This is a genomic window from Chelativorans salis (assembly GCF_025336525.1).
Classification (GTDB): Bacteria; Pseudomonadota; Alphaproteobacteria; order Rhizobiales; family Rhizobiaceae; genus Chelativorans; species Chelativorans salis.
On record NZ_JAOCZP010000001.1, the window covers coordinates 1,134,257 to 1,191,927 of the forward strand.

Annotated in this window: 48 protein-coding genes (2 of these 48 running past the window's edge); 22 read left to right on the forward strand and 26 right to left on the reverse strand. The window is 64.4% G+C overall.

Translation table 11 applies throughout. The annotated features are described in order from the left end of the window. Together N5A92_RS05310 and N5A92_RS05315 are read left to right on the forward strand one after the other, a co-directional pair. Window positions 1–354, forward strand: the end of a protein-coding gene (locus N5A92_RS05310) for a TRAP transporter large permease (RefSeq protein ID WP_260900845.1). It extends 930 nt beyond the left edge of the window; 354 of the gene's 1,284 nt are visible here — the last part of the coding sequence; the start codon falls outside the window, past its left edge; it ends in the stop codon at window positions 352–354. Between the two features lie 15 nt (window positions 355–369). Beyond that, entirely contained in the window at window positions 370–807 is a 438-nt protein-coding gene (locus N5A92_RS05315; RefSeq protein WP_260900846.1) for a universal stress protein, read from the forward strand. A gap of 50 nt (window positions 808–857) precedes the next feature. Here the strand turns inward: N5A92_RS05315 and N5A92_RS05320 are convergent, their stop codons facing one another. Further along, complete coding sequence (locus N5A92_RS05320; RefSeq protein WP_260900848.1) at window positions 858–1,031, reverse strand: hypothetical protein; 174 nt, start codon at window positions 1,029–1,031, stop codon at window positions 858–860. Window positions 1,032–1,203: 172 nt separating this feature from the next. Between N5A92_RS05320 and N5A92_RS05325 the strand changes: the two genes are divergently transcribed. Beyond that, window positions 1,204–2,124, forward strand: coding sequence for a LysR family transcriptional regulator (locus N5A92_RS05325; RefSeq protein WP_260900849.1), 921 nt, complete (start codon window positions 1,204–1,206; stop codon window positions 2,122–2,124). Between the two features lie 32 nt (window positions 2,125–2,156). Here the strand turns inward: N5A92_RS05325 and N5A92_RS05330 are convergent, their stop codons facing one another. From N5A92_RS05330 to N5A92_RS05350, 5 genes are all read right to left on the reverse strand, one after another. Beyond that, on the reverse strand, window positions 2,157–2,984 hold the full coding sequence (locus N5A92_RS05330; protein WP_260900850.1) for a dipeptide ABC transporter ATP-binding protein: 828 nt from the start codon (window positions 2,982–2,984) through the stop codon (window positions 2,157–2,159). Beyond that, a complete protein-coding gene (locus tag N5A92_RS05335) occupies window positions 2,981–3,835 on the reverse strand; it encodes an ABC transporter ATP-binding protein (protein WP_260900851.1) in 855 nt (284 codons plus the stop codon). The genes N5A92_RS05330 and N5A92_RS05335 overlap by 4 nt, the downstream gene beginning before the upstream one ends. A 2-nt stretch (window positions 3,836–3,837) precedes the next feature. Continuing rightward, window positions 3,838–4,770 carry an ABC transporter permease subunit gene (locus N5A92_RS05340; protein WP_260900852.1) on the reverse strand — a complete coding sequence of 311 codons (933 nt, stop codon included), beginning with the start codon at window positions 4,768–4,770 and terminating at the stop codon, window positions 3,838–3,840. Between the two features lie 4 nt (window positions 4,771–4,774). Continuing rightward, window positions 4,775–5,779, reverse strand: coding sequence for an ABC transporter permease subunit (locus N5A92_RS05345; protein WP_260900853.1), 1,005 nt, complete (start codon window positions 5,777–5,779; stop codon window positions 4,775–4,777). A 62-nt stretch (window positions 5,780–5,841) separates the two neighbouring features. After that, window positions 5,842–7,437: an ABC transporter substrate-binding protein gene (locus tag N5A92_RS05350; RefSeq protein ID WP_260900854.1), complete on the reverse strand. Its 1,596-nt coding sequence runs from the start codon at window positions 7,435–7,437 to the stop codon at window positions 5,842–5,844. Window positions 7,438–7,670: 233 nt separating this feature from the next. Between N5A92_RS05350 and N5A92_RS05355 the strand changes: the two genes are divergently transcribed. After that, on the forward strand, window positions 7,671–8,222 hold the full coding sequence (locus tag N5A92_RS05355) for a DUF924 family protein (RefSeq protein ID WP_260900855.1): 552 nt from the start codon (window positions 7,671–7,673) through the stop codon (window positions 8,220–8,222). Between the two features lie 158 nt (window positions 8,223–8,380). Continuing rightward, complete coding sequence (locus N5A92_RS05360; protein ID WP_260900856.1) at window positions 8,381–10,432, forward strand: long-chain-fatty-acid--CoA ligase; 2,052 nt, start codon at window positions 8,381–8,383, stop codon at window positions 10,430–10,432. A gap of 237 nt (window positions 10,433–10,669) precedes the next feature. On the opposite strand, the gene pgi is transcribed toward N5A92_RS05360, so the two are convergent. Beyond that, window positions 10,670–12,304, reverse strand: a complete 1,635-nt coding sequence (gene pgi, locus N5A92_RS05365; RefSeq protein ID WP_260900858.1) for a glucose-6-phosphate isomerase — start codon at window positions 12,302–12,304, stop codon at window positions 10,670–10,672. A gap of 150 nt (window positions 12,305–12,454) precedes the next feature. Here pgi and pdxR point away from each other — a divergent pair, with 150 nt between their 5' ends. Then, the gene (pdxR, locus tag N5A92_RS05370; RefSeq protein ID WP_260900859.1) at window positions 12,455–13,948 is read left to right on the forward strand and encodes a MocR-like pyridoxine biosynthesis transcription factor PdxR; all 1,494 of its coding nucleotides are present in this window, start codon (window positions 12,455–12,457) and stop codon (window positions 13,946–13,948) included. Between the two features lie 30 nt (window positions 13,949–13,978). Here the strand turns inward: pdxR and N5A92_RS05375 are convergent, their stop codons facing one another. The 5 genes from N5A92_RS05375 to N5A92_RS05395 form a co-directional block, all read right to left on the reverse strand. Beyond that, window positions 13,979–15,415, reverse strand: a complete 1,437-nt coding sequence (locus N5A92_RS05375) for a M81 family metallopeptidase (protein ID WP_260900860.1) — start codon at window positions 15,413–15,415, stop codon at window positions 13,979–13,981. A gap of 90 nt (window positions 15,416–15,505) precedes the next feature. After that, window positions 15,506–17,425 (reverse strand): beta-N-acetylhexosaminidase, encoded by a 1,920-nt coding sequence (locus N5A92_RS05380; RefSeq protein WP_260900861.1) that lies wholly within the window; start codon window positions 17,423–17,425, stop codon window positions 15,506–15,508. Between the two features lie 9 nt (window positions 17,426–17,434). Further along, window positions 17,435–18,211 carry an SDR family oxidoreductase gene (locus N5A92_RS05385; protein ID WP_260900862.1) on the reverse strand — a complete coding sequence of 259 codons (777 nt, stop codon included), beginning with the start codon at window positions 18,209–18,211 and terminating at the stop codon, window positions 17,435–17,437. Between the two features lie 19 nt (window positions 18,212–18,230). Then, window positions 18,231–19,094 carry a MurR/RpiR family transcriptional regulator gene (locus tag N5A92_RS05390; RefSeq protein ID WP_260900863.1) on the reverse strand — a complete coding sequence of 288 codons (864 nt, stop codon included), beginning with the start codon at window positions 19,092–19,094 and terminating at the stop codon, window positions 18,231–18,233. A 21-nt stretch (window positions 19,095–19,115) separates the two neighbouring features. Next, complete coding sequence (locus N5A92_RS05395; protein WP_260900864.1) at window positions 19,116–19,505, reverse strand: RidA family protein; 390 nt, start codon at window positions 19,503–19,505, stop codon at window positions 19,116–19,118. A 100-nt stretch (window positions 19,506–19,605) separates the two neighbouring features. On the opposite strand from N5A92_RS05395, the gene N5A92_RS05400 reads away from it, so the two are divergent. From N5A92_RS05400 to N5A92_RS05410, 3 genes are read left to right on the forward strand one after another with little or no spacing between them, the layout of a single operon-like run. Next, complete coding sequence (locus N5A92_RS05400; protein WP_260900865.1) at window positions 19,606–20,100, forward strand: hypothetical protein; 495 nt, start codon at window positions 19,606–19,608, stop codon at window positions 20,098–20,100. A 28-nt stretch (window positions 20,101–20,128) separates the two neighbouring features. Further along, on the forward strand, window positions 20,129–21,604 hold the full coding sequence (locus tag N5A92_RS05405; RefSeq protein WP_260900866.1) for a M81 family metallopeptidase: 1,476 nt from the start codon (window positions 20,129–20,131) through the stop codon (window positions 21,602–21,604). Further along, window positions 21,601–22,689: a D-TA family PLP-dependent enzyme gene (locus N5A92_RS05410; protein ID WP_260900867.1), complete on the forward strand. Its 1,089-nt coding sequence runs from the start codon at window positions 21,601–21,603 to the stop codon at window positions 22,687–22,689. Before N5A92_RS05405 ends, N5A92_RS05410 begins: the two co-directional genes overlap by 4 nt. 738 nt (window positions 22,690–23,427) lie before the next feature. Here N5A92_RS05410 and N5A92_RS05415 read toward each other — a convergent pair. From N5A92_RS05415 to nhaC, 6 genes are all read right to left on the reverse strand, one after another. Then, window positions 23,428–24,561 (reverse strand): ABC transporter ATP-binding protein, encoded by a 1,134-nt coding sequence (locus N5A92_RS05415; RefSeq protein ID WP_260900868.1) that lies wholly within the window; start codon window positions 24,559–24,561, stop codon window positions 23,428–23,430. A gap of 176 nt (window positions 24,562–24,737) precedes the next feature. After that, a complete protein-coding gene (locus tag N5A92_RS05420; protein ID WP_425248527.1) occupies window positions 24,738–25,961 on the reverse strand; it encodes an ABC transporter substrate-binding protein in 1,224 nt (407 codons plus the stop codon). A 111-nt stretch (window positions 25,962–26,072) separates the two neighbouring features. Beyond that, window positions 26,073–26,930: a carbohydrate ABC transporter permease gene (locus N5A92_RS05425; RefSeq protein WP_260900869.1), complete on the reverse strand. Its 858-nt coding sequence runs from the start codon at window positions 26,928–26,930 to the stop codon at window positions 26,073–26,075. Beyond that, window positions 26,927–27,811, reverse strand: a complete 885-nt coding sequence (locus N5A92_RS05430; protein ID WP_260900870.1) for a carbohydrate ABC transporter permease — start codon at window positions 27,809–27,811, stop codon at window positions 26,927–26,929. The genes N5A92_RS05425 and N5A92_RS05430 overlap by 4 nt, the downstream gene beginning before the upstream one ends. Before the next feature lie 10 nt (window positions 27,812–27,821). After that, window positions 27,822–28,985, reverse strand: coding sequence for a Gfo/Idh/MocA family protein (locus N5A92_RS05435; protein WP_260900871.1), 1,164 nt, complete (start codon window positions 28,983–28,985; stop codon window positions 27,822–27,824). Window positions 28,986–29,231: 246 nt separating this feature from the next. Beyond that, window positions 29,232–30,740 (reverse strand): Na+/H+ antiporter NhaC, encoded by a 1,509-nt coding sequence (nhaC, locus tag N5A92_RS05440; RefSeq protein WP_260900872.1) that lies wholly within the window; start codon window positions 30,738–30,740, stop codon window positions 29,232–29,234. A gap of 158 nt (window positions 30,741–30,898) precedes the next feature. On the opposite strand from nhaC, the gene N5A92_RS05445 reads away from it, so the two are divergent. Beyond that, on the forward strand, window positions 30,899–31,375 hold the full coding sequence (locus tag N5A92_RS05445; RefSeq protein WP_260900873.1) for an Lrp/AsnC ligand binding domain-containing protein: 477 nt from the start codon (window positions 30,899–30,901) through the stop codon (window positions 31,373–31,375). Between the two features lie 273 nt (window positions 31,376–31,648). Here the strand turns inward: N5A92_RS05445 and N5A92_RS05450 are convergent, their stop codons facing one another. Genes N5A92_RS05450 through N5A92_RS05460 form a run of 3 tightly spaced genes read right to left on the reverse strand, consistent with a single transcriptional unit; the run spans window position 31,649 to window position 36,407 of the window. Next, entirely contained in the window at window positions 31,649–32,809 is a 1,161-nt protein-coding gene (locus N5A92_RS05450; RefSeq protein WP_260900874.1) for an osmoprotectant NAGGN system M42 family peptidase, read from the reverse strand. Window positions 32,810–32,812: 3 nt separating this feature from the next. Beyond that, entirely contained in the window at window positions 32,813–34,627 is a 1,815-nt protein-coding gene (ngg, locus tag N5A92_RS05455) for an N-acetylglutaminylglutamine synthetase (protein ID WP_425248528.1), read from the reverse strand. 4 nt (window positions 34,628–34,631) lie between these two features. Beyond that, the gene (locus N5A92_RS05460) at window positions 34,632–36,407 is read right to left on the reverse strand and encodes an N-acetylglutaminylglutamine amidotransferase (RefSeq protein ID WP_260900876.1); all 1,776 of its coding nucleotides are present in this window, start codon (window positions 36,405–36,407) and stop codon (window positions 34,632–34,634) included. A gap of 90 nt (window positions 36,408–36,497) precedes the next feature. Here N5A92_RS05460 and N5A92_RS05465 point away from each other — a divergent pair, with 90 nt between their 5' ends. Beyond that, a complete protein-coding gene (locus N5A92_RS05465) occupies window positions 36,498–37,010 on the forward strand; it encodes a MarR family winged helix-turn-helix transcriptional regulator (RefSeq protein WP_260900877.1) in 513 nt (170 codons plus the stop codon). Window positions 37,011–37,036: 26 nt separating this feature from the next. Continuing rightward, window positions 37,037–37,531, forward strand: coding sequence for a hypothetical protein (locus tag N5A92_RS05470; protein WP_260900878.1), 495 nt, complete (start codon window positions 37,037–37,039; stop codon window positions 37,529–37,531). A 92-nt stretch (window positions 37,532–37,623) separates the two neighbouring features. Here N5A92_RS05470 and N5A92_RS05475 read toward each other — a convergent pair whose 3' ends face one another. Further along, window positions 37,624–39,219 carry a cisplatin damage response ATP-dependent DNA ligase gene (locus N5A92_RS05475; protein ID WP_260900879.1) on the reverse strand — a complete coding sequence of 532 codons (1,596 nt, stop codon included), beginning with the start codon at window positions 39,217–39,219 and terminating at the stop codon, window positions 37,624–37,626. Next, window positions 39,219–40,232, reverse strand: a complete 1,014-nt coding sequence (locus tag N5A92_RS05480) for a ligase-associated DNA damage response exonuclease (RefSeq protein ID WP_260901014.1) — start codon at window positions 40,230–40,232, stop codon at window positions 39,219–39,221. Before N5A92_RS05480 ends, N5A92_RS05475 begins: the two co-directional genes overlap by 1 nt. A gap of 102 nt (window positions 40,233–40,334) precedes the next feature. Between N5A92_RS05480 and N5A92_RS05485 the strand changes: the two genes are divergently transcribed. The 3 genes from N5A92_RS05485 to pdeM are packed head-to-tail and all read left to right on the forward strand — an operon-like array spanning window position 40,335 to window position 44,578. Beyond that, entirely contained in the window at window positions 40,335–41,309 is a 975-nt protein-coding gene (locus tag N5A92_RS05485) for a class I SAM-dependent DNA methyltransferase (RefSeq protein WP_260901015.1), read from the forward strand. A gap of 51 nt (window positions 41,310–41,360) precedes the next feature. After that, on the forward strand, window positions 41,361–43,868 hold the full coding sequence (locus tag N5A92_RS05490) for a ligase-associated DNA damage response DEXH box helicase (RefSeq protein ID WP_260900880.1): 2,508 nt from the start codon (window positions 41,361–41,363) through the stop codon (window positions 43,866–43,868). Further along, complete coding sequence (gene pdeM, locus N5A92_RS05495; protein WP_425248529.1) at window positions 43,865–44,578, forward strand: ligase-associated DNA damage response endonuclease PdeM; 714 nt, start codon at window positions 43,865–43,867, stop codon at window positions 44,576–44,578. The genes N5A92_RS05490 and pdeM overlap by 4 nt, the downstream gene beginning before the upstream one ends. 285 nt (window positions 44,579–44,863) lie before the next feature. Here pdeM and N5A92_RS05500 read toward each other — a convergent pair whose 3' ends face one another. From N5A92_RS05500 to N5A92_RS05510, 3 genes are all read right to left on the reverse strand, one after another. Next, window positions 44,864–45,646: a TIGR02186 family protein gene (locus N5A92_RS05500; protein WP_260900881.1), complete on the reverse strand. Its 783-nt coding sequence runs from the start codon at window positions 45,644–45,646 to the stop codon at window positions 44,864–44,866. Window positions 45,647–45,649: 3 nt separating this feature from the next. Then, a complete protein-coding gene (locus N5A92_RS05505) occupies window positions 45,650–46,570 on the reverse strand; it encodes a sulfite exporter TauE/SafE family protein (RefSeq protein WP_260900882.1) in 921 nt (306 codons plus the stop codon). A 174-nt stretch (window positions 46,571–46,744) separates the two neighbouring features. After that, on the reverse strand, window positions 46,745–50,233 hold the full coding sequence (locus N5A92_RS05510; protein ID WP_260900883.1) for a peptidoglycan-binding protein: 3,489 nt from the start codon (window positions 50,231–50,233) through the stop codon (window positions 46,745–46,747). Between N5A92_RS05510 and N5A92_RS05515 the strand changes: the two genes are divergently transcribed. The 7 genes from N5A92_RS05515 to N5A92_RS05545 form a co-directional block, all read left to right on the forward strand. After that, window positions 50,226–50,489 (forward strand): hypothetical protein, encoded by a 264-nt coding sequence (locus tag N5A92_RS05515; RefSeq protein ID WP_260900884.1) that lies wholly within the window; start codon window positions 50,226–50,228, stop codon window positions 50,487–50,489. The genes N5A92_RS05510 and N5A92_RS05515 overlap by 8 nt on opposite strands. 93 nt (window positions 50,490–50,582) lie before the next feature. After that, window positions 50,583–52,379, forward strand: coding sequence for an acyl-CoA dehydrogenase (locus N5A92_RS05520; protein WP_260900886.1), 1,797 nt, complete (start codon window positions 50,583–50,585; stop codon window positions 52,377–52,379). Between the two features lie 71 nt (window positions 52,380–52,450). Further along, on the forward strand, window positions 52,451–53,623 hold the full coding sequence (locus tag N5A92_RS05525; protein ID WP_260900888.1) for an acyl-CoA dehydrogenase family protein: 1,173 nt from the start codon (window positions 52,451–52,453) through the stop codon (window positions 53,621–53,623). Between the two features lie 2 nt (window positions 53,624–53,625). Continuing rightward, window positions 53,626–53,859, forward strand: a complete 234-nt coding sequence (locus N5A92_RS05530; protein ID WP_260900890.1) for a hypothetical protein — start codon at window positions 53,626–53,628, stop codon at window positions 53,857–53,859. Between the two features lie 16 nt (window positions 53,860–53,875). Continuing rightward, the gene (locus N5A92_RS05535) at window positions 53,876–55,084 is read left to right on the forward strand and encodes an acetyl-CoA C-acetyltransferase (protein ID WP_260900892.1); all 1,209 of its coding nucleotides are present in this window, start codon (window positions 53,876–53,878) and stop codon (window positions 55,082–55,084) included. A 2-nt stretch (window positions 55,085–55,086) separates the two neighbouring features. After that, window positions 55,087–55,638, forward strand: a complete 552-nt coding sequence (locus N5A92_RS05540) for a hypothetical protein (RefSeq protein ID WP_260900894.1) — start codon at window positions 55,087–55,089, stop codon at window positions 55,636–55,638. Between the two features lie 17 nt (window positions 55,639–55,655). Continuing rightward, a protein-coding gene (locus N5A92_RS05545; protein WP_260900895.1) for a 3-hydroxyacyl-CoA dehydrogenase NAD-binding domain-containing protein crosses the window boundary here: on the forward strand, window positions 55,656–57,671 show its 5' portion. It continues 207 nt past the right edge of the window; the window shows 2,016 of its 2,223 coding nt (coding positions 1–2,016); its start codon is at window positions 55,656–55,658; its stop codon lies beyond the right edge, outside the window.

Here is a 57,671-nt window from a genome sequence, read left to right on the forward strand (position 1 = left end):
ATGGGTCAGATCGGCGTCCTCGTCGTCATCTCCATCGCCTTCTTCATCGGCTGCATGTTCGTGGATCCGATCGTGGTGATCCTCGTGCTGGTGCCGATCTTCGCCCCGGTTGTGAACGCCGTCGGTCTCGATCCGGTGCTGGTTGGAACGATCATCACGCTGCAGGTGGCCATCGGCTCGGCCACGCCCCCATTCGGGTGCGATATCTTCACGGCGATCGCGGTGTTCAAGCGGCCCTACATGGATGTGGTGCGCGGCACGCCGCCCTTCATCCTGATCCTGCTGTGTGTTTCCGCCGCGCTCATCTTTTTCCCGCAGATCGCGCTGTTCCTGCGCGACCTGGCGTTCAGATAGTTCTGGAGAAGAGCCTTGTTCAAACGGATCCTCGTTCCGATGGATGGCTCCAACGGCGCCATGAAGGCGCTAGACATGGCCATTCAAATGCAGAAGAACACCGGCGGCGAGTTGCTGATGGTCACGGTCTTTCGCCATCACAGTCTGCTGGAAGCATCCACATCGATGGTGCGGCCGGCGGACCCGGGGAGCATCGACCAGGCGCTCCGCGAGCACGCGAAAGAAGTGGCCGACGCAGCCAAGAAGCATGCGGTGGAAAAGGGCGCCAGTGCCCCCCGCGCCTTCGTGAAGAACGGCCCGCCGGCGCGCACGATCGTCAAGTTTGCCAAGGAACACGATGCCGACCTCATCGTGCTCGGTAGCCGCGGCCTGGGCGACCGTGAGGGCTACCTTCTGGGTAGCGTCTCACACAAGGTTACGAGCCTTGCGAGCTGCCCGGTGATGGTGGTGTAGAACGAAGTTGGCTTGCACTCGGTCGTGCCTTCGCCTCCCCCGGCACTGCTCTAGCGCTTGAGCGGTGCTGTGTTGGTGGGCCGGCTTCCTCGCCATATTCCCCCTATGCGCCTCATGAGCAAGCCGAGGGCGCGCTGCAAGGCCGCCGAGCGCGCCTTGTCGGCCTGCCGGGCGTAGCGCTGCAAGTCCCGTGTGGCACCCATACCAACCGTGTAGTGCGACATGACAGGCTCCTTCAAAAGACTGCGGCACGAGCCATCCCGCGGCCCGAACATTGTCCGGCCGGGCGGTCGCCCGCACTGCGATTTCTGTATGACCTGAAGGTAGGATCGGCGTAACACGCACGCAAGTGAGAATTAGTTATCTTGTAGTGTGCGTTTATGTTACATGACTCCCATGACCCAACGTCTGCCGAACCTCAACGCGGTCAGAGCCTTCGACGCCGCGGCCCGGCACCAGAGCTTCACGCGGGCTGCCGATGAGCTGGGTGTCACCCATGCTTCGATCAGCCGCTACGTGAAGAACCTGGAAGCGCAGCTCGGGGTGACGCTGTTCGAGCGCCGGCACCGGCAGGTGGTGCTCACACCCGCAGGCGCGCGCTATGCAGACGTCGTCTCCGACGCACTCGCCCTGATTTCCATCGAGACGGGGACGCGCGCGACGCGAAACGTCAAAGGCAAGGTCGTCGTCGAGATCGATTCGGACCTTGCGGTCCTGTGGCTCATGCCGCTTCTGGACAACGAAGTGCTGGACGGGCTCGGTATAGAATTGGAGCTACGCTCCTATCCCGAGCCGCCCCGGACGATCGCGCCTGACACGGACCTGGCGATCACTTGGGGGCCGATGAACGTGCCGGGCTTCTCCCGGGAGCTGTTCCTGAGCTTCACCATGTTTCCCGTCTGCGCACCGCAGCGGGAGGAGCATGTGCGCATGCATGGACTGGCGGCGAACAAGCTCATCTACGATCGCGGGGTGAGCACCTGGGATCAGTTTCTGAAGCGCGCCGGCACCGGTCTTGACGCCGCCGAGGGACACCTGATCTTCCACCGCACGCATCTGTGCATGGAAGCGGCCGCCCGTGGCCTAGGGGTGGCTGTCGGCGACGACGTCACCGCTGCCGCGATGCTGCGCGAGGGGCGGCTGGTTCGCCCCTTCGGCCCATCCATGCCGGGGCGGCAGTCCTACCATCTTTCCACCGCTTCGCGCGGACCGGTCCGCCCGCCGGTCGCGGCGCTGCGCAGCTGGCTGCTCGAGCAGGCCGCCGATCACGTTCGGTGGGCGCGCGAAGCAGGCTTATCGCCGCCGCTGGAAAAATAGCGGCATGGCCGCTGCACCGAGGAAGGTTCTCTTCACGCAGCCTTCTTCGCCAGCCGCGCCCTGATGCTTTCCACATCGGCGCGCGGCGTGGCGGCGAAGAGGGTCTTGGTGTAGTCGTGCTTGGGGTCAGAGAAGACCTCGTCGCGCGTGCCGTACTCCACCGCCTCACCGAAATACATCACCATCACCTCATCGGCGATGTAGCGTACCACCGAGAGGTCATGGCTGATGAAGACGAAGGTGAGGCCGAACTCGTCCTGCAGGTCGGCCAAGAGGTTCAAGACCTGTGCCTGCACCGACAGGTCGAGCGCGGAGACCGGCTCGTCGAGCACGAGAAGCCGCGGATTGAGCATGAGGGCGCGGGCAATAGCTATGCGCTGGCGCTGGCCGCCCGAAAACATGTGCGGATAGCGGTTGAAGTGCTCGGGAGCGAGGCCGACCTTCTTGAGCATCTGCATGGCGCGCTCGCGCCGCTCGCTCACGGGAATGTTGGAATTGATGATGAGCGGCTCCATCAAAACGTCGCCGATCTTCTGGCGCGGGTTGAGCGAGCCGTAGGGATTCTGGAAGACGATCTGCACCTTGCGGCGCAGTTCCGACGTCAGCCCCTTTTTTGCGATGTCGACCTTTTCGCCGTCGATGAGAAGTTCGCCCGAGGTGGGCGCGTCGATCATGGTGATCATGCGCGCCAGCGTCGACTTTCCGCAGCCCGATTCGCCGACGATGGCGAGCGTCTTGCCCTTCTCCAGCTTCAAGCTGACGCCCTTCACCGCATGGATGGTCCGCCCCTGGCGGAAGAGCCCGCCGCCGATGTGGTAGTCGCGGACGATCTCGCGGGTCTCCAGCACGATCTCGCTCATGTGCGCGCTCCCGTGTATGGCGTGTCGTCGAATGCGAAGTCGGAAACTGTGGGCAGACGGTCGCCGACCGCATTCTCCGGCAGAGCGGAAAGAAGCGCCCGCGTGTACGCGCTCTTCGGTTTTTCGAAGAGGGAGAGCACATCCGCCTCCTCCATCTTGCGTCCCATATACTGGACGACGACACGGTCCGCCGTTTCGGCCACCACGCCCATATCGTGGGTGATCAGGATCAGACCCATGCCGGTCTTGGCCTGCAGGTCCATGAGGAGGTCGAGGATCTGCTTTTGGATGGTCACGTCGAGCGCAGTGGTCGGCTCGTCGGCGATCAGCAGCTTTGGGCCGCAGGCAAGCGCGATGGCAATCATAACGCGCTGGCACTGACCGCCCGACATCTGGTGCGGAAAGGCGCCCAGGCGGTCTTCCGGCTCTGGAACGCCGACGGATTGCAGAAGTTCGACGGCGCGGCGGCGGCGGGCTGCCCGGTCGAGATCGGTGTGCTCACGCAGGGTCTCCTCGATCTGGAAGCCAACGGTGAAGCACGGGTTGAGGCTGGCGACTGGCTCCTGAAAGATCATGGCGATGTCGTTGCCGGCGATGCGGCGCCGCTCAGCGGGCGACAGGTTGAGGATGTCGCGGCCCTGGAAGGTCATACGATCCGCCGTCACCGTTGCGGTCCAGGGCAACAGCCCCATGACGGCCAGCATGGAGACGGACTTGCCGGAGCCCGATTCGCCGACGATGGCCAGCACCTCGCCTTCCTCCACGGACAACGAAATGCCGTCGACGGCGCGCAGCTTGCCGGCTGCGGTGTCGAACTCGACGGTGAGGTTTTCGATCTCGAGCAGGGACATCGTCACGACCTCTTCAGTTTCGGATCGAGCGCGTCGCGCAGGCCGTCGCCCATCAGGTTGATGGCAAGCACGGTGACGAGGATGGCGATGCCGGGGAAGGTGACCACCCACCAAGCGCGCAGGATGAACTCACGCGCCTCTGCAAGCATTGTGCCCCATTCCGGAGTCGGCGGCTGCGCACCCATGCCGAGGAAGCCGAGCGCGGCCGCATCGAGAATGGCGGTGGAGAAGGAGAGTGCGGCCTGGACGATGAGCGGTGCCGTGCAGTTGGGCAGGATGGTCTTGAACATCAGCCTGAGATTGCCGGCGCCGGCGACGCGGGCCGCGGTCACATAGTCCCTGCCCTTCTCCGCCATGACGGCGGCGCGCGTGAGACGCACATAGTGCGGCTGTTGCACCAGGGCGATGGCGATCATCGCGTTCACGAGCCCCGGCCCCAGGATAGCGACGAGAACCAGCGCCAGGAGCAACGACGGGAAGGCCAGGATGATGTCCATCATGCGCATGACGACGGTATCGACGGCGCCGCGGAAATAGCCGGCCAACAGGCCGACGAAGATGCCTACGGTGACGGCGAGTGAGACGACGACGACACCGATGAAAAGCGAGAAGCGGGCGCCGTAGATGAGGCGCGAGAGGATGTCGCGTCCCACCGCATCCGTGCCGAGAACGAACTCCCACCGCCCACCGTCCTCCCAGACCGGCGGCAGGAGAAAGGCGCCGCGGTTCTGCATGCTGGGGCTATGCGGGGCGATGACGGGCGCCAGGACGGCGATGGCGACGATGACGACGAAGACCGCCAAGCCGATGACCGCACCCCTGTTCTGGCGGAAGTAGTACCAGAACTCGGCAAGGCGCGCGCGGCGCGTGACGGCGATCGGAGCGCCGCCTTCGAGGCCAATGGCTGCATCGGTGCTTTTGGTGTTTGTGGCCATGGCTTCAGTGCCTGATCCTGGGGTTCACCAGACCGTAGAGCACGTCGACGATCAGGTTGACGATCATGATGATGCCGGCGATCAGCAAGAGCCCGCCCTGCACCACCGCGTAATCGCGCTTGAACACGCTGTCGACCATCCACTTGCCGATGCCCGGCCAAGAGAAGATGGTCTCGGTCAGGATGGCACCGGCGAGCAACACGCCGACCTGCAGCCCGATGGTGGTGATGACCGGGATGAGCGCGTTGCGCAGCGCGTGCAGACCGATCACCCGGCGCGGCGGCAGCCCCTTGGCGCGGGCGGTGCGCACATAATCCTCGCCCAGCACCTCGAGCATGGCCGAGCGCGTCTGCCGCGCGATCACGGCAAGCGGAATGGTGGCGAGCACGACCGTCGGCAGGATGAGATGCGAGGCGGCGGACTTGAAGGCGCCGTCCTGGCCCGACAGCAGGCTGTCGATGAGCATGAAGCCGGTCACCGGCGGGAAATAGTAAAGGAGCGAGATGCGGCCCGAGACCGGCGTCCAGCCGAGCACGCCTGAGAAAAGGATGATGAGCAGCAGGCCCCACCAGAAGATTGGCATGGAATAGCCGACCAGAGCCGAACCCATGATCGTCTGATCCAGCCACGAGCCGCGTCTTACGGCGGCAAGCATACCCACCGGCACGCCGATGACGACGGCGAGCACGATAGCGCAGAACGAGAGCTCCAGCGTCGCCGGGAAGAGGGTGAAGAACTCCTGCAGCACCGGACGCTTGGTGACGATGGAGGTGCCGAAGTCACCCTGCAGCAGGTCGAGCAGGTAGTTGAAATACTGCACGACGAGAGGCCTGTCGAAGCCCATGGTGGATTGGAGCTGCTGATAACGCTCCTCGGTCATGCCGCGCTCGCCTGCGAGCAGCATGATGGGGTCGCCGGGCAGCAGGCGAATGAAGGAGAAGGCGACGATGGAGACCCCGATGAAAGTGGGGATCAGCAGCGCCAGCCGCGAAAACAGAAAGCGGAACATGAAACAACAAAGGCCGGCGGTAGCTTGCGCTACCGCCGGTTCCCGATCACGGTTGAGCCTATTTATTCGGCGATGTCGACACCCTCGAAGGAATGGCCGCCGAGCGGATCCATCTTGTAGCCGGTAACTTCCTTGAGCATGGGCATGAAGACGACCGAGTGGGCGATGGTGGCCCAGGGTGCCTCGCGCTTGAAGACGACCTGAGCCTGCTCATAGAGATCGGCGCGCTCTTCCTGCGAGGAGAGCGTCTTGGCCTCCTGGACGAGGTTGTTGAATTCCTCGTTGCACCACTGGGCGCGGTTGGCGCCGCCGACCGCATCGCAGCCGAGCAGAACGGCGAGGAAGTTGTCCGGATCGCCATTGTCACCCGTCCAGCCGAGCAGCACCGCGCCGTCGCGGTCGACTGCCTTGGAGCGCTCAAGATACTCGCCCCACTCGTAGGAGACGATCTCCACGTCGACACCGATCTGGGAGAAGTCCTCCTGGATGAGCTCGGCCATGCGGCGGGCATTCGGGTTGTAAGGCCGCTGCACAGGCATCGCCCAGACCTTCATGGAAAGGTCGGTGACGCCAGCCTCCTCCAGCATCTGCTTGGCCGCCTCGGGATCGTAGGGGTCGTCCTCGATCTCCTCGTTGTAGGACCACATGGTCGGCGGGATCGGGTTCTTGGCGATCTGGCCGGCACCCTGGAACACGGCGTCGAGAATGGCCTCCTTGTTGATGGCCATATTCAGCGCCTTGCGCACCTCGACCTTATCGAACGGCTCCTGCTGGGTGTTGTAGGCGAGGTAGCCGACATTGAGGCCTTCCTGCTGCATCACAGTGAGCTGGTCGTTGGACTTGAGACTCTCGATGTCCGCCGGGTTCGGATACGGCATGACGTGGCACTCGCCGGCGAGCAGTTTCTGCTGGCGCACCGAGGCGTCTGTCGTGATGGCGAAGACGAGGTCGTCGATCGGCTCTTTGCCGTCCCAGTAGTCTGGGTGCGCCTGGTAGCGGATCACCGCGTCAGGCTGGTAAGCGACGAACTGGAAGGGACCCGTGCCGACAGGCTTCTGGTTGAGGTCGGACTCGCTGCCGCTCTCGGAAAGCTGGTCGGCATACTCCTTGGAGAGGATGGAAGCGAAATCCATGGCCATGTTGGCGATGAAAGGCGCCTCCGGCCGGGTCAGCACGAACTTGACCGTCATGTCGTCCACCTTCTCGATGGACTTGAGGAGGTCCGGCATGGACATGGCGTTGAAGTATTCCCAGCTCGCGCCCTCGACATAGGCGTTATAGGGATGGTCCTCGCTCAGCTGACGCTCGAAGGAGAACAGCACGTCATCGGCATTGAACGTGCGCGTCGGCGTGTAGAAGTCCGTCGTGTGGAAGTTGACGTCCTCGCGCAGGTGGAAAGTGTATTCCAGACCGTCGTCGGAGACTTCCCAGCTCTCAGCAAGGCCGGGGACGACATTGGTGGTACCGGGTTCGAACTGGACAAGACGGTTGTAGACGGGCTTTGACGAGGCGTCGAAGGTCGTGCCGGCAGTGTAAAGCGCCGGATCAAAGCCCTCAGGGCTGCCCTCTGAGCAATAGACGAGCGTCTTGGCACTCGCCGCGCCGCTCAGCATTGTGGCGGCAAGCAGCGCGGCCGCGAATGTCAGCTTCGTGTTCATGGGATTCTCCCTGTTGTTATATCGAGCCCTTCCCACAGGCTCGTGGAAGCCGCATATAAGCAAAGTTCTTTTGGGGAGGGAACTCCTCCCGGTGTAATAAAATTTCGCATTTCGTGAATTTTGTTTCACAAGTCTTTTTCGGCGGTGGACTGGCTGCGCAGCCACCGGCACATTGCAAGAGCGGGGTACGAAGCCTCGGAAAAGTGGCGGCAAGCCGAAGCGAGGAGGTGTCCATGGCCGGCGACTGGATCGACAGAGTTCTCTCCTTCTGGTTCGAGGAGATCGAACGGGAGGGCTGGTTCAAAAGCAATGGCGAACTGGACGAGACGATCCGCCAGCGCTTCGGCAAGCTGCACGAGCGGCTGAGTACCGAGGCACCGAAGGAGGCGGCCGAGGATCCCCGCGCGGCGCTCGCCGCCGTCATCTTGTTCGACCAGTTTCCGCGCAACATGTTTCGCGGCACCGCCAGGGCTTTCTCGACAGATGACCTTGCCATCCGGATTGCGCGTGAGGCGGTGGAGAAGCGGCTGGACGAAGGGCTGTCTGATGAGCAGCGGCAGTTTTTATACATGCCGTTCCAGCACTCGGAGGTTCTGGCAGACCAGGAGCATGCGGTGATGCTGTTTAAGGCGCTGGGCGACGAGGAGGCGCTGCGCTATGCCGTGGAACATCGGGACATCATCGAACGTTTCGGCCGCTTTCCACACCGCAACCGGGCGCTGGGCCGCGTCAGCACGCGCGACGAGGCGGCCTTTCTGGAAGGGCACAAGGGCTTCGGGCAGTAGGCGCAGCGCAAGGCTTGCCGGTGGGGGACACGCCGCAATAAGGTGGCAGCATCGGGAGCAGCGCCAACCGGAATGCGCAAGGCCAGTGGCGGAAAATGTGACGACCGGATATTAACGTGGACGTGAAGGTAAACGGGAGTTTCCAAAGGGAGGGAAATTTGGCCAAGACCACCACCAAGGGCAAGACGGGCGGCGAGAAGAAGAAAACAAGCGCCCGCGCCGGAAAACCGCAGACTGCCGCGAGCGACGACACGCAGCCCAAGGCGGCACCCAAGCGCTCGTCCACTCGCGCCGCAGCGGAGAAGAAGCCTGCTGCCAAGACCGCGGCAAAAGCCGCCGACACCGGTAAGAAGAGCGCGAAAGCAGCCACGCCAAAGACAGCGGGCGTCAAGACCGCAGCGGCCAAACCTGCCTCCACCCGCTCCGCAACGTCGAAGGCGACTGCCTCGAAAGCCGCAGGCACAAAAGCCTCAGGCACAAAGGCGGCGCCTGCGAAGACCGCCAGCGCCAGGACAACAGCCAGCAAACCCGCGCGTGCCGCCAAGGCTGCGCAGAAGCCGTGGCTGAAGAGCTATCCCAAGGAGATTCCGGCCGAAATCGGGGCGTTCGAGCACAGTTCCCTCGGCGATATGCTGCTGGCCTCATGCCGCGCCTTCGCCGAGCGGCCGGCGTTCACCTGCATGGACAAGACGCTCACCTTCGCGGAACTGGAGAAGGCGTCGCGCGACTTCGCCGCCTACCTGCAGTCGAAAGGGCTGAAGAAGGGTGCGCGCGTGGCCATCATGATGCCCAACGTGCTGCAATATCCGGTGGTGATGCTGGCGGCGCTGAGGGCGGGATTTGTAGTCGTCAACGTCAATCCTCTCTACACACCGCGCGAGCTCGAACACCAGCTCAAGGATGCGGGGGCGGAAGCCATCGTCATTCTGGAGAACTTCGCCAAGACGCTGCAGACGGCGATCGGCAAGACCGATGTGAAGCACGTGGTGGTGGCCACAATGGGCGACATGATGGGGCTGAAGGGCCATATCGTGAACTTCGTCGTGCGCCGCGTGAAGAAGCTAGTGCCGGCGTGGGAGCTGCCCGACCACGTGCCCTTCAAGAGTGCCATGAAGAAAGGCGCGGGGCTGCGTTTCGAGCCCACCGATGTTGGCATCGATGATATCGCTTTCCTGCAATATACGGGCGGCACGACGGGCGTTGCAAAGGGGGCGATGCTGCTCCACCGCAACGTGCTCGCCAATGTAATGCAGAACGAGATATGGCAGGAGACGGCCTATCTGAAGCGGCCCCGGCCCGAGCGCTCGGTCTATATCTGCGCACTGCCGCTCTACCACATCTACGCGCTGACGGTGAACGCGATGATGGGCATGAAGCTCGGGGCGCAGAACATCCTCATTCCCAATCCGCGCGACATTCCCGCCCTCGTCAAGGAGCTTGGCAAGTACGACTTCAGCGTCTTTCCCGGCCTCAACACGCTGTTCAACGCGCTGTTGAACAACGAGGATTTCCGCAAGCTCGACTTCAAGAACCTTGCCCTCACATTCGGCGGCGGGATGGCCGTGCAGCGCTCCGTGGCCAAGCGCTGGAAGGAGGTCACCGGCTGCCCTGTCGCCCAGGGCTACGGGCTTTCCGAGACCTCGCCGGTCGCCACCGTCAACCGTTTCGACAACGAAGAATTCAACGGCACGATCGGCCTGCCCATCCCCTCCACCGACGTAGCAATCCGCGACGACAACGGCCGCGACGTGAAGACGGGCGAGGTGGGGGAAATCTGCATCCGCGGGCCGCAGGTGATGGGCGGCTACTGGAACCGGCCGGACGAGACCAAGAAAAGCATGACGAAGGATGGCTTCTTCAAGTCCGGCGATATGGGCGTGATGGACGCCGACGGTCGCGTCAAGATCGTTGACCGCAAGAAGGACATGATCAACGTCTCCGGCTTCAACGTCTATCCGAACGAGCTTGAGGATGTGGTGGCGCAGCATCCCGGTGTGAGCGAAGTGGCGGCAATCGGCGTGCCGGACGAACATTCGGGCGAGGTGCCGAAGCTGTTCGTGGTGAAGAAGGACGATTCGCTCACCGAAGAAGACATCATCGCGTTCTGCCGCAAGGAGCTGACCGGCTATAAGCGGCCGAAGCACGTCGAATTCCGCAGCGAGTTGCCGAAGTCCAATGTGGGCAAGATCCTGCGTAGGGAGCTGCGCTGAAACGGCCTCCTCCCCCTTGTGGCAGGGCTGTCGCATGTGGATGGAGTCACTGTTCGGCTTCGCCGGACCCCTACCCTCAATCCCTCCCCTCAAGGGGGAGGGAAGCCGGCCGAGCTCGCCATCGTCCCCCTCCCCCTTGAAGGGAGGGATTGAGGGTAGGGGTGGGGGCTAAAATCAGGGCGAAAACCATATCCGACGGCCCTCCCTTGCGAGGAGGGAAGTCGCTTCACCGCCGCGTTATCCCTGCCGCAAAGCCCTTATGTGCGCGACCAGGCCCGAGGTGGAGGCATCGCGGGCCGAGGCGTCCTTTTTGCCCTCCACCACCGGCAAGAGCTCCGTCGCCAGCTCCTTGCCGAGCTCGACGCCCCACTGGTCGAAGGCGTTGATGCGGAAGAGTGCGGCCTCGACGAAGACCCGGTGCTCGTAGAGCGCGATCAGACGGCCGAGGGCGAAGGGGTCGAGCTTATCGTAGACAATGGTGAGCGAGGGGCGGTTGCCGGGGAAGACGCGGTGGGGGGCGAGCGCCCTCGCCTCCGCTTCTCCCATGCCCTTGGCCCGGAGCTGGGCCGTGGCCTCCTCCAGCGTGCGGCCTTTCATCAGGGCTTCCGATTGGGCGAGGCAGTTGGCGACCAGCAGGTCGTGATGATGCTTCAGCGCCGGCTCATGGCCGTTGGCGGCCAGAATGAACTCGACGGGGATGACGTCCGTGCCCTGGTGCAGAAGCTGGAAGAAGGCGTGTTGGCCATTGGTGCCCGGCTCACCCCAGACGAGCGGCCCGGTAGGGATGGCGACGGGATCGCCGTCGAGGGTGACACGTTTGCCGTTCGATTCCATATCGAGCTGTTGCAGATAGGCGGGCAGGCGGGAAAGCCGCTGGTCATAGGGGATGACGGCACGGGCGGGATAGGCGCAGACGGCGCGGTGCCAGAAGCCGACGAGGCCGAGGAGCACCGGCATGTTTTCACGCGCCGGCGCCTCGCGGAAATGCCGGTCCATGGCCTCCGCGCCGGCGAGGAAGCGGCGGAAATTCTCAGAGCCGACGGCGATCATGATGGGCAGGCCGATCGCCGACCAGAGCGAGTAGCGTCCGCCGACCCAATCCCAGAAGCCGAAAACGCGGGTCTCATCGATGCCGAAGGCGGCGACCTTGTCGAGAGCGGTGGAGACGGCGGCGAAATGGGCGCCGACGGCGCCGGAGCCGAGTTTCTCCGCCATCCAGGTGCGGGCCGTACCAGCGTTGGTCATGGTCTCGACGGTGGTGAAGGTTTTCGAGGCGACGATGAAAAGCGTCGTCTCGGGATCGAGCTCCTTCAGCGTATCGGCAATGTGGGCGCCGTCGACGTTGGAGACATAGTGGAGGCGCGGACCGTCGTGATAGGGAGCCAGCGCCAGCGTTGCCATGGCCGGGCCGAGATCGGAGCCGCCGATGCCGATGTTGACGACGTCGGTGAAGCGCTTGCCAGTGGCGCCCGTAAGATCGCCCGCGCGCACGGCCTCGGCGAATGCGCTCATCGCCGAAAGCACGGCTTCGACATCCGGCATGACGTCCTGGCCGTCGAGCATGACCGGTGTGCTGGAGTTGCGCAGGGCGGTGTGCAGGACAGCGCGATCTTCCGTGGTGTTGATGCGCTCGCCGGAGAACATCGCCTCGCGGCGTTCAGCAAGGCCGGCGGCGTCGGCAAAATCGGTGAGAAGCCGCAACGTCTCGTCGCCGACGGCGCATTTCGAATAGTCGAGAAGCATGTCGTCGGAAGCGACCGAATAGCGCGAGAAGCGCTCCGGATCGGCGGCGAAGGCGGCGCGCAGGTCGAAATCGCGATTCTCTTCCCGGTGCCGCCGCAGTGCGGCCAGGGTGTCCTCGTAAGCGCTCATGTGGTGCTTCTCCTTCCTCGGCGGCCGGACCTTAGGTTGCTGACAGACAAATGTGAAGCGGTGAAGAAGGCACAGCTGTGGCGCAACGGCTTAGTCCAGGGTTGCGGCACAATGCCCATGGGGGTAGGCTCCGCCGCCGGAGAGGAAGCCATGCCGACCAGAAACGACGCGGCCCTGTGGGCGGGCCTGTTCAAGATATCGCCCGATTCGAGCCAGACATTGCAGGCGCAGATCCGCCAGGCGATCGTCTCGGCGATCCTCGACCGGCAGATCGCGCCGTCCATGCCGCTGCCGTCCTGCCGCATCCTGGCGGAGAAGCTGGGCGTGGCGCGCGGCACGGTGGTGCTGGCCTTCCAGCAGCTCGTCGACCAGGGCTTTCTGATCGCCCGCGAACGGCGCGGGCATTTCGTCAATCCGGAGGTGCTGGCCGCGCCTCCGCGCCCGCCGCGCAAGACGGCGCGCGGAACGGCGAAGATCGACTGGAAGGCGCGCCGCCAACTGGTGGCGAGCGACATGCCGGAGGCGCCGAAGAACGAAGACTGGATGCAGTCCGCCTACCCCTTCGTCTACGGGCAGTTCGACCCGACGCTCTTTCCCACCGCCGAGTGGCGCGAATGCAACCGCATGGCGCTGGCGGTGCTCGAAATCCGCAACTGGGCGGCCGACATGGTCGACAAGGACGACTCGCTCCTGATCGAGCAGATCCAGGCGCGGCTCCTGCCGAGGCGCGGCATCTTCGCCAATCCGGACGAGATCATCATTACGCTGGGGGCGCAGCACGCGCTTTATATGCTCTCCACACTGCTCATGCAGCGCGGGGCGCGGGTGGCGATGGAGAACCCTGGTTTTGCCGACGCGCGCTCCATCTTCCGGCTTGCCGGAGCGGAGACGCTGCCCGTACCGGTGGACGGCGACGGGATGAAGGTGAACGCGATTCCGCCCGAGGCGGATTTCGTCTTCGCCACGCCCAGCCACCACTGCCCGACAATGGTGCCGCTCAGCCGTGCGCGGCGCGAGGCGCTGCTGGCGCAGGCGGAGGAGAATGACTGGATCGTCATCGAGGACGACTACGACAGCCAGCTTGCCGAGGAGACGCCGCAGGAGGCGCTTAAAGGCCTCGACCATACCGGGCGCGTCATCTATGTCGGCTCCATGTCGAAGACGCTCGCGCCGGGTTTGCGGATAGGCTACATCGTCGCGCCGGCGGAACTGGTGGCGGAACTGAGGGCGCTGCGCCGCTTCATGCTGCGCCACCCGCCGGCCAACAACCAGCGCGCGGTGGCGCTGTTCCTGTCGCTCGGCCACCACGATGCGCTGGTGCGCCGGCTTTCCGCCGCTTTCGAGGAGCGGCGCAAGGAATTGCTGACGGCGCTGCGCCTGCACATGCCCGACTGGCAGGCGGCCGACGTGCCGGGGGGAATATCCATCTGGCTCAAGGGGCCGCCCGGCACCGACACGACGGCGCTGGCCCGCGCAGCGAAGGCGCGGGGCGTGCTCATCGAGCCGGGGGCGCGCTTCTTCGACGGGCCGGAGCGGCCATCACCCTATATGCGGCTCGGCATCTCCTCCATCGCGCTGCAGCACATCGAACCCGGCATCCGCGAACTGGCCGGGGTGGTGGCGAGGCGCTCCGAGGCGGCGTAGGGGTGTACCCTTCTCCTCCCTTGCGGACGATCAGGCCCAGCGCCTGGACAGGTGAGCTTTTGGGGTGAACGCGAAGCCATCCTGGAAAGGATAGCAGGGCGTGGACCGGCGGTGATTGGCGAGCGCAGGGATGTCCTGGTTGACCGCGCCGTCGGTGAGCGCCATCAGGTTGGGATTGGCGAGGGGCGCGAGTTCCGGCGAGAGGTAGCCGGACTTGACGACGAGCAGGCGGGCGGTGCGCGGGTCGAGGCTCAGTCGCGCGAAATCCGCGAGCCGGTGATATGGGCGGCGGCGGGCCGCCAGCACCACGTCTATGGCGCCGATGCGCACCACCGACTGACGCTCGGCGGGCTCTCCGGGATCGTCGAGGCGAAGGACGACGGCATCGGCGGTCAGGTGCGGGCTTACAGGGTCGAGGCTGCCGCCGATCCGCAATGAAAGCGCTGTGCCCTCCCCGGCTTCGAAGCAGCGCTCGACGGCCGGCCGATCGGCGATGCCGGCGACGAGCGCGCCCTGCCAGTCGCGCTCAACGAGGGCGGTCAGAACATCCACCCTGTCGCCGACGCCCCCGCCGGTGGGATTGTCGCCGGAATCGGCAAGGATGACCGGCGCCGTGCGGGCGGCGGCGGCGATCTCCAGCATTTCATCGAGCGTGCCGGTGATGGCGCCGAAGCGGAAATTTTCGCGCTCCCGCCAATAGGCTTCCGCCAGCTTTTCCGCCTCCTTCAAGGCAGTGTTCCGGTCGGTCGCAGTGACCACCGCGGCGGCCGTGGCGCGCGGTTCGTCGGCCCAGACATAGCCAACCATCAGATTGGCGTTCCAGATGCGGGGAACGGCATCGACCTGTGGAAGGGCGGCGTAGAGCGAGCGGGCGGGATCGTCCTCCGTCGAGGTACGCTCGCCCGGCAGGAGGACGGGGATCGGCGCCCAGGCGATGCCTGGCCTTTCTCCGCTTTTCAGGGCCTTCACCAGCATGGCGAAAGCGCAGGCCATGGTTTCCTGCACATCGATGTGCGGTGCGGTGCGGTAGGCGGCGAAGATGTCGAGCTGGTCGACGATGGTCTGGCTGATATTGCCGTGCAGGTCGTAGCTGGCGGCGACGACGCAGTTCTGGCCGACGATGGCGCGGGCGGACAAGACCCAGTCCGCCTCGGCGTCGTCCATGCCTTCAACATTCATGGCGCCGTGCATGGCGAGATGCAGGCCGTCGAGCGGGAGGGCCTTCTTCAACCGGTCCAGGAACTCCGCCTTGAACTGCTCGTAGGCCGTGCGGGAGACAGGACCGCCTGGCACGGCGCGGGCGTGGAGGAGCGGCAGGCATTCCACGTCCTCTATCGTTTGGAGGAAGGCGAAATGGTCGGAGGAGAAGAGCGCCTCGCCGCGCAGGACGTGGAAGTCCTCCGCGTTCATCAGCACCGGAGAATAAGTGCTGCACTCGGTGTGTATACCGCCGATGGCGATCCGCATCGCGCCGCTCCGCCAGAGAGTTTTACCTATAGCCAGACTGAAGTGCCAGCGCCCCTTCGCGCCTGCATTTCCAAACTCATTAAACTCGCATCAAAGCTGCGGCGAGAGGCGGGCGATGGCTGAGAAGCGCTGCCAGTCCTTGGCCTCGCGGGGGGTCCAGGCGGCTTCGGCGACTGCGACCAAGCGGGGGAAGACCAGGTGGTTGAAATAGGCCCTGGAGATGAAGTTCTCCGTCCAGATGCAGGCCTGAATGCCCTTCATTTTGCCCCGCAGCCTTTCGGGAAAGTCGCCTTCGGTTTCGTATTCGTAGGTGTGCTTTGGCGGCACGGTGCCGGCCCAGCTTGCGCCTGGCTCCTGCCAGGACTCCGCCTGCACCATATCGAGGTAGTAGGCCTGACCCGGCGTCATGACGACGTCGTAGCCTTCCTCGGCCAGATCGATGCCCACCTTGGGGCTCTGCCATGCCATCAGAAGCGTTTCGTCCGGATCGACGCCGCCGCCGTGGGAGACCTCATTCCAGCCGGCCAGCCGGCGGCCGCGCTCGGCGAGCATGGCTTTGATCTTGCGCATGAAGTAGGACTGCAGGCCGAAAGTGACCTCGATCCCCTCCTTCTCCATCAGCGCACGGGCTAATGGCGAGTGGAGCCAGGCGCCGTCGGCCACCTCATCACCGCCGATGTGGATATATTGCGAGGGGAACAGGTCCACCAGCTCGTCGAACACTTTGCTCAGCACTTCGTAGGTGAAGGGAATAGCGGGGTTGAGCGCGTTGTTGGGATAGCCCTGGACGGAGTTGTAGCTTTCCGGCGCTTCCTGGCCGTCGACCAGATCAGGCAGTGAGACGAGCATGGCTTCCGAATGGCCGGGAATGTCGACCTCCGGGACGACCTCCACATGAAGTGCTGCCGCATGCGCGACGAGAGCGCGGATGTCGTCTTGTGTGTAGAAGGCTTCGCGGGCCTCGGCGCCGTCGCCGAGCTGCGGGAGCAGCGGGCCATCCGGCCCGCGGCGGCTGCCGATGGCCGTCAGCTCCGGGTATGCCTTGATCTCGAGGCGCCAGGCCTCGTCGTCCGTCAGGTGCCAGTGAAAGATGTTGAGCTTGTGCCAGGCAAGGATGTCGATGAAGCGGCGCACGTCTTCCGTTGGGAAGAACTGGCGCGAGACGTCGAGGTGGGATCCGCGCCAGGAATAGCGGGGTGTATCGGTGATGGTGCCGGAGGCAGGGAACTTGAAGGTGGCGGGGTCAGTGCGGGCGCCGTGCAGAAGCTGCGCAAGGCTGACGAGGCCGTAGAAGCGGCCGGCGGCATCGCCATAGGTGAGCTCGATGCGATCCAGCGTGAAGCGAAGCGCGTAGGCCTCCCGCCCGAGGACGGCGCTCTCCTCGATAACGACCGGCCTGCCGCCCGGCACTTCCGCCAGGCTGAAGGGGACGTGGGCGGCAGGGAAAAGCCGCTGGAACAGCGCGAGCGTCGTGGCGACGGCGTGGAGATTTTCGCCGCCGGTGCCGGCGTGCGGATAAAGGGCGGCCGGGACGGCATCCTCGGCTGCGAGATTGCAGGAGGCCGGCCAGGGGAGGAGGGAGAAGGGCTCCGAGACCGAGCCCTGTGGAAGCAGCTCGGGCGGCAGTGCGCTTTCCCCTGCCTCCAACATGAGGTCACCGAAGGAGACGGGGAGGTGGCGGCCGTCGCTCGTGGTGAGGTAGGCCGATTTCACGCCATCGGAGCAGTGCACCGCCGGGCGCGTCAGGCCTTCGACCGTGAAGGTCCAGGTCCCGCCGGGTGCAAGGGCGAAGCTTGATGGTGGGGCGTATTGGTGGAAATTGGCATGGCGGCGCAGGAGGGTTGCGTTTTGGCAATGGTGCTCGGCCGCGGTACGGGTGAGCGAGGTGTAGGCGAACTTGAAATCCCGCACCATCTCTTCCGACAGGTTGAACAGCGTGAACTTGAAGCGGCCGGCGGAGTTCTCGATCGGCAGCCAGGAGCATTCCACTCGGAAAGGCGCAGTGACCATGGGAAACCTTCAATACATGGAGGATTGGGAAAAGGTGCGGGCGAGTTCGGCCTGGCCGGCGGTCAGGCCGCAATCGACGGGTAGGCAGGTGCCGGTGATGGCGGCGGCAAGGGGGCTTGACAGGAATTTCACGGCATTGGCCACGTCGTCGGGTGAGGCTATACGCTGTAAGGGATACCAGCGGCGAGCCTCCTCGAAGACTTTGGGATTGGCGGCGGCGCGGGTATCCCATGCCTGGGTTCTGACTGTGCCGGGGGCGACGGCGTTGGCACGGATGCCGAACTTGCCGTATTCGACTGCGATCAGTTTCGTCAGGTGGATCAAGCCGGCCTTGGCGGCGGAGTAGGCGGGATGGCCGAAGACCTGCAGGCCGTTGACGGAGGCGATGTTGACGACGGCGCCTTGCGATCTCTTGAGCGCTTCCTCGAAGGTTTTGAAGCAGAGGAAGGCGGCTTCGAGGTTGAGCGAGATGTCCTTCTGCCAGTTCTCGGTCGCCGTCTCCTGAAGCGAGGCGTCGCGGGCGGCACCTGCGTTGTTGACCAAGGTCCTGACCTGTCCGTGACGTGCGGTCTCGGCGGCCAGCTCCTTCACCGCATCGCGGTCTGTGACATCGCATTGCACGGCGATGAAGCGGGCCGCGCCGGCAAGGCCGGCGGCCGCCTTTTCAGCCGCTGTGCCGTCAAGATCAGCCAGGATGACCACGTCATGGTCTTCCGCCAGGCGAGCGGCGATGGCGCATCCGATGTCGCCCGCCGCTCCGGTCACCACCGCCGCAGATTGCGTCATGATGATCTTTCTCCGGACGTCAATCGCCCAGCAATTGGCGATCGTCTTCGTCCCTGTGGGTTACCAGTTCCTTCTTGATGCGCCTCAGCGTCACCGCCGCCTCGTCGCGGATGCGGTAGGCGACGATATTGGCGAGGATGTCGACGAGGGCGAGATAGGCGAAGCGCGTCGATGTCGGCCGGTAGATGTTTGTTCCCTCCGGCAGATCGACGGGGATGGCCAGATCGGCCGCCTTGGCGATGGGGCTTTCACTCTGGGCGAAGGCGATCGTGAAGACGCCGCCGTCCTGGGCAAGCCGGAAAGCGCGCACCAGCTCCGCATTGCGCCCCGAGAAGGACGAGCCCACCAGCACGTCTTCGGGCTGGGCGGCGGCAGCCAGCATGAGCTGCATGCCGTGGTCGGTGCTGGCCGTGATCCTGAGCCCAAGGCGGAAGAGGCGGTTTTGGATTTCGTTGGCGATCATAGAGGAGTTGCCGCCCGAGCCGAAGGCGTAGATCATCGGCGCATTGGCCAGCCGCTCCGCCGCCTCCTCGACGCGTGCCATGTCGAGCGAACGGTGGAAAGAAAAGAGCGCGGACTGCGCCTTGGTAACGATGTCCTCAGCGACCTCGACGGAAGAGGCCGCCCTGGCCTCGGGATTGAGATAGCGCGCGCCCACGTAGGCCGTCTTGGCCAGCCGCACCTTGAAATCTGAAAAACTCTGGCAGCCGAGCCTGCGGCAGAAGCGGGTGACCGTGGGCGGGGAGACCTCCACCCTTTTGGCGAGCTCGATGATCGAGGCGTTGACAGCGAAATCGAAGTCGCTGAACAGGATATCGGCAATGCGCTGCTCGGCCTGGGACAATTGCCCCTTCCTGTCCTGCAGCATCATCAGAAGATCCATGGGCGCACTCCCCGCTAAAACCTATCGATCGCGCGGCTTGTAGGCGACGCAGTCGATCTCCACCTTGCAGTCGACCATCATCCGCGATTGCACGCAGGCGCGTGCCGGCGGGTGTTCGCCGAAATACTCCTTGTAGACGCCGTTGAAGGTCCAGAAATCGCGTGGGTCGTCGAGCCATACGCCGACACGCACCACGTGCTCGAGCCCGTAGCCGGCCTCCTTGAGGATGGCGATCACGTTCTCGATGGTCTTGCGCGTCTCAGCCACGATGTTGCCGTCGATGATCTCGCCGTTCTCCATCGCCACCTGGCCCGAGACGTAAAGCCAACCGTCGGCCTCCACCGCGCGGGCGAAGGGCAGCGACTGGCCGCCGGCACCGGCCTTCTCGGCTCCGTAACGCTTGATCGCCATTCTGGACCTTCCATGCAAATTATTTTCCCGTTCAATTGACAATTCACCATATCAAGGCGATTTTGGCTAGGCAGAAGAGGAAAACATGAAAAGAATTTAGATGCGCGATCCTTTCGTCAATCCTTTTCCCCCATCCGACACCGCCCGCCACGCCATCTGGACCATGCTGGTCCAACGCGACATCGACGCCTTTCTGGCGGCCGACTGGGGCATGGTCGCGGGCGACTTCATCGAGGAAGGCTTTATCGGCATCGATGCCGGCAGGAAGAGCGACCCCGACGCCTGGCGCCTGAGCTTCCCGACCCTTGCCGCATATCGCGACGAGTGGCTGCGGCAGGCGGAGGATTTTTCCCGCCAAACCTATGGCGAGGACCCACGTGAGGCAATCTTTGCGACCACCACGCTGGAGGACATCGAGGTGGGCGGCGAGACGGCGCTTGTCCGGAAGAAGTTCGACGGCAGCATCCTGCTCGACGACGGTACGCGCAATATCATGAAATGGCAGACGCTCTATTATTGCCGCCTGCACGAGGGGAGATGGAAGATCTCCGGCTTTACCGGCTATCTGCCCAATCCCATGGGCGCGGTGGACTAGCACCGGACAAGAGGAAAGGCCTTTTCGAGTGCGTCTGTTTACCGCTGCGCTGGCAACCGAGACGAACACGTTTTCGCCCATCTGCATCGACCGCCGGGCCTTCGAGGCCTCGCTTTACGCGCCGCCGGGAAAACACCCGCCGACGCCGACGCTGTGCACGGCGCCGATCACTGTCGGGCGCAAGGTGGCGGCCGCGAAGGGATGGGAGCTAATCGAGGGGACGGCTGCCTGGGCGGATCCTGCCGGGCTCATCAACCGAGAGACTTATGAGGAGCTGCGGGACGAAATCTTGGCGCAGCTCAAGGCGGCGATGCCGGTGGACGGCGTGGTGATGGGATTGCACGGCGCCATGGTCGCAAACGGCTACGATGATCCGGAGGGGGACCTTCTGGCGCGCGTCCGCGAGATCATCGGGCCGGACGTGCTTTTGTGCGCCGAGCTCGACCCGCACAGTCATCTGACGGCGAAGCGCGTGGGGCTTGCAGACTTCTTCGTCGCCTTCAAGGAATTTCCGCACACGGATTTTGTCGAGCGGGCGGAGGACCTGTGGCGGATTGCTGTCGACGCCCTGGAGGGGCGGGTGAAGCCGGCCATGTCTGTCTTCGACTGCCGCATGATCGACGTCTTCCCCACCTCGCGTGAGCCGATGCGCTCCTTCGTCGACAAGCTGAGGGCGATCGAGGCGTCGGATCCCGACGTGCTGTCGCTGTCGGTCATCCACGGCTTCATGGCCGGTGATGTGCCGGAGATGGGCACCAAGATCATCTGCGTTACCGATGACAAGGCTCAGAAGGGCGAGCGGCTGGCGCGGGAGCTGGGCATGGAACTCTTTGCCAAGCGGGGCTCGTTCCTGATGCCGCAGGTGGACGAGAAGCAGGCGGTAGACGAGGCACTTCGAGCGGCGGACGGTCCGGTCGTCGTTGCCGACATGTGGGACAATCCCGGCGGCGGCACGGCGGGGGATGCGACGATTATCCTGGCGGAATTGCTTCGCCGCGGTGTGACGAATGCCGCCGTCGGCACCATATGGGATCCGATTGCCGTGCAGATCTGCATGGCGGCGGGCGAAGGAGCGGAGATCCCGCTGCGCTTCGGGGCGAAATCGGCGCTCGGCACAGGCAATCCCGTCGACGGGCATGTGGAGATCGTGCGGCTGGTGCGGGACGCCGAGATGCGCTTCGGGGAGAGCTTCGCGCCGTTCGGCGATGCGGCGCATATCCGGATCGACGGTGTTGACGTGATTCTGAACACGACGCGGGCGCAGAGCTTCGATCCGAGCCTGTTCGAAGTGATGGGGATCGACCCGAAGCAGCAGAAAATCCTGGTGATCAAGTCGACCAACCATTTCTACAGCTCGTTTTCCAAGATCGCCTCGAAAATCATCTATTGCGCCGCCGGCACGCCCTACCCTAACAATCCCGCCAAGACGGCTTATCGCAGGGCACGGCGGGACATCTGGCCGATGATCCAGGACCCGCATGGGCAGGAGACGGTATCGGCATGAATCCATCAAGGCCGGGAGGCGGCGATCCGGTGTCGGCGCTTTCGACACCGGTGCCGGTGATTGACGAAGATGTCGTTGCCGGCAACATCGCGCGCGTGCAGGCCTATATGGACGAGCACGGCATCGCATTTCGCCCGCACATCAAGACGCACAAGATCGTCGCCATGGCGGAGACGCAGCGGGCGGCGGGGGCGAAGGGCATCAACTGCCAGAAGGTCACCGAGGCGGAGGTGTTCGCCGCGGCCGGCTTCGGCGATATCCTGATTACCTACAACATCCTGGGTGCGGAGAAACTCCACCGGCTCAGGGCGCTCAACGGCCGTCTCGAGGCGTTGAAGGTGACGGCCGACAGCGCAGTTACGGTCGACGGGCTGGCGCAGGCTTTTGCCGCGGACCGGCCGCTGACGGTGCTGGTCGAGTGCGACACGGGCGGCGGGCGCTGCGGCGTGCAGGCGCCGGAGGAGGCTGTTGTCCTTGCAAGACGGATCACCGGCAGTGCGGGGCTTCGCTTCGGCGGTCTGATGACCTATCCCAAGCCAGGCAGCGCGGCGGCGGTGGAGGCGTGGCTCTCGCAGGCGTTGGAGCTGCTGGAAAAGGAGGGCATCCCCTGCCCGACGGTCAGCAACGGCGGAACGCCGAGCCTGTTCGAGGCGCACATGGTGCCCTCGGCCACCGAGCATCGGGCAGGCACTTATGTCTACAACGACCGGGCGATGGTGCGGGCCGGGCACTGCACCTTCGACGAATGCGCCATGCACATCCTCGCCACCGTGATCTCGAGGCCAACGGAGGACCGGGCGGTGATCGACGCGGGGTCGAAGGCACTGACCTCCGATCTCCTTGGCTTCTCCGATTTCGGGCATATCGTGGACTATCCGGAGGCCGTCATTTCCGGGCTTTCGGAGGAGCATGGCGTCGTGGATCTTTCGCGGTGTGCCGGCCGGCGGCCGGAGATCGGGGAAAAGATCCGCATCGTGCCGAACCATACCTGCGTGGTCTCCAACCTCTTTGACGAGATGGTCTTCCACCGGGGCGGGCGCGTGACACGTGTGGAGGCGGTCGCGGCGCGCGGGATGGTCTGGTAGGCGGCGCGTTTGCTCCACGCCTATCCGTTGCCGCGCGGGGTTCCCGCCGGGCTATGTCAAAGAACGTGGGAAGCGGGGCGCGTTGTCCGTGCCACTCAATTTATTTTTAAGGCGCGTCCAACGCGCCCCGCCGGAGTCTGTCCCGACAGTCGGCCGATCACTCGGGCTTCCCGTTCTTCCCGGCTGCACCCGATTGGGGGGCTTTGCCGGGCCGGACGAGAAACCTGTAGCGGCTTCTCCGCAATGCCGGCAACGCAGGCTGTCGCCCAGCGCTCCCGGCACCGCCGGCCTGTCGCGGGCCCTCAGGCCTCCGGGTACCGAGCCCGAAGGGGGAGGTCTCCGCCGCTCTCCCGAACACCCGGTGCGCATCCGGTTCCCGTAAGAGCGATGGGGAGGATTTTAAGGGCAGGCTGAGGAGGGGGGCGTATTTTCCTGCGAAAAAAGCTGGAGAAATCTTTCCGCAGCGAGGGAAAACAATGGGTTGGCGAGACAGGAAAGGTCATTTGGCCATGGATTTATCCCCGCGCGCGCGTCATCCCGGAAGTCGGAGCGAAGCGGAGACTGTCCGGGACCCATTCCGAAAGGTGGGCGAGTCACGGAATGGGTCCCGGACAAGCCTTCGGCTTTCCGGGATGACGCACGCGCGTGGGGGTGGGTAACGCGCGCGCGTGGGGGGCACGCAATACGCGCATGTCGTCGCTCGGCCGGGATGACGCGCGCGGGTGGGGTTGGCGCCGATCACCCGGTCGCCACCAGCAGTTCCGGGTCGACCTCCGTCATTTCCACCTGGCGCTCGAATGCAACACCGCCCTCGTCGAACAGGTGGCAGTCCTTGGCGAAAACGCCGGTCTCCAGGGTCTCTTCGGCGCGTACCGGGGCGGAGCCGGCGATGAGGGCGCAGTAATTTTCGGTGTCGCTGCCGGGCAGTGCGGCGTAGACCACCGTGTTGGCGCCGAGACGCTCGATGACGGACGGGGCGACGGGGATGTCGAGTTCGCCCTTGCCGATCTGAATGTCTTCCGGGCGGATGCCCAGCGTGAGCCGGCGGCCTTCCATGCCCTGGCGCGGGGCGACGGGGACTGTGATGGTGCGGCCGTCATACTCGACCTTCACGCCGTCAGGGCCCGCTCCCTTGCAGGTGACGGGCAGGAAATTCATCTTTGGATTGCCGATGAAGCCGGCAACGAACAGGTTCTCCGGCTTGTGATAGAGCTCCAACGGTGCCCCGTTCTGGGCGATTTCGCCGCCATTCAGGACGACGATGCGGTCAGCCATGGTCATGGCCTCGACCTGGTCGTGGGTGACGTAGATCATCGTCGCCTTAAGCCGCTTGTGCAGCTTGGTGAGCTCGATGCGCATTTCGGCGCGCAGCGCGGCATCGAGGTTCGACAGCGGCTCGTCGAAGAGGAAGATCTTCGGCTCGCGCACGATGGCGCGGCCGATGGCGACGCGCTGGCGTTGGCCGCCGGAAAGCTGGCCGGGCTTCTGCTCGAGGCGCTGGTCGAGCTGCAGGATGCGGGCGGCGGCTTCGACCTTCTTCCTGAGCTCTTCCTCCTTCGTCCTTTCTACCCGTAGGGGGAAGGCGATGTTTTCGAACACCGTCATGTGCGGGTAGAGCGCGTAGGACTGGAAGACCATGGCGATGCCGCGCTTGACGGGCGGCAGCTCGTTGACCTTGACGCCGTCGATGACGATGTCGCCCTGGGTGACCTCTTCCAGGCCGGCCAGCATGCGCAGAAGCGTGGACTTGCCGCAGCCGGAAGGACCGACGAAGACGACGAACTCGCCCTCCTCGACTTCCAGGTCGATGCCCTTGATGATCTCGGCAGCGCCGAAGCGCTTGTGGATGTTGGAAAAATTCAGCTGACCCAAGGCGCCTCACTTATCACCGGCGAGAAGCCGCGGCCCTGGGGCGCGACAGCGACGGTGTTGTCTCGATTGCGCGACTTTCGCTTTCATACTTGCCCATCCCGCTCCGAAGTCCAAGGGCGGGAAAGTCTAAGGAGCGGGGAAGCCGCGAACGGCTTCCCCTTCCCGGAGGGGACCGCCTATTTGTAGGCGTCGATTTCCTCGGCGGTGTCCTTCAGCGCGTCTTCCGGCGACTTGTTGCCCGTGACGACGGCCTGGACCATGTCGATCATGGCGTTCTGGAAGGCCTTATAGTCGGTGAAGAGCGGCTCGGGTCCACCATGGGAGATGCCATCGAGGAAGGGGCCCCAGGTCGGATCCTCCGCGACCATCTCCTCGACGCCGGCGACCGGGCGCAGCGGCGTCAGGCCATGGGTCTTCTCATAGAAAAACTGGTGCTCCGGATTGGTAAGCCATTTGGCGAGGTCGATGGCCTGCTCCTCATAGCCGGTGCCTTTGAAGACAGCGAGGCTGTCGGTGATGAGAAGCGTACCAGGGCCTTCGGCCTGCGGGCCGAGCGGCAGGGGAGCGACATCCCAGTTGAGGCCTTCATCGAGGCGCACGCGCACCCACGGGCCCTGCTGGATCATGGCCACCTTGGAATCGTTGAAGAGCGCAGTGAGGTCGTCCTGCTCATAGGCCGTCGGTCCCTCCTGGGCTACGTCGACCATCTTGCCGTACCAGGTGAGCGCCTCCAGGTTCTGCGGGCTGTCGAGGACGATCTCGTCGTTCTCGTCGGTCACCTTGCCGTTGTTGGTGTACACCCAGTGCAGGTACTGGTGCATGGTGTTGTCGAAGGTCTTGGCGGACAGACCGTAGCCGGCCGCGGCCGTCTTCTCAGTGATCGTCGCGGCCATGTCATAGAGTTCCTGCCAGGTCTTCGGCGGGGTCTCGGGATCGAGGCCGGCTTCTTCGAACAGGTCTTTGTTCCAGTAGAGTGCCTTGGTGGAGAAGGCGACGGGAACGCCCCACTGGGTACCGTCATAGGTGACGGTGGAGACGATGTTGGGGTAGTAGGAGGCCTTTTCCTCCTCGCTCATCGGGACCGGCACGATGAGGTCGTTCTCGGCGAACTGCTTGAGCGTGCGCGAGCCGACATAGGCAAGGCCCACCGGCGTGCCGGCGGCGGCAAGCGTGGTGATCTTCTCCTGGCACTGCGACCAGCCGATGATTTCCACATCGACCTTGTATCCTGGATTGTTCTCCTCCCATTCCTTGATGAAGCCGTCATAGCCCTCGGCGAGCGCGTCGCCGCACTGGATCATGGTGACGGTGGTCTCGTCCTGCGCCATCGCCATGGGCGCCATCGTCGTCGTCGCCAAAAGGGCGAGCGTGGCCGTGCCGAGAAGTGTTGTCCTGGTCATGTCTGTTCCCTTTCTTGTTTTACCCAAGTGCTGGAGGCTTTCGGCGGTTTTCCATCTCCTCTCCCGCGTTCGGCCCGTCTGCCGCGCGGGCCCTTCCCGCGCGGCCGATTCTCACGTTTTCAAGGCGCCGGCGGTCATTCCGGCCACCAGGTAGCGCTGCAGGTAGATGAAGACGACGAACACCGGCAGGACGCCGAGGAAGCTCGCCGCCATCAGCTCGTTCCAGATGACATCCTGGCGGCCGAAGAAGGCATAGAGGCCGACCGGCAGCGGCATGTACTCCGTCTTCGAGTTGAAGGTGAGCGCATAAATGAACTGCTGCGCATAGATGGTCAGGAAGGCATAGATCGCCACAACGGAAATGCCCGGCATGGCGAGCGGCAGGATGACGCGGCGGAATGTGTAGAAGCGGCTGGCGCCGTCGGCGAGCGCGGCCTCCTCCAGTTCCTGCGGGATGCGCAGCATGTAGGTGCGCAAGAGCCAGATGCCGGTGGGGATGACGAAGGCCACGCCAGGCACGATCATGGCGAAATAGGTGTTGAGCAGGCCGAAGCTGCGCATCAGGCGGTAGAGCGGGATGAGAAGCACGGCGCCGGAGAACATGTTGACCGCCAGGAAGGCGCCGAGCAGCGGGCCGCGGCCGCGGAAATCGAAACGGGCGAAGGCGTAGGCTGCGGGCGTGATGAGGATGACGCCGATGATTGTGCCGACCGTGGAGATGAGGATCGAGTTGAAGATGTAGCGGCCAAGCAGCGGCACGCGCTCCCACATGGTGAAATAGGCGTCGAAGGAAGCGTTCTGCGGCCAGAATTTGTAGGGCGAGGAGAACAGGTAGGTGAGCGGCTTCAGGGATACGAGGAAGCCCTCGACGAAGGGAGCGAGCACGAAAGTGAGGAAAAGCAAAACACCGGCATAGATGCCGATCACCTCGTACCAGCGGTAACGGTCGATCATGGCGTTCGATTTCATCGCATGGTCGCTCCCGAATAACGGCTGATGAGCCGGAAATAGGCGTAGCAGAAGACCGACAGGAAGATGCAGATCAGCACCGCACGGGCGGCTCCCTCGCCGAATTTGTAGGAGCCGATGGCCGTGCGGTAGGTGTCGATAATCATCGTCGTCGTCTGGCCGCTCGGCCCGCCCTGGGTGAGGATCCAGATGATGTCGAAGGAATTGAAGGTCGAGATCAGCGAGATGATCGACATCGTGATCAGCGCCGGCACGATGAGTGGCAGGGTGATGCGGCGGAAGCGGTAGAAGCGCCCTGCCCCGTCGGCCCAGGCGGCCTCGTAGAGGTCCCTTGGGATCGACTGGATGGCGGCGAGCAGATAGATCGTGACCATCGGCACGCCGATCCACACGTCGGTGATGATGGTGGCCCAGAAGGCGGTGGTGCCGTAGGCGAGGAAAGGCATCGGACCGTCGATCACGCCGAAGCGCTGCAGGAGGCCGGAGATCATGCCGAACTGGCCGTTGTACATCCAGCCCCACATGAAGATGCCGATGGCCATGGGCACGATCCAGGGCGGCATGGTGAGCACGCGGAACATGGTGCGGCCGGGCACGGCGGCGTTGAGCATGACGGCGCCGAAGGTGCCGATCACCATCTTCAGACCGACGGAGAAGAACGTCCACACGAGGGTGCGGACGATAACGTCCGAAAAGCCGCGCTTGAAAATGTTGCGGTAGTTGTCGAAGCCGATCCAGTCGTAGGTCTGCCTGAGCGAGGCGTTGGTGAAGGAGAGATTGATCGTGTCGGCAAGAGGGTAGGCGACGATCACAAGCACATAGAGAAGCGCCGGCACGAGCAGGAGCCAGGCGAAGACTACGGCGCTTTGTCTGATCGTCATTACCGCACCCTCACGCTGCCCGCGGCGGCCTGAGCGCCTCGTCGAAACGATCCCAGAAGGGGCGCAGGTCGATAACGGACTTCGTGCGCCGGGCCTCGTCCATGGCAAGGGCGAGGATGCCCGCCTCCATCGCATCGAGGGCGGAAACGGGCAAGGAAGCGCCCGTCTTCACATGGGCGATGATGTCGGCCGCCATCTGCTCGTCGGCGCCGTAGTGCTGGGAGAGCGCGGTTCGCGCGGCGTATTTCTCGGCCACCAGCTTCTCGCCGGTGCGGGCGTCGTGGATGTCGAGGAAGCCGCGGATGAAGTCGCCCTCGGCCATGCCCCTCGAGCCGATGATGCAGAAGCGGCGGAACTGGTCCGGCACGTTCAGATTGGTGTGGAAGGCCATGGAGGCGCCGTTCGCATATTCGACGATGGCCGTCTGGAAGTCGATGATAGTGGCGTCGCTGTCGAAGACCTTGTCGCTACCGAGCCAGCCGCTCGGCTTGCGGTGGTAGAGGGAGAGATCGTTGACGCCTTCGTTGGCGGGGGAGTTTTTCGGTATGAAGCTCTTGCGGCCGCCGAAGCTTGCCACGCGCTCCGGCCGGGCGCCGACGACGGCGTTGTAGAGGTCGAGGTCGTGGCAGCACTTCTCCAGCATGAAGCTGCCGGCATATTGCTCATAGCGACGCCAGTCGCGCATGAAGAAAGCGCCGTGCTCGGGCTCTATATGTTCGGATGCCTCGATGGAGACGATCTCGCCGAGGACGCCTTGGTCGCGGGCGGCGATGACGCGCCGGAAATGAGGCGAGTAGCGCAGGACGAGCCCGACCATCAGCCGCTCGTGCCCGTAGCGGGCAAGCAGGCCTGCGAGCTCGTAGGTCTGCTCGATGGTGGCGACGACGGGCTTTTCGCAGAACAGCTTGAGGCCGGTGCCGAGCCCGAAGCGGATGTGCTCCAGATGCATATGGTTGGGCGAGCCGATCATCAGGAGATCGAGCTTTTCGGCCGCTACCAACTCCTCGGGCGTGGCGTAGGCCTTGCCGGCGGAGATGCCGTTTTCCTTCAGGGTGGCGAGGCCGGCAGGGGCGGGATCGACATAGCCTGCTATCTCGAAATCGTCGTCGAGGGCGCTGAAGACATGCCCCAGATAGCCGAGACGAAACCCTAACCCGACAATTCCAACTCTCATATTTGGCAGGCCCCTGGAAGCGGAGGACGGCGTAATTTATTTTCTTACGTTGTGATATATTTTTGGGCCCGTCAACGTTTCCCAGCATTTTTTTGGGCGCATGTGAAATTCATTTTCAACTGGCCTGCAATGGCGGGTTGCTGCGGTCGGACCGTGCAGAGATAGCATATGCCCCAGACAGAGCGAAGGCCCGCACCGTTGGTGTCGGTCGGGGCCTTCGTAGCGTCTAGTTGTAGATGGCGGCGGTCAGCCAGTGACGGCGGGGCGGGGTGCTTCCTCGCCGGTCCAGGCGGCGTCTAGGTCGGCGATTGCTTCGCCGCTCTCCTTCCATCCCTGGATTTCCTCCTCGGTGGCTTTCGGCGAGAAGAGCCCGGTGAAGGCATAGATGATGCCGAGCACGGGTGACAGCCAGCAGGCGAACGACAGCGGGATATAGAGCAGGTTCTCCATATTGCCGCTCGCCACGCCGAGCGCCAATGCGCTGATGACGAAGGCGCCGCCGGCGTTCCACGGGATGAGCGGCGAGATGAGGGTGCCGCCTTCCTCGATAGCGCGCGACAGGTTGAGGGTGGAATAGCCCATGCCGCGATAGACCGGCGCATACATGCGGCCCGGCAGCGCGATCGACAGATAGGGATCCCCGGCCACCAGGTTGGTCGCCATGGAGGTGCCGATGGCCGCCGTCTGGATGCCGGCGAAGCTGCGGATCTTGGTCATAATGACTTGGATGATGGTCTCCAGGCAGCCGGTCCGCTCCAGCGCACCGCCGAAGCCGAGCGCGATCAAGACCAGGGAGATCGTCCACATCATCGACTGGATGCCGCCGCGGTTGAGGAGATTGTCCATCGCATCGACGCCGGTATCGATGGAATAGCCGCTGTTGGCGTAGGTGAAGATTGCGTGCAGGCCTTCGCCCTGAGCCAGCATAGCGGTGATGCCGCCGGCCACCACACCGGCGAAGAGCGACGGGATGGGCGGCATTCTCTTGACGGCCAGAACGATCACCAGAAGTGCGGGCAGCAGCAGCCAAGGCGATATGACGAAGTGCTCCTGAAGCGAGGTGGTGATGGCGTTGATCCGGGCAAAGGAAACGTCGCCACCCTCGATGACGGCGAAGCCAGCGAAGAGGTAGATCGCGAAGGCGATCAGCATGGCCGGTACCGTCGTCGGCATCATGTTCCTGATGTGGGAAAACAGGTTGGTGCCGGTGACGGCGGGCGCAAGGTTGGTGGTGTCGGAGAGGGGCGAGATCTTGTCGCCGAAGAAGGCGCCCGAAACCACCGCGCCGGCCGTCCAGTACATCGGGATGTCGAAGCCGGCGCCAATGCCCATCAAGGCAAGGCCCACGGTGCCCACCGTGCCCCAGGAGGTGCCGAGCGAAACGGAGACGATGGCGCACAGGATCATCGCCGCCGCCAGGAAGATCTGCGGCGAAAGGATCGTCAGGCCATAGTAGATCAGCGTCGGCACTGTGCCGCTGGCGATCCACACGCCTATGATCATGCCGACGGTGATCAGCACCGATACCGACGGCAGCGACACGTGGATGACGTGGAACACGCCTTTCTCGATATCGTGCCAGTTGAAGCCGAGCTTGAGGCCGACGAGGCCGGTGATCGCCAGACCGATGGCAAGCGGCACGTGCGGCGTGAAATCGCCGAAATAGAAGAGCTGCAAACCCAGCACCAGGAGAGTCAAAAGCACGGGCGTGAGCGCCAGTGGCAAGCTGGGCAGGGCCCTGTCCGTCAAGGTCATAGGATATCTCCCATTTTGATGGCAGTGCAAAAGATCAACGTCTTGCGGCGTTTTGTCTTTCTCCTGGAGAATAGCAGGAACAAAGTAGGTTAAGGCTCCAAATTCGGCCCTATATCAGGTAATATTCCTACGAATTTTCGCTGTAGTAGGAAAATGTTATGGCAACGAGTAGCTTGGATATGACGGATCTCCGTATCCTGGAGGAGATTCAGAAAGATGGGAGAATATCGGTGGTGGAGCTATCCCGGCGGATCCACCTGACAAAGACACCGTGCGCGGAGCGGCTGAGACGGCTGGAGAACTCCGGCGTCATAACCGGCTATTTCGCAAAGCTGAACCCTGCCGTGGTGAATGCCGGCCACATCGTCATGGTGCAGGTGCAGCTCAAAGGCACCACGGCGGACGAGCTGGAGGCCTTCAATGCGGCGGTGGCGCGGGTGCCGGAAATCCAGTCGTGCCACATGGTGGCCGGCGGGTACGATTACCTCCTGAAGGTGAGGACGCGCGACATCGACGCCTACCGCAAGGTGCTCGGCGCCGCCATCTCCAAGCTGCCGGGCGTGCTGCAGACGCATACATATGTGGTGATGGAGACGGTGAAGGATGACGTGACGCTGCCTGTTCCGAAGCCTTAGCGCTGCAGTTGCGGGAAATGTCTTCGCCCCTCTGCCCTGCCGGGCATCTCCCTCAACAAGGGCAGGGCTATCGCATGTGACTTTTTTCTATCTGTTTAACCCCCACCCTCAATTCCTCCCCTCAAGGGGGAGCGGGACGATGCAGTGCTCAGCCGGACTTCCCTCCCCCCTTGAGGGAGGAATTGAGGGTGGGGTCCGGCGAAGCCGAACAAGGACTCCGTGCGATAACCCCCTTGTGGGGTGGGGGGACGAACAAGCAGCACGAAAGGATGGCTATCTCGGCTCGGGCAGCTTGCGCGGGCGGGTGGGTTGTTCGGCCGCTTCGGTGGGCTGTTCGGTGAACCCCTCGATATCGGAGACCTCCTCCACGTCGCGCTCGATCTCCAGTGCGCTCATGACGTAAGCCGTCGTGAGTTCGGCCACCGAGCGCAGGGCGTGGACGTGGATGCGCTCGTAGCCGTGCGAGGCATCGATGCCAAAGGCAATAAGAGCGGTGCGCACGTCGTGCCCGGCCTCCAGCGCGGAGGCTGAGTCGGAGCGGTAGTAGCGGAAGATGTCCTTCTGGAAGCGGATGTCCTCTTCGCGGCACAGGTCCACCAGCTTCTTCGTCAGGTGATAGTCGAAGGGGCCGGACTGGTCGGCCATGGCGATGGTGACGCCGAACTCCGACGAGTTCTGCCCCGGCGCGGTGGTGCCGTTGTCGATCGTGACCATGGAGGCGATCTCCGGCGTAACGATGGCCGCGGCGCCCACGCCCACCTCCTCGGAGATGGTGAAAAGCCAGTGGGTGTCGACCGGTGGTGTCTGCGCCTTCTCGCGCCGCATCGCCTCCAGCGAGGCGAGCGCGATGGCCACGCCCGCCTTATCGTCGAGATGGCGCGAGACGATGAAGCCGTTCTCCAGAAATTCCGGCTGCGGGTCGATGGCGACATAGTCGCCGACATCGATACCGAGCGACAGGGTGTCGTCACGGCTCCAGGCGAGCGCATCAACGCGCAGCTCGATATGCTCCCAGCCGATGGGCAGGTTGTCGACGCCCTCGTTGAAAGTATGGCCGGAGGCCATCAGGGGCAGGATGGAGCCGCGGAAGCTTCCCTTCTCCGTATAGATGGTGGCGCGGGCGCCTTCCGCGAAGCGGGCCGACCAGTGGCCGATCGGCACCAGCTCCATACGGCCCGTCTCTTTGATGAGCTTGACCTGGGCGCCCAGCGTATCGACGTGCGTGATGATGGCGCGCGCGCCGCGCCGGCGGTCGCCACGCCAGATAGCGCGGATGCCGCCGCGCCGCGTCAGCTCCGGCTCCAGGCCCAGCCGCTCCAACTCCTCCGTGACGTGACGGACGATTGTGTCGGTGTATCCGGTGGGGCTGTCGATCGCCAGAAGGGCTTTCAGTTGCGCGGTAAGGTAGTCGACGTCTATCTTCAGACGCGTCACGGATCACTCCTTGGAACCGAGCGCCTGCTTCGCTGACTTGAGGCCCGTGCGCGGAAACAGAAGATCGACGAAGCGTTCGGCAGTGGGTTGCGGTTCGTGATTGGCCAAACCAGGCCGCTCATTCGCTTCGATAAAAACATATTCGGGCAGATTTGGCGACCTTACCATGAAGTCTATGCCCACCACCGGGATCTCAATGGCACGCGCAGCCTTGCAGGCAGCATTCACCAACACGGGATGGACGTGTTCCGTTACATCGTGGATGGAGCCGCCGGTGTGCAGGTTGGCCGTCTTGCGCACCACCACCTCCTGGCCTTCCGGCGGCACCGAATCGAGTGTATAGCCGGCACCGGCAAGGCAGCGCCGCGTTTCGCCATCGACTGGAATAGTGCTCTCGCCGCCGGTGGCGGCGGCACGACGGCGCGACTGGTGGCGGATCAGCTTTTCTATCGTGCTCACACCATCGCCCACCACGCAGGGCGGGCGGCGCACGGCGGCGGCGACCAGCCGGTAGTCGATGACGACGAGACGCAGGTCCTCGCCCTCGAAGCAGGACTCCACCAGCACGCTATCGCTGATCTCACCTGCGACCGCGATCGCCTCCTCCACCTCCTCCAGGGTTTCCAGCCCGACGGCCACGCCACGGCCCTGCTCGCCGCGCGCCGGCTTGACCACCAGGCGCCCGTGCTTCTTCAGAAATTCCTCGATGGCTTTGCTGCCGCTCGCAGCGTCAAGCTGCTCCGGCACGATCAGGCCCGCTTTTTCCACCGTGCGCCGCGTGACCGCCTTGTCGTCGCAGATCGACATGGCGACAGCGGAGGTGAGCTCGGAAAGGCTTTCGCGGCAGTGGATGGAGCGGCCGCCGAAGGACAGGCGGAAGAAGCCGCCATCCGGATCCGTTATCTCGACGGCGACACCGCGGCGCTGCGCCTCGTCGACGATGATGCGGGCATAGGGGTTGAGCTGGTCGTAAGCGGCCGGCGGATGGGTGAACAGCTTTTCGTTGATGGGGTTCTTGCGCTTCACCGCGAAGATGGGGACACGGTGGAAGCCGAGCTTTTCGTAGAGCGCGATGGCCTGTTCGTTGTCGTGCATGACTGACAGGTCCATGAAGCTGGCGCCGCGGGCCTGGAAATGTTCGGCCAGGCGGCGCACGAGCATCTCGCCGACGCCGGGATGGCGGCTTTGCGGGTCGACAGCCAGGCACCACAGCGACGAGCCGTTTTCCTGATCGTGGAAAACGCGGCGATGGTCGACGCCCGTCACCGTGCCGACGATGTCGCCGGTCAACTCGTCCTCGGCGACGAGGTAGGTGATGGCGCGGCTGTCGCGCTTGCTCCAGAAGAAGTCCGGCCTGACCGTCACCATGCCGCGGCTCTGGTAGATGGCGTTGACGGCATCGGCGTCGGCCTCGGAGGAGAGCCTGCGGATGAAGAAGCCGCGCGGCTGGCGCTGGCTCGGCCGGTAGGTGGCCAGGTTCAGCCGGTAGGTGTGGGACGGGTCGAGGAATAGCTCTTGCGGCGCAAGCGCCAGAAGCACGTGCGGATCGCGGATATAAAAGGCGATGTCACGGCGGGCCGGGCCTTCTTGGTGCAGTGCCTCGACGATCTCGGCGTTGGTGGGATAAGTCTGGGCGAAGAGCAGCCTGCCCCAACCCATCTCGAGCGCCACCGATTTCGCCTGCTTGTCCTCCTCGCCCTCACCATGGCCGCTTGCCGGCTTCATGGTCTCGCTGCGAAGCCGCTTCAGGCGATGGCCGAGCGCCTTGTCGGTGCGTCCCCGGTGGGCGCGCCCAGCCTGCTCGTCGTGCTTTGCCATTTGCTCAGATCCCGTGGGTCTGCAGCCACAATTCCAGTAGGCCGACCTGCCACAGCGCAGAGCCACGCAGCGGCGTGATGTGGTCGGCGGGCGCGGCGTAGAGCGTATCCAGATACTCCTGGCGGAACAGCCCGCGCTCGCGCGCTGCTTTAGAGCTTAACGCATCACGCACCATATCCAGATAGGGGCCGGCGACATATTTTAGCTGCGGCACGGGGAAATAGCCCTTGGTGCGGTCGATCACCTCGCTCGGGATCACCTGGCGGGCGGCATCCTTCAGGACGCCTTTGCCGCCGCCCTTCAGCTTCTCCTCCGGCGGGATGCGGGCGGCGAGCTCCACGAGCTCGTGGTCAAGGAAGGGAACGCGTGCTTCGAGCCCCCAGGCCATGGTCATGTTGTCGACGCGCTTGACCGGGTCGTCGACCAGCATCACCGAAGAATCGAGGCGAAGTGCGGCATCGACCGGCGTATCGGCGCCCGGCCGCGTCAGGTGACGCGCCACGAGGGCACGGCTGACGTCTTCCTCCGTATGCCACTCAGGCGCCAGCTGCTCCTTCAGTCTTGCGTGCGAGCGGTCGAAGAAGACGTCGGCGTAGTCGCCGACCACGTCGTTGGAGTGCATCAACGGCGGATACCAGTGATAGCCGCCGAACACCTCGTCCGCGCCTTGTCCGGACTGCACGACCTTGATGTGCTTCGAGACCTCCTTCGACAGGAGGTAGAAGCCGACATTGTCGTAGGAGACCATCGGCTCGGACATCGCCTGGAAGGTGCCGGGCAGCGCGTCCATGAGGTCGCTGGAGGGGACGAAAATCTGGTGGTGATTGGTGCCGAAACGCTCGGCGATCATGTCGGAATAGACGAACTCGTCGCCCTTTTCGCCATGAGCCTCCTCAAAGCCGACGGAGAAGGTCATCAGACCGGTCTGCCCGGCCTCGGCCAGAAGGCCGACGATGAGGCTGGAATCGACGCCGCCGGATAAAAGCACGCCCACCGGCACGTCGGCCACCATGCGGCGCTTGACGGCGAGGCGGAGCGCCTCCAGCACGCGGTCGCGCCATTCCTCCGAGGTGAGCGAGGTGAGCGCAGGATCGCGCTCATAGGGCGGGTCCCAGTAGACGCGGTCGCGCTTCGTGCCGTCGGGCTCGATGACACGGATGGTGGCGGGCGGCAGTTTCTTGACGCCGTTGAGGATCGTGCGCGGGGGCGGCACGATGGCGTGAAAGGTCATGTAATGGTGGAGCGCTATGCGGTCGACGGACGTGTCGACCCCGCCGCCGGCCACCAATGCCGGGAGGGACGAGGAGAAGCGCAAGGTGCTCGGCGTCTCGGAGAGATAGAGCGGCTTGATGCCGAAACGGTCGCGCGCCATGACGATGCGGCCGGTGTCGCGCTCGTGCAGCACGAAGGCGAACATGCCATGGAAGCGCTCGACGCATTTCTCGCCCCAGGCATGCCAGGCCTTGAGGATCACCTCGGTGTCGCCGGTGGAGAAGAAGCGGTAGCCCTTCTCCTCGAGCTCGACGCGCAGTTCCGGATAATTGTAGATACAGCCGTTGAAGCAGATGGTGAGACCCAGCTCGGGGTCCTCCATGGGCTGTCTGGCCTTCTCCGACAGGTCTATGATCTTCAGCCGGCAATGGCCGAAGGCCGTGTTGTCGTGCAGCACCACACCGGTGCCGTCCGGCCCGCGCGGGGCAAGGCTTTCCATCATTTTAGAAAGGGCGACGGGTGACGGCTGGCCGCCGTCGAATCTCAATTCTCCGCAAATACCGCACATGAGAAGCGGGGGGTCCCTCTTTAGTCGTTGCACCGGGCGACGTGTTAGTTATAGTTCTGATGATTTGATGTCAAATGAATGGCGTCGCTTATGAACCAACTTTCCGAGAACGCACAGGCTGCCGGCGGGTTCCCGCTGGAGGAGCTGCGCGTCGTCGAGAAGGCCATCCGCCGCATCCTGCGGGCCAGTGACCTGCAGTCGCGGGCGCTCATAAAGGCGATCGGCCTGACGGCGCCGCAGCTCGTCATCCTGAAAGCCATCGCCGCGCTTGGGGAGGTGACGACGACGGTGCTTTCCGCGCATGCCGATCTGAGCCCGGCAACGGTCATCACCATCCTCGACAAGCTGGAGGAGCGCGCGATCATCGAGCGCTACCGCTCGTTGCTCGACCGGCGCATCGTGCACACGCGGCTGACGGATAAGGGAATGGCTCTCGTCGCCAATGCGCCGGAGCCCCTGGGCGAAAATTTCGCCACGCGCTTTGCTGCGCTGGAAGAAGGCAGGCGACGGGAAATCGTGGATGCATTGCAGGCGGTTGCCGATATGATGAGCGCCGAGGACGGGAAGAGCGCGCAGGATGCCGGATCCGACTTGTGGGGATGAGGGCACGCTGCTAGGAGAAGACGCATATGCACCATTCACGTTCGGTTGCCGCCTTTGCCTTTCTCGCCCTTGCCGCAACATCGTACGCCGAGGCTGACGACGCCGAGCCGCTTCCGCCGGGGGTCGAGGCGGCCATCGACGGCTATGCTCAGGAATGCACGGCGCTGGGCGGCACAATGGAGAACGGCGCCGACCGACCGCGCATCCTGACCGCCGATCTGGATGGCGACGGGCGGGAGGACTATGTGCTCGATCCCTCGCCGATGGTGTGTGGCGGGGCGGCAACGGCCTTCTGCGGCAATGGCGGCTGCAACATCGATGTCGCACTCTCAAGCGAAGACTACCAGAACCCGACGCGGATCCTCGGCGGTGTGCCGACGTTCGAGCAGGACGGCACAGTTCTGGAGGTGGAGGTGGACAGCACGAACTGCGACACGACGCCGGACAAGGGCACCTGCATCGCCCGCTATGTCTACCGTTCGGGCGCGCTTCAGGCGACGTATGAACTCGGGGAGACCTAGACCGGATCATCGTTTCAAGGTACCGATGATCCGATCTGCTCCTTTGGTTTGTCGCAATTCCGGACGGAAAACCGGTTGCCACTTTTCCTGCTCTAGCCTGGCGGCAGCATTCCTTCCAGCGTCTCAATGCGGTCGGCCTCGTGGGTGGGCTTGTCCCAGCGGAGCCGGGAGATGCGGGGGAAGCGCATGGCGATGCCGGATTTGTGGCGCGTCGAGCGGTTGAGGCCTTCGAAGGCGACTTCCAGCACCAAGCCGTGGCTCTTGTCGGCGCGCACCGCACGCACCGGGCCGAAACGCTCCACCGTGTTGTCGCGCACATATTTGTCGATCTGCCGGAGTTCCTCGTCGGTGAAGCCGAAATAGGCCTTGCCGACGGGGACGAGCACCGGGTCTTCCGTGGGCCCCGACCAGACGCCGAAGGTGTAGTCGGAATAGAAGCTCGAGCGTTTTCCGTGGCCGCGCTGGGCGTACATCAGCACCGCATCCACGGTGAAGGGATCGCGCTTCCATTTGAACCATGGGCCCTTGGGGCGACCGGGGAGGTAGGGCGAATCCTTGCGCTTCAGCATCACACCCTCGATGACGGGATGCGGCGGGTGGCAGCGCTTGTCGTCGAGCTCCTGCCAGCTTGCGAAGGAGATTTCCGGCGACAGGTCGAAACGGTCGCCGGGGAGGTCCGCCACGAAGGCGGCGAGCTGCGAGCGGCGCTCGGCATAGGGGAGCGTGCGGGCGTCGCGGTCGCCCAGAAGCAGGAGGTCGTAGCAGCGCATGAAGACGGGGTAGTTCGTCAGCATGGTGCGCGAGACCGTCTTGCGGTTGAGCCGCTGCTGGAGGTCGGAGAAGGTACCGGTTTTCTCTCGCGGGTCGCCGACGAGGAGTTCGCCGTCGAGCGCGGCGTCGAAATCCATCGCCTCGATGAGATCGGGGAAGGCGCCGGAGATGTCGTCGCCGGTGCGAGAGTAGAGGCGGCGGACGCCGCCTTCCGCCACCGCCTGCACGCGGATGCCGTCCCATTTCCATTCGGCGGCATAGGCTTCGGGGTCGAGGGTGGAGAAGTCGGCCTCGGCCGCCGGGTGCGCCAGCATGACGGGGCGGAAAGGCGCCTTGGCCGCGTTCTCGGGCTTCGGCCTTTTGCCTTCGAGCCAGGCGAAGAGCTCCGTGTAGGGAGCCGCCAGGCCGTGCCACAACTCCTCGATCTCCTGGACCTCCACGTTGCCGAAGGCGGCCAGCGCCTGCTTGGTGAGACGTGCCGAGACGCCGACGCGCAAGCCCCCGGTGGCGAGCTTTATTGCTGCGAAGCGGCCTGAGGGGGAGAGCTGATCGAGGAGCCGGGCCATCACTGCCGGCGCGTCGGAGCGACTGGCGTGGGAAAGGCGCTCGACGACTTCCGAAAGGGCGGGCGCTTCCATTCCACCGTCTGCTGGCCAGATGAGGGAGACTGTCTCGGCGAGGTCGCCGACATAGTCATAGGAATAGGCGAAAAGCACCGGGTCCACGCGCTCGGTCGTCAGCGTGCGCAGCATCGCCGGCTTGACCGCCGGGAAGTCGAGGCCGCCGGTGAGGGCGGCAAGCCCATAGCCGCGGTCGGGATCCGGCACGGTGGTGAAATAGTCGGTGAGGAGCCTCAGCTTGCCGTTGCGCGCGGGCGTGAGCACCAGCCGGTCGAGGAGTTCGGCGAAGCGTTCCACTATTCCGCCTCGTCCTCGTAGCCGGCGAGGTGCAGCGGCTTGGCCATGATGCCGTTCAGTTCGCACCAGCGCACGAGCGCTTCCTCGCGGCCGTGGGTGACCCACACTTCGCCGGCACCCGTCTCTCGGATGGTATCCGTCAACTCATTCCAGTCCGCATGGTCGGAGATGATGAGCGGCAGTTCGACCCCGCGCTGGCGCGCCCGCTGGCGGATGCGCATCCAGCCCGAGGCAAAGCAGGCAAGTGGATCGGCGAAGCGGCGCGACCAGCGGTCGTCGATGGCCGCGGGCGGGGCGACCACGACGGTGCCGGCGGGCGGGGCTTCGCCTTCCTCCTCCACGGTCGCGGCCTGCAGGGGGCCGAGCGGCACACCGGTGCTCTCGTAATAGGCGCAGAGCTTGGCCAGAGCCCCATGGATGTAGATGGTCTCGCCGTAGCCCGCCTCGCGCAGGAGCGCGATCACGCGCTGGGCCTTGCCGAGCGTATAGGCGCCGACGATGTGCGTGCGTTCGGGAAACTGCTTCAGCGACGTCAGCAACTGCCCGACCTCATGGGTGGGGTCCGGATGGGTGAAGACCGGCAGGGCGAAGGTGGCCTCGGTGATGAAGACGTCGCAGGGGATCGGCTCGAAGGGCGCGCAGGTGGGGTCGCGGCTGCGCTTGTAGTCGCCGGAGGCGACAATGCGGGCGCCGTTCGCCTCAACCGCGATCTGCGCCGAACCGAGGACGTGGCCTGCGGGATGAAAGGTGATGCGCATGCCGTTGATGGAGATCGCCTCGTCGGGCCGGGCCTCCTGCACCGTGCCGGCGAAGCCTTCGCCATAGCGCAGGCGCATGATGTCGAGCGTCTCTTTTGTGGCGAGTACTGCGCCATGGCCGGCGCGCGCGTGGTCGGCGTGGCCATGGGTGATCAGCGCCCGTTCGACCGGGCGCACGGGGTCGATGAAGAACTGGCCTTCCGGACAGCACAGCCCCTCGGGCCGGGAGCGGAGCAGGTCGCGCGCGCTTGTCATGCGGTGAAGATAGGCGTTTTTTGCGCAAGCGAAAGGCGCTTGCAAATTGCTTGCTTCTCCATCATAAGCCGCGCTCGCTTCGCCTGGATTTTCCCCACCTGCATGAACCCGCTCTTCTTCGCCTCCGGCAATCTCCTTGCCGACCGCCGCGCCGGCTACGCTCAGATGCTCTTTTCCGCTGGAGATTTCCGGGCGGCTGCGGAGCTGATGGGCGAGGCGCTGTCACTGGCACCGGAATGGGCGGCCGGTCACTTCCGACATGGCGAGATATTGGCGGAAGCCGGCGACCTCACTGCAGCGACAGAGGCATGGCGCACGGCGCTGCGTCTCGACCATACGGACCGGCTGGGCGCGGCGCTGAAGCTCGAACTTCATGGTGCCCTGCCTGGGCTCGAGGCCGCACCCAGTGCCTTCGTGGAAACGCTGTTCGACCAGTACGCCGGCACCTTCGACGAAGCGCTGGTGGAACGGCTCGCCTACCGTGTGCCGGAGCTCATCTGGGAAGCGCTGAAGAGGCTTGGCCGCGAGCGCTTTGCCCATGCGATCGACCTCGGCTGCGGCACCGGGCTGATGGGCGAGCGGCTGAGAGTCCTCGCGAGCTTTCTGGAAGGGATGGATATTTCGGCAGAGATGCTGAAGCGCGCCGAAGACAAACGCATCTATGACCGGCTCGCACGTAGGGATCTCCTGACGCTCTCTGCCCTCCCCACGGGAGCCGATCTGGTTACCGCGGCGGATGTCTTCATGTATGTGGGGGCGCTCCAGCGCATTTTCGAAACGGTGGCGGGGAACCTGCAGCCGGGCGGTGTCTTCGCCTTTTCGGTCGAAAGCCATGCGGGAGCGGAGGAGATGGTGCTGCGGCCTTCCCGCCGCTATGCCCATGCGCCGGCGCATGTTCGCGCACTGCTGGCCGGCGCCGGCTTCGACATCGCCTCCTTTGAGATCGCCACAATCCGCATAGACCGCGACGAGCCCGTGGAAGGGCTGATCGTGGTGGCTGTGCGAAGGGACGCTGCCGCGGAGGTGGGCGAGATCGTGGCAGCGGTGGAAGCTCCCGAGCGCCCGCCGGCGCATTGAACCGCTTGGCGAGACGTCTGTTCTGCATTAGTTCTAGTCTTCTTGGAACAGATGACCCCCATCGACGGCGATAGCGCCGCTCTTTTGCCCGCGCCGTTCCGGGAGTGGTTTTCCGCGCGCGGATGGACGCCGCGTTCGCATCAGCTCGAACTCCTCAGGCGCACCGGCGAGGGCCGGTCCGCCCTCCTCATCGCCCCCACCGGCGCGGGCAAGACGCTGGCCGGCTTTCTGCCCTCGCTCACCGATCTGGCAGGTAGGCTGAAGCCGAAGCCGGGTGAGCCGCGCCGAGGCGTCCACACGCTCTACATCTCGCCGCTCAAGGCGCTGGCCGTCGACATCCAGCGCAACCTCACGCAGCCGGTGGACGAAATGGGGCTCGACATCCGCATGGAGACGCGCACGGGCGATACGCCGGCGCACAAGCGACAGCGCCAGAAGCACGTTCCGCCGGACATTCTCCTGACGACGCCGGAGCAGCTTGCACTGCTGATCGCGTCTGCCGATGCGGAGCGTTTTTTTGCCGGCTTGAAGTACGTGGTGCTGGATGAGCTGCATTCGCTTGTCACGTCGAAACGCGGGCACCTGCTCTCGCTGGGATTGGCCCGGCTCAGGCGGCTTGCTCCCGGGCTTGTCGGCATCGGCCTTTCGGCCACGGTGGCCGAGCCCGACGCGCTGCGCCGCTGGCTGGTCGATCAGACGCAGACGGCTGCCATGGCCGACATCGTCACCGTTGCCGGCGGCGCCAAGCCTGAGATCACCATCCTGGAGACGGAGGAGCGCGTGCCGTGGTCCGGCCATTCGGCGCGCTATGCCATTCCTGCCGTCTACGAGGCGATCAGGCGGCACAAGACGACGCTGCTCTTCGTCAACACGCGCAGCCAGGCCGAGCTTCTCTTCCGCGAGCTGTGGCACATCAACGAAGACAACCTGCCGATCGCGCTGCACCACGGCTCGCTCGACGTCGCGCAGCGGCGGCGTGTGGAAAAGGCGATGGAGACGAACAGCCTGCGGGCCATCGTCGCCACCTCCACACTGGACCTCGGCATTGATTGGGGCGATGTGGACCTGGTGGTGCATGTCGGGGCGCCGAAAGGGGCGAGCCGGCTTGCCCAGCGCATCGGCCGCTCCAACCACCGTATGGACGAGCCGAGCCGGGCGATCCTCGTGCCGGCCAACCGTTTCGAGGTGATGGAGTGTAGAGCCGCGCTCGAGGCGAACTATCTGGGCGCGCAGGACACGCCGCCGCTGGGCGACGGTGCGCTCGATGTTCTGGCGCAGCACGTTTTGGGGCGGGCCTGCGCCGGGCCGTTCGATGAGGCGGAATTCTTCGACGAGGTGCGAAGTGCGGCAGCATATTCCGGGCTCGACGCGGCCACCTTTTCCCGCGTCGTCGAGTTCGTCGCCACGGGCGGCTATGCGCTGAAGACCTACGAGCGCTATGCCCGCATTCGCCGCATGAAGGACGGGCGCTGGCGCATTTCCCATCCGCGGATTGCGCAGCAGTACCGGCTCAATGTCGGCACCATCGTCGAGGCGCCGATGCTGAACGTGCGGCTGACGCGGCAGCGCGGCGGGGCGATGCGTGGCGGCATGGTGCTTGGCAAGGTGGAGGAATATTTCCTGGAGACGCTGGCGCCTGGCGACACCTTCATGTTCTCTGGGCGCACTCTGCGCTTCGAGGGCATCCGCGAGAACGAATGCTTTGTCACGTCCGCCGCCGGGCAGGACGCCATGGTGCCATCCTATGCCGGCGGCAAGTTTCCGCTCTCCACCTATCTCGCCGGCGAAGTGCGTGCGATGCTGGGCGATCCTGAGCGCTGGCGGGCGCTGCCCGAGCAGGTGGCTGACTGGCTGCGCATCCAGAAGGAGAAATCGGTGCTGCCGCGCCGGCAGGACCTGCTTGTCGAGACATTCCCGCGTGCCAGCCGCCACTACATGGTGGCCTACCCCTTCGAAGGCAGGCTGGCGCATCAGACGCTGGGCATGCTCTTGACGCGCCGGCTGGAGCGGGCGGGCGCACGGCCGCTTGGCTTCGTGGCGACGGATTATTCGCTGGCGATCTGGGGGCTGGAGGATATGGGCGGCATGATCCGCCGGGGGGTGCTATCGCTGGCGCAGCTCTTCGACGAGGACATGCTGGGGGACGATCTGGAAGCGTGGCTGGCCGACAGCTGGCTTTTGAAGCGTACCTTCCGCAATTGCGCGGTCATCTCCGGACTGGTGGAGAAGCGCCATCCGGGGCAGGAGAAGACGGGGCGCCAGGTGACTGTTTCCGCCGACCTTATTTATGACGTCTTGCGCGCCCATGAACCCGACCACATCCTGCTTCAGGCAACATGGCGGGATGCGGCCACGGGTTTGCTCGACATAGCGCGCCTCGGCGAGATGCTGTCGCGCACCCGTGGCCGAATCATGCATAAAGATCTGGAGAGGATTTCGCCGCTGGCCGTTCCCGCGATGCTGGAGATCGGCAGGGAGCCCGTGCCGGGCGGCGCCAGTGAGTCGCTTCTGGGTGAGGCGGCGGACAGCCTGATCGAGGAGGCCATGGGCGGCGCATGACGATTGTGGAGGGGATGGGAGGGGTGCTGCCGGCGGTCGAGATCGCAGTCGCCGGCGAGGGTGCCGTCTGCGATCCCTCGGGGGCGCTTTACCTGCCAGCCGATCGCCTGCTCGTCGTCTCCGACCTGCATCTGGAGAAGGGTTCGTCCTATGCGCGGCGTGGCAGCATGCTGCCGCCCTATGACACAGCGGCAACGCTGAAGCGGTTGGCCGCCGTGATCGACCGGCATCGCCCCGCGGCGGTCGTCAGCCTCGGCGACAGTTTCCACGATGCGGGCGGCGCCGGTCGGATGCCCGAGGCCTTCCGCGAGCGGCTGCTGGCGCTGATGGCGGGGCGCCAGTGGTACTGGATCTCCGGCAATCACGATCCCCTGCCCCCGGAGGGCCTGCCTGGCCACTGGGTGGAGGAACTGGCGGTGGGGAGCCTCATATTCCGGCATGAGCCGTCGCAGGGAGAGGCTGAGGGCGAGATCGCCGGTCATCTGCATCCGGGCGCGCGTATCGTGCGGCGGGGCCGCTCCGTGCGGCGGGCCTGCTTCGCCTCTGACGGCGCCCGCCTCGTCATGCCCGCCTTCGGCAGCCTGACGGGCACGCTCAACGTTCTTGATCGCGCCTTTGCCGGACTGTTCCGCCGCGAGGCGCTGACGGCCTATATGCTGGGGGCCGAGCGGGTCTATCCGATCACCGGGGCCATGCTGCGGCCGGCGTAGCTCGGATCATCGCTTCACGGAATCGTTGATCCGATCCGACTCGTTGTTTTGACGCAATTCCGGTCGGAAAACCGGAATCAATCGTCCCTACGAGGTCTTCGACAACGATTCCTACGTTGTCCATCCGCTTGAGCGCCATGTCCCAGGTGTCGCCTAGTCTAATAACGGACGCTTGAGGTGCCCCCAACACCGGCGGCCATCCGGGCCGGTTCGCTGCTGTCCACATCAGAAGCTCGAATCACGGACCGGCTCAAACCGCCACCCTGTTTTCAAACAGTCTCTTAGCTACTCCTTCCGGAAGATCAGCCGCCCGAGCCAGCCGGTCACGATCGCCAACAGGACGGCGGCGAGGCCGTAGAGAAAGCTCCGTTGGTGCGCGTATTCGAAGATGCGCTGCTCCAGCCCCGCCTTGCGGATGGTCAGCAGGGCCGATGTTTCCTCGACGAAAACGCCGTTGCGGAACAGGAAGGCGCGCGCCCGGTGTGTGCCGACGGGCACGTTGGGCGCCAGGCGCAGCGTGGCGCGAAACAGGTTGCGCGACAGAAACTGCACGCCGCCCGCGTATTCCACATAGAGCCCCCTCGCCTCCTTGCGGGCGCGCAGCGCATTCCTGAACTCCTTAAGGGTGCTCACGTTCTCTTCCGGGTCGAGCGGCTGCAGATGAACGTTCTCCGGGCGCAGCGCCAGCCGCCGGTAGTTGGCGGGGGCGGTGATGTCCTGCGGCTGCCGGGTCATGGCGACGGAGTAGGAGGCCGGCACGTCGCGGAAGATTACCGACTGGGTGTTGATCCACATGCCAAGCACCCGCGTCTTCTTGCGCACCACTACCGTGCGCGGCGGCCCTTCCAGCACCACGACGACATCGTAGCGGCCTTGCCGGCTGATGAGTGGATCGACGTTCTCCAGCGCACCAAATATGGTGAGATTGGCGCCGGAGAAGTCGGCGGTGATGGAGACGCGGTCGGTCGAAAGGCCGATCTGGATGCCTTCGCTTACAGGCTCCTGGGCGTGCGCCTTGCCGGCCAGGGCGGTGACAAAGAGAAGCAGGAGGGCGCGCGGGAGAAGCATCGATCAGCTAGCCCCCGTCGCCAGCGAATAAATGCTTGCCGGGCGCACGAACAGATCGAACGCCAGCCGCAGCGCAACGGCCAGCACCAGCACCGCCAGCAGAGCGCGCAACTGCTCGCCGCGCAGCCTCTGGCCGACCCGCGCCCCATACTGGGCGCCTGCCACTCCGCCCACCATGAGCAGGAAGGCGAGCACGACATCCACCGTCTGGTTGGCCGTCGAATGCACCACCGTGGTGAAGGCGGCGACGAAGATGATCTGGAACAGGGACGTGCCGATGACGACGTTGGTGGGTACCTTGAGCAGGTAGATGAGCGCCGGCACCATGATGAAACCGCCGCCGACACCCATGATCGAGGCGAGGAAGCCGATGATGGCGCCAAGCCCCAGCACCGGAATGATGCTGACGAAGATCTTTGAGGCGCGGAAGCGCATCTTGAGCGGCAGGCGGTGGATCCAATTGTGCTGGCCGGGGCGGCGGAGCGAGGCGACCTGGCCGCCCCTGGCGCGACGGATGGCACGCACGCTTTCGACGAGCATCAGGCCGCCGACGGAACCCAGAAAGGCCACGTATAGCAGCGAGACGATGAGGTCGAGCTGGCCCAGTCTGCGCAGGTAGGCGAAGACGTAGATGCCGATGGACGACCCGACGACACCGCCGGCGAGAAGCACGCCGCCCAGCTTCATGTCGAGGGAGCCGCGCTTGAAATGGGCGAGCGCGCCGGAAAAGGAGGAGGCGATCACCTGATTGGCGCCGGTCGCCACCGCGATGGCGGGCGGGATGTTGTAGAAGATCAGGAGTGGTGTGATGAGGAAGCCGCCGCCGACGCCGAACATGCCGGAGAGGAAGCCGACCGCGCCGCCCATGGCGAGCAGGACCACCATGTTGACGGACATTTCCGCGATCGGGAGATAGATGCCCACCCGCGACACCTGGGATTGTTATGCACAAAATGCGCGACGGGTCTGTTGCGCACGCTCAAATGTTGCTCTCGTTCTTGCGCCCACAAGACGGCGAAGTCAAACGCGCGCGGGGGGAAAACTTTGAAAACTTGCGGGAAATGGCTCTGCGACGGATTTATGCCGTGGCCACACCGCTCACTGTGCCTCCTTGTTGCGCGCCAGCAGCGCGCGCACCAGCGCATCGTCTACGACGCCCGTCTCGGCCAAGCCGTTCTCCTTCTGAAAGGCCTTGATGGCGGCGCGTGTCCTGTCGCCCATGACGCCGTCCGCGGGGCCGGCGTCGAAGCCGTTCTTGTTGAGGATGACCTGGATGTTGCCGATGGCCTTCTTCATATCGACGGCTTTCACGTCGACGCTGCCGGTGGCCATCTCGTCCGTGCGCCACTCGCGGGGAATGTCGACGGTGTTGGTCTGCGGATCGGCTTGCCGGGCCTTCCAGAGCTTTGCCTTACCCTGGGCCTTGACGAGGTCTGCCGGCGCCATCACCTTGGCGATCTCGTCGCGCTTGGCGGCGGCATCCGCGTCGCCTGTTCTGGCAACGACGTCGAACCATTTGTAGGCCTCGCTCAGGTCGCGCTTTACGCCGATGCCCTTGGTGGCCAGGATGCCGAGGTTGAACTGGCTGTCGACGACACCGAGATCGGCGGCTTCCTGAAACCAGCGCGCGGCAGACTCGTTGTCCGTCGTGCCGTCGGCGCCCATGGCGTAGAGCACGCCGAGATTGTGCATGGCGCTGGCATTGCCCTGTTCGGCGGCGCGCTGATACCACGTCTTCGCCTTGGCGATGTCACGCTCGACGCCGTTGCCTTTCTCGTAAAGATTGCCGATGCGGTATTGCGCCGGAGCGACGCCCCGTTCGGCCGCCTCTTCATACCAGCGGGCAGCCTCCGCCATGTCGGCCTCCACATCAACTCCATCCGCATAGCGGTTGGCGATCTCGTAGAGAGCGGCGGCGTTGCCTTCCGCTGCCGCCTGACGCAGTGAGGCCGGCTCGATCTCTTCGGGGACTTTCGGCAGATCACGCGCGGTCGGCTCGACGCCTGCCTCTTCGGGGGCAGCTTCCTGCGGCGGAGTGGCCATCGGCAGGCTCGACGGGAGAACGGTGTCGGCGCTTGCCATTCGCGTTTCGCTCTCCGCGACCGGCGTGAGATCATGCGGAGAGTCGATGGCGGCCGTTGAGATCTCTTCGTTTCTATCCGCCTCGTCGCGCGCGTCGACCACGCGCACCGGCCCGGCCGGCTGCTCTTCCGTTTCAGGCTTGGCCAGCTCCGGCTTCACCGCAGCCTCCTGAGGCTCCTCGGTCGGCTCGACCACCTGCGCCATGCGCACGGGTTCGCCGTCCTGCCAGAGCGTCCTGGCGTATTGCAGACCGCCGGCGAGCACGATGGCCGTGCCAAGTGCGAGAAGCAGGTGCTTCTTGCGGCGACCGAGAACCTTGCCGATACCGAGCTTTCCGCCCTTGCTGGCGGTCTCGGCGCGGCTGTCCTTCAAGATTTCCGCCTCCGCGGCCGCGGCCTGGGCGGCGCGACGTGCGGCGGCGATGAAATCAGCCTTCGCCGTATCCGACGAGGCGGCGTCGCGGGTGCCGTGCTCGTCGCGCACGCGGCGCATGATGGAGTTGAGGTCGGGAGCGCCGGAACCTGGCTCCAGCGGCTCGTTGATCCGCTGCTCGTCGAGGGACGGCTCGAGCGCACCCTCCTCGGGATCGTCGGCGAGGACGGGTTCCTCGCGGACGTTCTCTTCCGCGGCGCGACCGCGCCTGCCGGTGATGGCACGTGAAAGCCCCCCCAGCATCGAGCGCTTCTCCTGCCCTCGCGGAGTGCTCGCCCCCTCATCGTACAGCGCGGCCTCGGCCGCCGCCACGGCGGCTTCGGCCGGCGTGCGCCCCGGCTCGGGATGGCGCGGCATGCCGGCATCCTCGTAGCCTTCCGAGGGGTCGATGGACGGCGCGTGGGCGAGGGCGAGCTTGCCTGCCTCGATCGAGCCCAGGTGCTCGACGATCTTGAGCAGCGTGTCGTGGATCGCCTCGAAGGTCTTGGTATTGCGCTCGTCGGACTTGCGCGTCAGCGCTTCCAGCGTCTTCAGGTCCTCGGTCAGGCGGGCGTCCACCGGCTCAGTGCGAGCGACACCCAGTGTCTGGACCGCCTGCTCGGCCGCCTGGCGGGCGGCTTCGATCATGGCGGCACGGCTCTCGCCGATCGACTGCTCGATCTTCTCCAGCCTCGGCGCCAGGTCCTCGAATTCAGGAACCTCGCGGCCAGGACGCTCCAGGTGGGCAGAGAGGCTCGCCACCTGCGCCTCCAGATTGCGGATCACCTCGCGGTCGAGCCCCATGCCGGCGGAGGCGGAATTCTGCAGCCGGCGGGAGACATCCTCCAGCCGCGCCTCCAGCGCGCGCAGGGTGCTGCCGTCGCCGGACTCCTCTCGCGCCTCATCGATACGGGCTGCGAGATCCGCGAAGCGGCTGTCCATGGCCGCCATGATGCCGGCATCGTCCGAACGGTAAACGGTGTCGAGCTTCTCCGAAATCCGGGTGATGGTATCGGCCAGCTGCTCTACCGTCTGTTCCGGCACATCGATACGCCGGGCGACCTCGTCGATGCGGTCGGAAAGCGCATTGAGCCGCTCGACGACGAGGCCGTCCGAGCGATCCTCGGCCAGCTCGTTGATCTGGTTCGCCAGCGAGGAGATGCGGGCCTCGATGCGCTCAAGCAGCTTTTCATCGAAGTTCGACGAATGGGCGAGCGCCGCCGAAGCCGTGATGGCACGCGAGATCTCGTCGAGGCGTTCCTCGATCATGGCGTAAAGGTCGTGCTGGCCGCGGGCGGGCTGCCCGGCGAACTGGTCGAGGGAGCTTGCCAGGGTGCGCAGACACTCTTCCAGCGTGTGCAATGAAAGCGATCCGGGCAGGCCCTCGACCGCTGCGCCGATTTCCTCCAGCCGCGCGCCAAGCCTTTCTATCGCCGGATCGGCGCCCGTCGCGAGCTGGCTTTCGATGGTGTCCCAGCGTTTGTCGAGGGAACGTACGGTTTCCTCCCGCGCGAGACTGTCGAGCGAAGCCTTGACCTGCTCCAGTTCCAGCCGCAGCATCTTCGTGCTCTTGTCGTCGCTGCGCTCGGCCAGAAGAGTAGTCGCCCGGGAAAGCCGCTCGAACTCCGCGTTCAGTTCGGCGGTCATGGGCGATTGCGGTGCGGCGGCCATGATGCCCGCCAATTCCTCCCGGAGCGCGTTGAATTCACGCCGCAGGCCGGAACCGACCATGGCACGCATGTCTTCACGCAGCGCCTTCAGCTCCTCCGCTATGCTGCCGATGGAAGTGAGCTGGTCTTCCTGATGGCGGGAACTTTCAATCTGGCGCGCGATACGCTGCAGCTGATCGCAATCTTCGCCCGCGCTATAGGTGCGAGGGTTTTCGGGATGGGGCTCGGCGGCAGCTTCCGAAAGGCGCTGCATGCGCTGCGCGATATCGCTTTCCCTTTCGGGCCCGCGCTGGCGGGTCTCCAGGGTCCGCCCTAGGCGGCTTTCCAGTTGGTCGAGGGTGCGGCTGATATCCTCAAGGGTGGTGTCGGACCTGCGCTGCCGCCCCGCATTCAGGTTATCCAGGTAGGACCGCTTGGTGTTCATCGAAACGCCCGCCTCTCCGCGGCTGATCGGCTCGCCGCACGTGGAACACGATATTGCGGGGATTTCAGTGGGCCGCCGTGCGCTTGTGGCGATGGCGGGTTCCCCAGAGAGCATCCCCTCGGTCGGAACCCAATATGTGTGCGAAGCACAGCATGATGGCGTTCCGATGCCAGAACATTCACCAATCGTGGTAAACAAGCAGTTAATCTTTATTACCGAATTACCCATCGTGCGGCGTGGGCTGAATGTTGTTTGACGTTTACGCGCACGTCAAACTTTGATATGAGGCCCTTCGGTGCCGGCTGGTGGACCTTGCCGCCGGGGTTGAGATGCGTGCTGGAGGAACTTCATGCCGACCTACAGGGCTCCCGTGCAGGACACGGTCTTCGTCGTTCGCGATGTTCTTGGCTACCAACGCCATGACAACCTGCCGGGCTTCGCCGATGCCTCGCCCGACCTGCTGGAAGCGATCCTCAACGAGGGTGCGAAACTGGCCGAGAACGTCATGCAGCCCTTGAACCGGGTCGGCGACATGGAAGGCTGCATCCGCCATGAGGACGCCACGGTGACGACGCCGAAAGGCTTCATCGAGGCATACCGCAAATATTGCGAGGGCGGCTGGATGGGCCTCTCGGTCCCAACCGAATTTGGCGGGCAGGGATTGCCCTATCTGGTGCATTCGGCCGTCGGCGAATACCTCGTTTCCGCCAACATGGCGCTGATGATGTATCCCGGTCTCACCCAAGGAGCGATTGCCGCCATCCTCGCCCACGGGACGGAAGAGCAGAAGCGGAAGTGGCTGCCGAACATGGTCGAGGGCACCTGGACCGGCACCATGAACCTGACCGAGCCGCACTGCGGCACGGACCTTGGGCTTCTGCGTACCAAGGCCGTGCCCAACGGCGACGGCAGCTACAAGATCTCCGGGCAGAAGATATTCATTTCCGCCGGTGAGCACGACATGGCGGAGAACATCGTCCACCTGGTGCTCGCCCGCATCGAGGGGGCGCCGGAGGGGGTGAAGGGTATTTCGCTCTTCATCGTGCCGAAGCGGAAGGTTGACGATGCCGGCGATCCTGGTGAGGGCAATGGAGTTTCCTGCGGCTCCATCGAGGAGAAGATGGGCATCCATGGCAATGCCACCTGTGTCATGAACTACGACGAGGCGGAGGGCTTTCTGCTGGGCGCGGAGAACGGTGGGCTCAAGGCCATGTTCACGATGATGAACGAGGCGCGGCTGGGCGTCGGGCTGCAGGGCCACGCGCTCGGCGAAGTGGCCTACCAGAACGCCACCGATTACGCCCACGAGCGCCTGCAGGGCCTCTCTCTCACCGGCGCCAAGGCGAGGGATAAGAAGGCCGACCCGATCATCGTCCACCCCGACATCCGCAGGAAGCTGATGACCATGCGCGCCTTCAACGAGGCGGGCCGCGCGCTCATCCTGTGGACCGCGCTGCAGTCCGACATCGCCCACCGCAGCGAGGACGAGAAGGACCGCCAGGAGGCGGAAGACCACCTCGCCCTGATGACCCCCGTCATCAAGGGCGTGCTTACAGACAAGGGTTTCGAGCACGCGGTGATGGCGCAGCAGGTGTTCGGCGGCCATGGCTATATCGAAGAGCACGGCATGAGCCAGTTCGTGCGCGATGCCCGCATCGCCATGATCTACGAGGGCGCCAACGGCATCCAGGCGCTCGACCTCGTCGGCCGCAAGCTGGCGCAGAACGGCGGCCGCGCGGTGCAGGCCTTCTTCAAGACGGTGGGCGATTTCTGCGAGGAGAACCGTACCGACGAAAAGATGGCGCCCTACACCAAGGCGCTGAAGAAGGGGCTGAACGACCTCCAGGCCGCCACCATGTGGCTCATGCAGAACGCCATGCAGAAGCCGGATAACGCTGGTGCGGCCTCCTATGATTACATGCACCTCTTCGGCCTCGTCGCTCTCGGCTACATGTGGGGGCGCATGGTAAAGGTGGCGCAGAACGGCATTGCTGCCGGCGCTGACGGCAGCGCGGACTTCCTTGAGCCGAAGCTGGTGGTGGGACGCTACTTCATGGAGCGCGTCATGCCGGAGACGGCCGCCCACCTCGCCCGCATCTCGTCCGGTGCCGACACGATGATGGCGCTGCCGGCGGAGGCGTTTTGAGTTGGCATTGCGGCGGCTTTCCTGTTCTGTTGGGTCCCGTGCCGAAATAGCCGTGTAGGAGGAGGAACGACATGGCGACCGACCCCGCAGCCGTGCTCGCAATTCCCAAGCCTGCCTGGGCGGGCGAGGATGTCGCCATGCTCTACGACATGGCGCGGCGGTTTCTCGCCGAGGAAATCGAGCCGCGCTACGAGGAATTCGAGAAGGCGGAGTGCTTCGACCGCGAGAGCTGGCGGAAGGCCGGTGAACATGGCCTCCTCTGCGCTTCGATGCCGGAGGAATATGGCGGCGCGGGCGGTACCTATGCTCACGAAAGCGCCATCATCGAGGCGATCAGCCATGTCGGCGTCGATGGCTTCGGCATCGCCCTGCACAACTCCATCGTCGCCCCCTACATCCTCCATTACGGCTCCGAAGAGCAGAAGAGGCGGTGGCTGCCGAGGATGGCGACCGGCGAACTGATCGGCGCCATCGCCATGACCGAGCCGGGCGCGGGCTCGGACCTGCAGGGCGTGAAGACGCGCGCGGAAAGAGATGGCAACCGCTACCGCATCAACGGCTCCAAGACCTTCATCACCAACGGCCAGCTTGCCAATCTCATCGTCGTGGTGACGAAGACCGATCCGGAGAAAGGTGCCAAGGGCACCTCGCTCATCGTCGTCGAAACGGATGAGGTGGAGGACTTCGAGCGCGGGCGCAACCTCGACAAGATCGGACTGAAATCCAACGATACGTCGGAACTGTTCTTCAACGACGTGCGGGTGCCGACGGCGAACCTTCTGGGCTCCGAGGAGGGGCAGGGTTTCGTCCAGCTCATGCAGCAGCTTCCGCAGGAACGGTTGCAGATCGGCGCGACGGCGATCGCCATGGCCGAGCGCGCACTGTCGCTCACCATCGACTATGTGAAGGAACGCAAGGCATTTGGGCAGAAGATCATCGACTTCCAGAACACGCAGTTCAAGCTGGCCGAACTGAAGACTGAGGCGACGGTCGGCCGTGTCTTCTACAACGATTGCGTGGCGCGCCACCTCGACGGCGGCTTGGACCCCGTCACCGCCTCCATGGCCAAATGCTGGTTGTCGGAGCTTCAGGGCCGTGTGGTCGACGAGTGCCTTCAGCTCTTCGGCGGCTACGGCTACATGAACGAATACCCCATCGCCCGCATGTATCGCGATGCCCGCGTGCAGCGCATCTATGGCGGGACCAACGAGGTTATGAAGCTGCTGATTGCTAGGAGCCTTTAGATATGGCTGCGCGACGCTATCCGCTTCCCAAACGTTTTCAAGCGGCCTTGTCGGAGGAGGCCTACGCAAGGCTGCGCGAACTCAACACCCGCTACGGGCTCGGCAACAACTATCTTCTCACGATCATGCTTGAGCGGCTTGATGACTTCGCCGATCCGGAGAAGCTCGATACGGCTTTCAAAGAGTTCATCACTCAATACGGCGCCCCGGCGTCAGGCATGTCCCGCAACGCTTAGACAAGGAAACGTCCCAATGGCTGATGCATATGTGTACGATGCCGTGCGCACGCCGCGCGGCCGCGGCAAGAAGGACGGCGCGCTCCACGAAGTGCCTGCCGTCCGCCTGGCGGCGAAGACGCTGGAGGCGGTGCGCGACCGCAACAACCTCGACACGAAGCTCGTCGACGATATCATCTTCGGCTGTGTCGATCCCGTTGGCGAAGCGGGATCGGTGATCCCGCGCTCCGCCGCCTTCGAGGCCGGCTACGACAACCGCGCCCCCGGCATGCAGATCTCGCGATTCTGTGCCTCGGGTCTGGACTCCATCAACCTGGGTGCGGCGAAGATCGCCGGCGGCTCCGACGAGATCGTGATCGCCGGCGGCGTCGAATCCATGTCGCGGGTCGGCATGGGTATGTCGGGCGGCGCCTGGTTCATGGATCCTTCGGTGGGCCTGCCGTCCTATTTCATGCCGCAGGGGGTCTCGGCCGATCTCATCGCCACCAAATACGGCTTTACGCGCGACGACGTGGATGCCTATGCGGTGGAGAGCCAGAAGCGCGCTGCCAACGCCTGGGAGAAGGGCTATTTCAAGAACTCGGTCATCCCCATCAAGGACCAGAACGGGATGACGATCCTCGACCATGACGAGCACATGCGCCCGACGACGGACATGCAGTCGCTCGCTTCGCTCAACCCCTCCTTCGTGATGCCCGGCGAGATGGGCGGTTTCGACGCGGTGGCCGTGCAGCGCTACCCGGAGATCGAGGGCGTGAACCACGTGCACCACGCTGGCAACTCCTCCGGCATAGTCGACGGGGCGGCGGCAGTTCTGCTCGGATCGAAGAAAGCCGGCAAGACGCTTGGCCTGGAGCCGCGGGCGAAGATCCATACCTTCACCAATATCGGCTCGGAACCCGCAATCATGCTGACGGGGCCGGTGGATGTGACGGAGAAGCTCCTGAAGAAGGCGAAGATGGAGCTTTCCGACATCGACCTGTTCGAACTCAACGAAGCCTTCGCGTCTGTCGTGCTGCGCTACCGCCAGGCCTTCGACATCGACCCGGACAAGCTCAACGTGAATGGCGGGGCTATCGCCATGGGCCATCCGCTCGGCGCCACCGGGGCGATGATCTTCGGTACGGTGCTGGACGAACTGGAGCGGCGGGATCTGAGCACGGCGCTCGTCTCGCTGTGCATTGGCGCCGGCATGGGAACGGCAACCATCATCGAACGGGTTTAGTCATGAAGAAGCTGCTTTTCGTCCTTTCCGCCGCCCTCCTTCCCATCTCTGCAAGCATCGCGTCGAACGGCGAGCAGCCCTATGCGGGGCTCGAGACACGCCAGATCAAGGCGCTGTCGCCGGAGCGCATCGACGGGCTCCTGAAGGGGCAAGGCCTCTCCTACGCCCTGTCGGCGGAGCTCAACGGCCTGCCCGGCCCGCGGCACGTGCTCGACATGGCGGAAAAGATCGCCCTCGATGCAGAGCAGAAGGCGGAGATCGAAGCGATCTTCGCACGCATGAACGCCGCCGCCCGCGACCTCGGCCAGGAGTTGGTGGAGGCTGAAGCGGAGCTTGAAGCGGCCTTTGCCTCCGGCAATGCAAGCGCGGAAGACGTTGCCGAACTGACGGCGCGTATCGGCGACATCGAGGGGCGCCTGCGTGCCGTGCATCTGACGGCGCATCTGGAGACGGACCCGCTTCTGAGCAGGCATCAAAAGCGCCTTTACGCCGTCGAGCGCGGCTACGCGGGCGATGCGGCTCACGATGGCGGACACGGCGGTCACGATCGCTGACAGCGGAGATATTTTTAATGGCTGACTACAAGAATTTCACCGTCGAGACCGACGCCGACGGCATCGCGCTCATCACTTGGAACATGCCCGACCGCTCGATGAACGTCTTTACCGAACAGGTGATGGACGAGCTGGAGGCGATCATCGACCGGGTGGCCGGCGACGAGGCGATCAAGGGGGCGGTGATCACCTCCGGCAAGGAGACCTTCTCCGGCGGCGCCGACCTCACCATGCTGCAGAAGATCCTGGGGCAGTTCCACGCCGAGAAGGATCGGGACCGCGACAAGGCGATCAAACAGCTTTTCGACAATGCCGGCCGCATGAGCTGGCTGTGGCGCAAGCTGGAGACGTCGGGCAAGCCCTGGGTCTCGGCCATCAACGGCACCTGCATGGGCGGCGCGTTCGAGCTGTCGCTCGCCTGCCACGGGCGCGTGGCGGCCGATACGGACAAGGTGAAGATGGCTTTGCCCGAGGTGAAGGTCGGCATCTTCCCGGGAGCCGGCGGCACCCAGCGCGTGCCGCGGCTGGCAAACCCGCAGGAAGCCCTGCAGATGCTGACCACCGGCCAGACGCTCGGCCCGAAGAAGGCGAAGGCGATGGGTCTGGTGCACCAGATCGTAGCGCCGCGGAAGCTGGTGGACGCGGCGAAGAAGATGATCAAGGACGGGCTGAAGCCGGTCCAGCAGTGGGACGAGAAGGGCTTCAAGCTGCCGGGCGGGCCGGTCTATTCCGCCGCGGGCGCCAATCTCTGGCCGCCGGCCATCGCCATCCTGCGCCGCGAGACCTACGGCAACTATCCCGCCGCCACTGCCATCCTGAAATGTGTCTACGAGGGGCTGCTGGTGCCCTTCGACACCGCGCTCACAATCGAACAGCGCTATTTCACCGAGATCATGCAGAGCCGCGAGGCGGCGGCGATGATCCGCTCGCTCTTCGTCTCCCTGCAGGAGCTCAATAAAGGCGCGCGGCGGCCGAAAGATGTGCCGGCTAAGAAGCTGAAAAAGGTAGGCGTTCTCGGCGCCGGCTTCATGGGCGCGGGCATCGCCTATGTGACGGCAAAGGCAGGCATCCCGGTGGTGCTGATCGACCGTGACCAAGCCTCTGCCGACAAGGGTAAGGCGCATTCGGCCGCTCTGATGGACAAACTGATCAAGAAGGGCCGCGCGACCGAGGCGGAAAAGGAGAAGCTTCTCTCGCTGATCACCGCTACGCCGGACTATGCCCTGCTCGAAGGCGCCAATCTGGTGATTGAGGCGGTGTTCGAGGATTCAGCCATCAAGAAAGAGGCGACAGAGAAGGCGGAAGCGGTGCTGAAATCCTCCGCCATCTTCGCCTCCAACACCTCGACCATCCCGATCACGAGTCTTGCGAAAAGCTCGAAGCGGCCGAGGAACTTCATCGGTATCCACTTCTTCTCGCCGGTTGACCGCATGATGCTGGTCGAGATCATCATGGGAAAAAAGACTGGCGACAAGGCGCTGGCCCTCGCGATGGACTACGTGCGCGCCATCAGGAAGACGCCGATCGTCGTCAACGATACGCGCGGCTTCTACGTCAACCGCTGCGTGCTGCGCTACATGCAGGAAGCCTATTCAATGCTGATCGAGGGCGTGCCGGCGCCGATGATCGAGAACGCGGCGAAGATGGCGGGCATGCCGGTCGGCCCCTTGGCGCTTACCGACGAGACGGCCATCGATCTCGCCCAGAAGATCATGAAGCAGACGATCCGCGATCTCGGCGAAAAGGCGGTCGACCCGCGCCACATGGCGCTGATCGATGCCATGGTCGGCAAGCATGGACGCCATGGCCGCAAGAACGGCAAGGGCTTCTACGACTATCCGGAAAAGCCGGCTAAGAAGCATCTGTGGCCGGGGCTGAACGACCTCTACCCGCAGCAGGCGCCGGAGAAGATCGATGTCGAGGAACTGAAGTCCCGCTTCCTTGCCACCATCGCGCTCGAAGCCGCCCGCGTCATGGAGGAGGGCATCGTCACCGACCCACGCGAGGCCGATGTCGGCTCCATCCTCGCCTTC

Coding starts and splice junctions, on each gene's coding strand:
- N5A92_RS05320 (WP_260900848.1), bottom strand. CDS start 1,031: ATGTCGCACTACACGGTTGGTATGGGTGCCACACGGGACTTGCAGCGC.
- N5A92_RS05325 (WP_260900849.1), top strand. CDS start 1,204: ATGACCCAACGTCTGCCGAACCTCAACGCGGTCAGAGCCTTCGACGCC.
- N5A92_RS05330 (WP_260900850.1), bottom strand. CDS start 2,984: ATGAGCGAGATCGTGCTGGAGACCCGCGAGATCGTCCGCGACTACCAC.
- N5A92_RS05335 (WP_260900851.1), bottom strand. CDS start 3,835: ATGTCCCTGCTCGAGATCGAAAACCTCACCGTCGAGTTCGACACCGCA.
- N5A92_RS05340 (WP_260900852.1), bottom strand. CDS start 4,770: ATGGCCACAAACACCAAAAGCACCGATGCAGCCATTGGCCTCGAAGGC.
- N5A92_RS05345 (WP_260900853.1), bottom strand. CDS start 5,779: ATGTTCCGCTTTCTGTTTTCGCGGCTGGCGCTGCTGATCCCCACTTTC.
- N5A92_RS05350 (WP_260900854.1), bottom strand. CDS start 7,437: ATGAACACGAAGCTGACATTCGCGGCCGCGCTGCTTGCCGCCACAATG.
- N5A92_RS05355 (WP_260900855.1), top strand. CDS start 7,671: ATGGCCGGCGACTGGATCGACAGAGTTCTCTCCTTCTGGTTCGAGGAG.
- pgi (WP_260900858.1), bottom strand. CDS start 12,304: ATGAGCGCTTACGAGGACACCCTGGCCGCACTGCGGCGGCACCGGGAA.
- pdxR (WP_260900859.1), top strand. CDS start 12,455: ATGCCGACCAGAAACGACGCGGCCCTGTGGGCGGGCCTGTTCAAGATA.
- N5A92_RS05375 (WP_260900860.1), bottom strand. CDS start 15,415: ATGCGGATCGCCATCGGCGGTATACACACCGAGTGCAGCACTTATTCT.
- N5A92_RS05380 (WP_260900861.1), bottom strand. CDS start 17,425: ATGGTCACTGCGCCTTTCCGAGTGGAATGCTCCTGGCTGCCGATCGAG.
- N5A92_RS05385 (WP_260900862.1), bottom strand. CDS start 18,211: ATGACGCAATCTGCGGCGGTGGTGACCGGAGCGGCGGGCGACATCGGA.
- N5A92_RS05390 (WP_260900863.1), bottom strand. CDS start 19,094: ATGGATCTTCTGATGATGCTGCAGGACAGGAAGGGGCAATTGTCCCAG.
- N5A92_RS05395 (WP_260900864.1), bottom strand. CDS start 19,505: ATGGCGATCAAGCGTTACGGAGCCGAGAAGGCCGGTGCCGGCGGCCAG.
- N5A92_RS05400 (WP_260900865.1), top strand. CDS start 19,606: ATGCGCGATCCTTTCGTCAATCCTTTTCCCCCATCCGACACCGCCCGC.
- N5A92_RS05410 (WP_260900867.1), top strand. CDS start 21,601: ATGAATCCATCAAGGCCGGGAGGCGGCGATCCGGTGTCGGCGCTTTCG.
- N5A92_RS05420 (WP_425248527.1), bottom strand. CDS start 25,961: ATGACCAGGACAACACTTCTCGGCACGGCCACGCTCGCCCTTTTGGCG.
- N5A92_RS05425 (WP_260900869.1), bottom strand. CDS start 26,930: ATGAAATCGAACGCCATGATCGACCGTTACCGCTGGTACGAGGTGATC.
- N5A92_RS05430 (WP_260900870.1), bottom strand. CDS start 27,811: ATGACGATCAGACAAAGCGCCGTAGTCTTCGCCTGGCTCCTGCTCGTG.
- N5A92_RS05435 (WP_260900871.1), bottom strand. CDS start 28,985: ATGAGAGTTGGAATTGTCGGGTTAGGGTTTCGTCTCGGCTATCTGGGG.
- nhaC (WP_260900872.1), bottom strand. CDS start 30,740: ATGACCTTGACGGACAGGGCCCTGCCCAGCTTGCCACTGGCGCTCACG.
- N5A92_RS05445 (WP_260900873.1), top strand. CDS start 30,899: ATGGCAACGAGTAGCTTGGATATGACGGATCTCCGTATCCTGGAGGAG.
- ngg (WP_425248528.1), bottom strand. CDS start 34,627: ATGGCAAAGCACGACGAGCAGGCTGGGCGCGCCCACCGGGGACGCACC.
- N5A92_RS05460 (WP_260900876.1), bottom strand. CDS start 36,407: ATGTGCGGTATTTGCGGAGAATTGAGATTCGACGGCGGCCAGCCGTCA.
- N5A92_RS05465 (WP_260900877.1), top strand. CDS start 36,498: ATGAACCAACTTTCCGAGAACGCACAGGCTGCCGGCGGGTTCCCGCTG.
- N5A92_RS05470 (WP_260900878.1), top strand. CDS start 37,037: ATGCACCATTCACGTTCGGTTGCCGCCTTTGCCTTTCTCGCCCTTGCC.
- N5A92_RS05480 (WP_260901014.1), bottom strand. CDS start 40,232: ATGACAAGCGCGCGCGACCTGCTCCGCTCCCGGCCCGAGGGGCTGTGC.
- N5A92_RS05485 (WP_260901015.1), top strand. CDS start 40,335: ATGAACCCGCTCTTCTTCGCCTCCGGCAATCTCCTTGCCGACCGCCGC.
- N5A92_RS05490 (WP_260900880.1), top strand. CDS start 41,361: ATGACCCCCATCGACGGCGATAGCGCCGCTCTTTTGCCCGCGCCGTTC.
- pdeM (WP_425248529.1), top strand. CDS start 43,865: ATGACGATTGTGGAGGGGATGGGAGGGGTGCTGCCGGCGGTCGAGATC.
- N5A92_RS05500 (WP_260900881.1), bottom strand. CDS start 45,646: ATGCTTCTCCCGCGCGCCCTCCTGCTTCTCTTTGTCACCGCCCTGGCC.
- N5A92_RS05510 (WP_260900883.1), bottom strand. CDS start 50,233: ATGAACACCAAGCGGTCCTACCTGGATAACCTGAATGCGGGGCGGCAG.
- N5A92_RS05520 (WP_260900886.1), top strand. CDS start 50,583: ATGCCGACCTACAGGGCTCCCGTGCAGGACACGGTCTTCGTCGTTCGC.
- N5A92_RS05525 (WP_260900888.1), top strand. CDS start 52,451: ATGGCGACCGACCCCGCAGCCGTGCTCGCAATTCCCAAGCCTGCCTGG.
- N5A92_RS05530 (WP_260900890.1), top strand. CDS start 53,626: ATGGCTGCGCGACGCTATCCGCTTCCCAAACGTTTTCAAGCGGCCTTG.
- N5A92_RS05535 (WP_260900892.1), top strand. CDS start 53,876: ATGGCTGATGCATATGTGTACGATGCCGTGCGCACGCCGCGCGGCCGC.
- N5A92_RS05540 (WP_260900894.1), top strand. CDS start 55,087: ATGAAGAAGCTGCTTTTCGTCCTTTCCGCCGCCCTCCTTCCCATCTCT.